Annotated in this window: 32 protein-coding genes and 2 pseudogenes; 6 read left to right on the top strand and 28 right to left on the bottom strand. The window is 70.7% G+C overall.

All coding sequences use genetic code 11. From position 1 onward, the window contains the following. Positions 1 to 123 precede the first annotated feature (123 nt). The 3 genes and pseudogenes from ACFW48_RS06265 to ACFW48_RS06255 all read right to left on the bottom strand — a co-directional run bounded on the left by ACFW48_RS06265 (position 124) and on the right by ACFW48_RS06255 (position 5,136). The gene (locus ACFW48_RS06265; protein WP_386310916.1) at positions 124 to 1,941 is read right to left on the bottom strand and encodes a glycoside hydrolase family 35 protein; all 1,818 of its coding nucleotides are present in this window, start codon (positions 1,939 to 1,941) and stop codon (positions 124 to 126) included. Positions 1,942 to 2,202: 261 nt separating this feature from the next. After that, positions 2,203 to 2,601 (bottom strand): annotated as a pseudogene (locus ACFW48_RS06260) (short-chain dehydrogenase); the annotation flags it as partial. Between the two features lie 54 nt (positions 2,602 to 2,655). Then, a complete protein-coding gene (locus ACFW48_RS06255; RefSeq protein WP_386310914.1) occupies positions 2,656 to 5,136 on the bottom strand; it encodes a glycoside hydrolase family 3 protein in 2,481 nt (826 codons plus the stop codon). 210 nt (positions 5,137 to 5,346) lie between these two features. On the opposite strand from ACFW48_RS06255, the gene ACFW48_RS06250 reads away from it, so the two are divergent. Further along, positions 5,347 to 6,039, top strand: a complete 693-nt coding sequence (locus ACFW48_RS06250) for an alpha/beta fold hydrolase (RefSeq protein WP_386310912.1) — start codon at positions 5,347 to 5,349, stop codon at positions 6,037 to 6,039. A gap of 108 nt (positions 6,040 to 6,147) precedes the next feature. Here ACFW48_RS06250 and ACFW48_RS06245 read toward each other — a convergent pair whose 3' ends face one another. From ACFW48_RS06245 to ACFW48_RS06230, 4 genes are all read right to left on the bottom strand, one after another. Then, entirely contained in the window at positions 6,148 to 7,194 is a 1,047-nt protein-coding gene (locus ACFW48_RS06245) for a 5'/3'-nucleotidase SurE (RefSeq protein ID WP_386310911.1), read from the bottom strand. 178 nt (positions 7,195 to 7,372) lie between these two features. Further along, on the bottom strand, positions 7,373 to 8,713 hold the full coding sequence (locus ACFW48_RS06240; RefSeq protein ID WP_386310910.1) for an MFS transporter: 1,341 nt from the start codon (positions 8,711 to 8,713) through the stop codon (positions 7,373 to 7,375). Between the two features lie 207 nt (positions 8,714 to 8,920). Then, positions 8,921 to 9,946, bottom strand: a complete 1,026-nt coding sequence (locus ACFW48_RS06235; protein ID WP_386310908.1) for a LacI family DNA-binding transcriptional regulator — start codon at positions 9,944 to 9,946, stop codon at positions 8,921 to 8,923. A 155-nt stretch (positions 9,947 to 10,101) separates the two neighbouring features. Continuing rightward, the gene (locus ACFW48_RS06230; protein WP_386310906.1) at positions 10,102 to 10,677 is read right to left on the bottom strand and encodes a TetR/AcrR family transcriptional regulator; all 576 of its coding nucleotides are present in this window, start codon (positions 10,675 to 10,677) and stop codon (positions 10,102 to 10,104) included. A 365-nt stretch (positions 10,678 to 11,042) separates the two neighbouring features. Between ACFW48_RS06230 and ACFW48_RS06225 the strand changes: the two genes are divergently transcribed. Further along, the gene (locus ACFW48_RS06225; RefSeq protein ID WP_386310905.1) at positions 11,043 to 12,194 is read left to right on the top strand and encodes a serine hydrolase domain-containing protein; all 1,152 of its coding nucleotides are present in this window, start codon (positions 11,043 to 11,045) and stop codon (positions 12,192 to 12,194) included. A 6-nt stretch (positions 12,195 to 12,200) separates the two neighbouring features. On the opposite strand, the gene ACFW48_RS06220 is transcribed toward ACFW48_RS06225, so the two are convergent. From ACFW48_RS06220 to ACFW48_RS06175, 10 genes are all read right to left on the bottom strand, one after another. Beyond that, positions 12,201 to 13,850, bottom strand: coding sequence for a PucR family transcriptional regulator (locus ACFW48_RS06220; RefSeq protein WP_386310903.1), 1,650 nt, complete (start codon positions 13,848 to 13,850; stop codon positions 12,201 to 12,203). A gap of 103 nt (positions 13,851 to 13,953) precedes the next feature. Further along, positions 13,954 to 15,060, bottom strand: a complete 1,107-nt coding sequence (gene menC, locus ACFW48_RS06215; RefSeq protein ID WP_386310902.1) for an o-succinylbenzoate synthase — start codon at positions 15,058 to 15,060, stop codon at positions 13,954 to 13,956. Continuing rightward, positions 15,057 to 15,968, bottom strand: a complete 912-nt coding sequence (locus ACFW48_RS06210) for a GNAT family N-acetyltransferase (protein WP_386310900.1) — start codon at positions 15,966 to 15,968, stop codon at positions 15,057 to 15,059. Before ACFW48_RS06210 ends, menC begins: the two co-directional genes overlap by 4 nt. Continuing rightward, positions 15,965 to 17,113 carry a M20 family metallopeptidase gene (locus tag ACFW48_RS06205; protein WP_386311125.1) on the bottom strand — a complete coding sequence of 383 codons (1,149 nt, stop codon included), beginning with the start codon at positions 17,111 to 17,113 and terminating at the stop codon, positions 15,965 to 15,967. The genes ACFW48_RS06210 and ACFW48_RS06205 overlap by 4 nt, the downstream gene beginning before the upstream one ends. Positions 17,114 to 17,183: 70 nt before the next feature. Then, positions 17,184 to 20,516 carry a serine hydrolase gene (locus tag ACFW48_RS06200; protein WP_386310898.1) on the bottom strand — a complete coding sequence of 1,111 codons (3,333 nt, stop codon included), beginning with the start codon at positions 20,514 to 20,516 and terminating at the stop codon, positions 17,184 to 17,186. Positions 20,517 to 20,565: 49 nt separating this feature from the next. Continuing rightward, a complete protein-coding gene (locus tag ACFW48_RS06195) occupies positions 20,566 to 21,567 on the bottom strand; it encodes an ABC transporter ATP-binding protein (protein ID WP_386310896.1) in 1,002 nt (333 codons plus the stop codon). Beyond that, the gene (locus ACFW48_RS06190) at positions 21,564 to 23,486 is read right to left on the bottom strand and encodes a dipeptide/oligopeptide/nickel ABC transporter permease/ATP-binding protein (protein WP_386310894.1); all 1,923 of its coding nucleotides are present in this window, start codon (positions 23,484 to 23,486) and stop codon (positions 21,564 to 21,566) included. The genes ACFW48_RS06195 and ACFW48_RS06190 overlap by 4 nt, the downstream gene beginning before the upstream one ends. Continuing rightward, entirely contained in the window at positions 23,486 to 24,490 is a 1,005-nt protein-coding gene (locus ACFW48_RS06185) for an ABC transporter permease (protein WP_386310892.1), read from the bottom strand. Before ACFW48_RS06185 ends, ACFW48_RS06190 begins: the two co-directional genes overlap by 1 nt. A 12-nt stretch (positions 24,491 to 24,502) precedes the next feature. Next, positions 24,503 to 26,110, bottom strand: coding sequence for an ABC transporter substrate-binding protein (locus ACFW48_RS06180; RefSeq protein WP_386310890.1), 1,608 nt, complete (start codon positions 26,108 to 26,110; stop codon positions 24,503 to 24,505). Positions 26,111 to 26,455: 345 nt separating this feature from the next. Then, positions 26,456 to 26,857, bottom strand: a complete 402-nt coding sequence (locus ACFW48_RS06175) for a hypothetical protein (RefSeq protein WP_386310889.1) — start codon at positions 26,855 to 26,857, stop codon at positions 26,456 to 26,458. Between the two features lie 310 nt (positions 26,858 to 27,167). Between ACFW48_RS06175 and ACFW48_RS06170 the strand changes: the two are divergent. Then, positions 27,168 to 27,401, top strand: a pseudogene (locus tag ACFW48_RS06170) (helix-turn-helix domain-containing protein); the annotation flags it as partial. A gap of 129 nt (positions 27,402 to 27,530) precedes the next feature. Here ACFW48_RS06170 and ACFW48_RS06165 read toward each other — a convergent pair. The 11 genes from ACFW48_RS06165 to phnD all read right to left on the bottom strand — a co-directional run bounded on the left by ACFW48_RS06165 (position 27,531) and on the right by phnD (position 39,514). Continuing rightward, a complete protein-coding gene (locus ACFW48_RS06165; protein WP_386310887.1) occupies positions 27,531 to 27,941 on the bottom strand; it encodes a VOC family protein in 411 nt (136 codons plus the stop codon). Positions 27,942 to 27,980: 39 nt separating this feature from the next. Then, the gene (locus tag ACFW48_RS06160) at positions 27,981 to 28,325 is read right to left on the bottom strand and encodes a spore germination protein GerW family protein (protein ID WP_386310886.1); all 345 of its coding nucleotides are present in this window, start codon (positions 28,323 to 28,325) and stop codon (positions 27,981 to 27,983) included. Next, positions 28,325 to 29,599 (bottom strand): 1-deoxy-D-xylulose-5-phosphate reductoisomerase, encoded by a 1,275-nt coding sequence (gene dxr, locus ACFW48_RS06155; protein WP_386310884.1) that lies wholly within the window; start codon positions 29,597 to 29,599, stop codon positions 28,325 to 28,327. Before dxr ends, ACFW48_RS06160 begins: the two co-directional genes overlap by 1 nt. Then, on the bottom strand, positions 29,592 to 30,683 hold the full coding sequence (locus tag ACFW48_RS06150) for a 2-oxoacid:ferredoxin oxidoreductase subunit beta (RefSeq protein WP_386310883.1): 1,092 nt from the start codon (positions 30,681 to 30,683) through the stop codon (positions 29,592 to 29,594). Before ACFW48_RS06150 ends, dxr begins: the two co-directional genes overlap by 8 nt. Continuing rightward, a complete protein-coding gene (locus ACFW48_RS06145; protein ID WP_386310882.1) occupies positions 30,680 to 32,575 on the bottom strand; it encodes a 2-oxoacid:acceptor oxidoreductase subunit alpha in 1,896 nt (631 codons plus the stop codon). Before ACFW48_RS06145 ends, ACFW48_RS06150 begins: the two co-directional genes overlap by 4 nt. A 23-nt stretch (positions 32,576 to 32,598) precedes the next feature. Further along, a complete protein-coding gene (locus ACFW48_RS06140) occupies positions 32,599 to 33,252 on the bottom strand; it encodes a molecular chaperone (RefSeq protein WP_386310880.1) in 654 nt (217 codons plus the stop codon). After that, positions 33,249 to 35,801, bottom strand: coding sequence for a molybdopterin-dependent oxidoreductase (locus tag ACFW48_RS06135; RefSeq protein WP_386310879.1), 2,553 nt, complete (start codon positions 35,799 to 35,801; stop codon positions 33,249 to 33,251). The genes ACFW48_RS06140 and ACFW48_RS06135 overlap by 4 nt, the downstream gene beginning before the upstream one ends. Before the next feature lie 43 nt (positions 35,802 to 35,844). After that, positions 35,845 to 36,741, bottom strand: a complete 897-nt coding sequence (gene nrfD, locus ACFW48_RS06130) for an NrfD/PsrC family molybdoenzyme membrane anchor subunit (RefSeq protein ID WP_386310878.1) — start codon at positions 36,739 to 36,741, stop codon at positions 35,845 to 35,847. 2 nt (positions 36,742 to 36,743) lie between these two features. Further along, complete coding sequence (locus tag ACFW48_RS06125; RefSeq protein ID WP_386310876.1) at positions 36,744 to 37,355, bottom strand: 4Fe-4S dicluster domain-containing protein; 612 nt, start codon at positions 37,353 to 37,355, stop codon at positions 36,744 to 36,746. A gap of 109 nt (positions 37,356 to 37,464) precedes the next feature. Continuing rightward, a complete protein-coding gene (gene egtD, locus ACFW48_RS06120) occupies positions 37,465 to 38,460 on the bottom strand; it encodes an L-histidine N(alpha)-methyltransferase (RefSeq protein WP_386310875.1) in 996 nt (331 codons plus the stop codon). Positions 38,461 to 38,620: 160 nt separating this feature from the next. Continuing rightward, complete coding sequence (gene phnD, locus ACFW48_RS06115; RefSeq protein WP_386311123.1) at positions 38,621 to 39,514, bottom strand: phosphate/phosphite/phosphonate ABC transporter substrate-binding protein; 894 nt, start codon at positions 39,512 to 39,514, stop codon at positions 38,621 to 38,623. A gap of 520 nt (positions 39,515 to 40,034) precedes the next feature. Here phnD and ACFW48_RS06110 point away from each other — a divergent pair. The 3 genes from ACFW48_RS06110 (at position 40,035) to ACFW48_RS06100 (ending at position 42,854) form a co-directional block, all read left to right on the top strand. After that, complete coding sequence (locus tag ACFW48_RS06110) at positions 40,035 to 40,781, top strand: ATP-binding cassette domain-containing protein (protein WP_386310874.1); 747 nt, start codon at positions 40,035 to 40,037, stop codon at positions 40,779 to 40,781. Beyond that, on the top strand, positions 40,772 to 41,650 hold the full coding sequence (gene phnE, locus ACFW48_RS06105) for a phosphonate ABC transporter, permease protein PhnE (protein ID WP_386310872.1): 879 nt from the start codon (positions 40,772 to 40,774) through the stop codon (positions 41,648 to 41,650). Before ACFW48_RS06110 ends, phnE begins: the two co-directional genes overlap by 10 nt. A 139-nt stretch (positions 41,651 to 41,789) precedes the next feature. Next, on the top strand, positions 41,790 to 42,854 hold the full coding sequence (locus tag ACFW48_RS06100; protein WP_386310871.1) for a UbiA family prenyltransferase: 1,065 nt from the start codon (positions 41,790 to 41,792) through the stop codon (positions 42,852 to 42,854). Positions 42,855 to 42,958: the final 104 nt, after the last annotated feature.

Here is a 42,958-nt window from a genome sequence, read left to right as displayed (position 1 = left end):
CCCGGGGTGCCCCCCCCGCGGGCCCCCCCCGGGGGCCCCCCCCGGGCCCCCCCCCCGGGGCCGGGCGCCGGGGGCGCCCCCCCCCCGGCGGGGGCCCCCCCGACGCGCGGGGCCGTGAGGAGGTCAGCCGAACGTCTCGACGTACTCCTCCGACGGTCCGAGGTCGGGACGGTCGTGCAGGGTGATCCGGTCGCCGAAGCGTTCGAGTTCCAGCACGGTCAGGGTGTTGTCGCCGGGGTGCAGCAGCGGGCCGGGCAGGTAGAGCGTGGCCTGCGGTCCGATCTCCCAGTAGCGGCCCAGCAGGGTGCCGTTGACCCAGAGGAAGCCCTTCCCGAAACCGGGCAGGGCGACAAAGGCGTCGGCCGGCTCCGCCACGGACAGCGCGGCGGTGGCGAAGCCCGCCCGGCCGTCCGGTGGGGCCGCCGCCGCGGCGCGGGCCGTGTCCTGCCGCGTCCACTCGTCGAGCGGCAGCGGACGGCTCGTCCAGCCGTGCACCAGCCTGCGTTCCACCCGCACCCCGCCGAGGATGCCCTTGCCCTGGCCGAGCAGCGGTCCGTAGTTGATCCGCCCCTGGTTCTCCACCAGCAGCGCCAGCCGGACGCGCGCTCCGGTGCCGGAGACGGTGAAGGAGGCGGTCTCGCGGTCCAGTACGGCGACGGGTGCGCCGTCGACGAACACCTGGGCGCGGTCGTGCAGTCCCGTGACGGTCAGTTCGTGGTCTCCCGTAGGCAGCAGCGGCTCGGCCTCGTAGAGGACCAGGCCGGAGGCCAGGGAGAGTTCCTCGAAGCTGAGCGGCAGCGGTGCGTGTACCGGTTCGGCCGCCGCGCGCAGCCCGTCCAGCAGGGCCGCGTGCGGGGTGACCGGGAGTTCGCGGGGTTCCAGCAGCGGCGGATCGGCGGGCAGCGGGCGCTCGGTCCCGGCGCCGTCGAGCGCGGTCAGCTTCTCCCTCAGAGCGAAGAACTTCGGTGTCAGGGCGCCGTTCTCGGCGATGGGGGCGTCCGAGTCGTAGCTGGTGACGGCCGGCTGGATCCTGCCGCCGTCGTGGTTGGCGCCCGCCCACAGTCCGAAGTTGGTGCCGCCGTGCGCCATGTAGAGGCTCACGGAGCCGCCCTCGTCGAGGATGCCGCCCACGGTCTCGGCCGCGCTCTCCGCCGACCTGACGTGGTGCTTCTCGCCCCAGTGGTCGAACCAGCCGTTCCAGAACTCGGCGCAGAAGAACGGCTCCCCGGGCCGGCGCGAGCGCAGCAGCGCCGCTGCCTGAGCGGGACGTGAGCCGAAGGTCGCCGCCGCCAGTTCGCCGGGCAGGGCGCCGCCGTCCTGCATCAGCGGGGTCGGCCCGTCGGCCGTGTAGAGCAGTTCGGTGACTCCCCGCTCGACGAGGGCGTCCCGCACGTGGCGGACGTAGGCCTGGTCGTCGCCGTAGCTGCCGTATTCGTTCTCGATCTGTACGGCCACGACGGGTCCGCCCCGGCCGGCCTGGAGCTCGGCGACGCGCGGGATCAGCTCGTCGAACCAGCGGTCGACTGCTGCCAGGAAGGGGTCGTGGGAGGTACGCAGCCGCATGCCGGGAGTGCCGGTCAGCCAGGCGGGCAGACCGCCGTTGTCCCACTCGGCGCAGATGTACGGGCCCGGCCGCACGATGACGTCCAGCCCTTCCTCCTGGGCGAGGCGGACGAACCGGGCCAGGTCGCGCGGGCCGTCGAAGCGGATGTCGCCCTCGGTGCGCTCGTGGAAGTTCCACGGGACGTAGGTGTCCACCGTGTTCAGGCCGAGGGCGGCCAGCCGCCGGAGCCGGTCGGCCCACTGCTCGGGCCGGACCCGGAAATAGTGCAGCGAGCCCGCCAGGACGCGGTGCGGGCGCCCGTCCCGAAGGAGGACGCCGTCGCCGTACGTCAGGGTGGCCACGGCCGGTGGCGGGGAGGCCGGGAAAGAGGTGCTCACTTGACGGCTCCAGCGGTCAGGAGGGGGACGAGGACACCAGCGGTCGGAAGTTGGAACTATGGCAGAGAATGTTATCGATGCCAATCCATGAGCGGTGTCTGCGCATGTCTCGCTGGCCGAGCTGTTCCCTTCCTATGAGAACGATGCCATTGGGGGTCGTTCGGGCTGCCGCTGGACCGGCTGCGCGGGATGGTCGGGGCGGCGTCGCTGCCGGAGGGCTTCGTGGTGGTGCCGAGCGCGGGCCGCCCGCGTCAGCGGGCCGCCGTACACCGGCTGTGGCGTCTCGGAAGCGGCGAGCAGCTTCGCCGCCGTCTCCCCGGCCTCCGCCGGACTCCAGCGGGCGCCCTTGTCGGCGGTGGGGCCGGGCCGCCGGCCCTCCAGCACGGTGATCCGTCCGGCCTCGGCCTCGAAGACCCGGCCTGTTACCCGGAGGAGGGCCGCGGAGCCCAGCCGGACGACGAGCGGGGAGACGTTCTCCGGGGCCATCGCGTCGAATCCGCCCTCGCCGGGCGCCGCCACGGTCTCGTCGAATCCGCCCTCGCCGGGCGCCGCCACGGTCTCGGCGAAGGTCTCCTCCGTCATCCGGGCGGGCGCGGCGGGGACGATCGCGTTGACCTGGACGCCGTACCGGCCCATCTCGGCGGCGGCGACCAGGACGACAGCGCTCCGGGGCGGCGGGCCAGGTGCCGCCCCGGAGCTGATCGTGGCCGCTCGTCAGAGCGTGAGCGGTGCCGTGAGGCGGACGTCGGCGAGGGAACGGGCGGCGTGGACCTCATAGGTGCCCTCGACGCGGCGCCAGCCGTCGCCGTCCCAGATCTCGAAGGCGCGGTCGGGCAGCTCGACCGTCACCGAGGCGCTCTCGCCGGGCGCGGCCGTCACCTGGGCCGAGCCCGCGAGCCACCGGGCCGGGCGGTCCGGGCCCGGGCCGGTCGGCGCGACGTACAGCTGCACGACCTCGCGGCCCGTCCGGCTTCCGGTGTTGCGGACGGTGACGGTGACCGAGGTGCCCTCCGACTCGATCGACTCGTATGCCCAGTCCGTGTAGCCCAGGCCGTGGCCGAAGGCGTACGAGGGTGTCCGCCCAGCCCGCTCCCAGGCGCGGTAACCGATGAACACGCCTTCTTCGTAGTCGAGTTCGCCGTCGGTGGGGACGACGTTGGTGACCGGTGCCCTGTCCAGGTCGCCCCACGTGGTGGGCAGCCTGCCGCCGGGTTCCGCCACTCCGAGCAGCACATCGGCGAGCGCCGCACCGCCTTCCTGGCCGGGGAACCAGCCGAGCAGTACGGCGGCGACCTCGTGCCGCCACGGAAGTTCCACCGGTGAACCGGAGTTGACGACCACGATCGTCCGCGGGTTCACCGCGGCCACCGCCCGTACGAGGTCGTCCTGGCGGCCGGGCAGCGTCAGGTCCACGCGGTCGAAGCCCTCGGACTCGACGCGTTCCGTCGTCGCGACGACGACCACTGCCGTGTCCGCGTCCCGGGCCGCCTCGACGGCCTCGGCGATCAGCTCGTCCGGGTCACGCCGCGGCCCGAGGTGCGTCAGGGAGAACATCACGCCGAACACCGGGGCGGCGGGCCCCTGGGGCAGCGTGTGCAGCAGCGACACCTCCACCGGTTCGCCCTCTCGCAGCACGGCCCTCCCGCGCTCGACGGGCGCGCCGAAGAACGCCTCGAACGGATCGGCCGCCGAGTCCAGCGGCTGCTCCCCGTCGAACAGCACCTCCCCGGCGACGATCAGGCGGTAGCCGCCGATGCCCCGCGTGCCGAAGGAGTGCTCGCCGCTCTCCCGCGGCCGGAACGTTCCGGTGACCTCGATGCTGTGCAGCGTCTCGCGGGTCACGCCGTCGGGCAGGTCGTCGCCGATCCACTGCACCTGGCCGCTGGGCAGCCGGCCCTCGCCGAGCACGTTCCCGGCGGCGTCCCGGCAGACCGCTCGCAAGGTGAACCCCTGCCCGGCGACGGCGAGTTCGTCACTCGGGTCGGCGCCGACCGCGAACGACAGGGCGCCTTCAGGCAGCGCGGCGGTCAGTCCGTCGAGCGGGGAGACGACCCGGGCGGGGAACACCGTCGCGGAGCCGCCGCCGAGGATCCTGGCGTCCCGCGCAGCCGCGCCGAGCAGCGCGACCCTGCGGTTGCGGGCCGGGTCCAGCGGAAGTACGGGGCCGGTGTCCCCCACGGACTCGTTGCGCAGGAGCACGAAGGCGCGGCGCGCGATCTCGCGGGCCAGCCCGACGCCGTCGACCTCGGCCGGGGGCTCGGCGACCACCGGGTCCGCGCCGTCGAGGACGCCCACCCGGGCGGCGAGACGCAGCACATTGCGCACCGCGTCGTCGACCGCGGCCTCCTCGACCTCCCCCGCGCGCACGGCGGCGGCCAGCGCCTCCCCGTAGACGGTGTGCGGGCCCGGCATGGCCACGTCCAGGCCGCCCTCGATGTCACCGGTGGTCGACCGGGCCGCCATCCAGTCGGAGACGTTGAAGCCGTCGAAGCCCCACTCGCCGCGCAGCACCTCGCGCACCAGGCGCTGGTGCTCGGTCATGGTCGGGCCGTTGACCCGGTTGTAGGCGGTCATGATGCCCCAGGGACGGGCATTGGCGACGATCGCCTCGAACGGCGCAAGGTACAGCTCGCGCAGCGCCCGCTCCGAGACGAGATTGTTCACGGTGAAGCGGTCGGTCTCCGCGTCGTTGGCGACGAAGTGCTTCATCGTGGTGCCCACCCCACCGGACTGCACGCCCCGCACATACCCGGCGCCGATCTCACCCGTCAGAAGCGGGTCCTCGCTGTACGCCTCGAAGTGGCGCCCGCCGAGCGGTGACCGGTGCAGGTTGACCGTCGGCGCGAGCAGCACGTGCACCCCCTTGCGACGCGCCTCCTGCGCCAGCAGCACTCCCGCGCGCCGGGCCAGTTCCGGGTCCCAGGTGGCGGCGAGCGCGGTGGGGGACGGCAGCGCGATGGACGGGTCGTCGGCGGTCCAGCGCACACCGCGCACGCCTACCGGGCCGTCCGACATCACGATCGACGCCAGACCGATCTGCGGCATGGCCGGCAGCGACCACATGTCCTGACCGGCCAGCAGGCGCGTCTTGGAATCGAGGTCGAGCTTGCCGAGCGCGGCCTCGACCGCCGCCTCGCGGGCCTGGTCCGGATCCGCCGCTGCGGTCCGCGCTGCCGTGACGTGCGGTTCGGGCATGGCGGTGCCTCCTTGCTCGTATGTGTGGCGACCGGGACGGGGGTGCGCGTCGCTCCGGCCATGGTGACTCACTCACTTGTCAATCGGTAGGTTTCGTTATCTACCCGTTATTTTCCGTTACTCTCCTGCCCCCCTTGCGCGTTTCGGGGTTCGACGAGTACTGCTTACACGTGTAAGCAGTACTCGCTTTTCCTGAAAGGTCTCGCTTCGATGAAGCTGAACGTCCATGAGCGCGGCTCCGGCGACAAGGTGGCGCTGCTGATCCACGGCGGCATGTCCGACCATCGCACCTGGCACGCGCTCGAGGACCACCTCGTCGGCCTCGGCTACCGCGTCGTCGCCCCCGATCTGCGCGGTCACGGCCGCAGCCCGCGCGGGGAGTACCGCGCCGAGCTGCTCGCCGAGGACCTCGTGGAGAACCTGCCGACCGGCGCCGACGTGGCGATCGGCCACTCGATGGGCGGCCTGTCCCTCGCCCTCGCGGTCTCCCGCCTGCGCCCCGCCCGTGCCGTCTACTCCGACCCCGGCTTCCGACTGCGCAACCTACCGGCCGGGGCGACGGCCGGCATGCGGCAGATGGTCGCCGACGCGACCGCCGAGAGCGTGCGGGCCATGAACCCGCGCTGGTCCGACGAGGACGTGGCGGCCGAACTGGCGGGCTTCGCCCTGTTCGACCCCGAGTTCCTGTCGGCCACGGCCCGGTTCGCGCAGGACTACCTGCCGGAGTCGGCCGTCGTACCGTCCCTCGTGCAGCTGGCCGACCCCAGCCTGTGTGTCGACGCGCAGGGCGCGGCGCTGCTCAAGGAGCGGGGGTTCGAGGTACGCGTTGTGCCGCGGGCGGGGCATTGCATCCACCGTGACGATCCGCAGGCCTTCCTCAAGTCCCTGGACGGCTGGATCTGACGGCTCCGAAGCATGCCGGTGCCCCGGCGCGGGGAGGGGAGGGAGCGCCGGGGCTCTGTCCGTGGGTGGCGGCGGTACTCGCGGTTCCGCCGCCACCCACCGGGACCGTCAGCGCCCGCCGCGTACGAACCGTTCGAGCCGCCGGGTGTCCCGCCCGGTGTGCGTACGGTCGGGGCTTACCGGGGTGACCGTCACATGGCCCCGCTGGAGAAGGGCGAAGTCCGGGCGGCGCTTGGTCTCGGGACGGCAGTCCGGGGTGCCCGGTGGGCAGAGTTCGCCGCCGATGGTGAAGGTGTCGCCCTTGGCCGCGTAGCGGAACCTCACGAGCTTCTGCGTGCCCACCGACGTCCACTCGGTGCTCTTGGGGCGCTCCCCCTTCTCATGGTGCGGGTAGTTGACGTTCACGACGAACTTCGTGGTCAGCAGACCGCGTTCACGTAGATCGCCGATGAACTCCGCCCCGAACTCGGCCGTGTCGCGGTACGTGTGGTCCGCGACCTCCAGGGAGTCCGTGACGGCCGGGTCGTACGAGCTGTTGAGCGCGACCGCCGGCACCCCCTCGTCGATCGCGGCGAGCGCGGCACCGACCGTGCCCGACTCGTTGACGACGGAGGCGACGTTCGGGCCGTAGTTGCTGCCGGTGACGACCAGGTCCGGACCGTCGGCCCAGCCGGCCTTCGCCGCCAGTCCGCCGCCGACCCCGAGGCGCACGGTGTCGGCGGGCGTCGCGCTCGGCGTGGACGGACCACAGGGCGCGCTCCCCTTGCACACCCCGTACACCGCGCCGCCGCTCGGCGCTCCGGAGCAGTCGCCCTCGTAGCCTGCGGGCAGCGCGGACCGGCGCTGCACGGTCAGTTGACCGCCGCCCGTGGCGCTGGTGCCGGCGCCGCTCTGGTTCGCCCACGGGGCCATGACGACCACGTCCGCACCGGCCGCGCACAGGGCGCGGCGCACCTCGTACAGGCCCTTGCCGTCGGAGGCGTTGGGGCGGGCCATCTGCATGGAGTCGTCGTTGCTGAGCAGGACGCGCAGGCCCGCAAGGGACCGTCGGTCGTCGTCGGGCTCGGGGCGGTCGTAGGCCGCCTGTGCCTGAGTGCAGGCGAGCAGCACGGTGCCCGCGGCGGCGATGGCTGGGAGTGTTGTGCGGTACTTCATGGTGCCCCTCCTTGGAGTTGGGGGTTGAGGGCTGGGGGTCGGGGATTGGGTTGGGGGTTGCGGGTTGTAGGTCAGGAGTTGGGGGTGGGTGCGACTGTGGGCGGTGTGAGCCGGACGCAGTTCCCCCGACCGTGCGCTGTCCCTGGCCATGCGCTGTCCCTGACCGTGCGGTCTCCGCTCACCGCACCTTCCGCACCGGCAACACCCCCAGCGCACCGATGAGGGAGATGGCCGCGGCCACCGGGAAGAGCGCCTCGTAGCCGCCCGCGGCGACGATCCAGCCGGCGATGCTGGGGGCCAGGATCTGCGGGCCGGCGTTGGCGATGTTGATGACGCCCATGTCCTTGCCCGCGTCGGCGGTGCGCGGCAGCACCTTGGTGATGAGCGCCATGTCGACGGCCATGTACACACCGAAGGCCAGGCCGCCGAAGATGTTGTAGGCGAGCATGCCGCCCTCCGTCGGCCACACCATCGGCACCCCCAGCGCGAGCGCCGCCGCGATTCCGGACGCCAGCACGAAGGGCTTGACCCTGCCGACACGGTCGGCGATCGGGCCGATCAGGAGGGAGGCGAACACGGTGCACACGGCGTTGACGATCATCAGGAAGCCCTGGGTCGGCAACAGGTCCTGCGGCGCGATCTTGATGTGCTCGGCGAGCAGGTACATGTTGTACGTGAGCACGATCATGTAGCCGAGCATCACGCCGAGCCGCGACAGGAAGGCCCAGCCGAAGTCGGGGTGGTCCTTGGGATTGACCCAGAAGTTGGCGAGGAAGCCCTTCAGGGAGAACCGTTCTCGCGGAAGGGCGCGCGCGTCCCGGTCGGGCGAGACGGTCACGAACACCAACGCTGCGACGACCACGATCGCCGCGATCAGGTAGTAGCCGTTCTCCCCGGCGAACCGGCCGCCGAAGCCGCCGATGACCCCGTCGAGACCGAACTTCGTCCCGGGCACACCGCCGATGACCAGCGCGGCGACGATCGTACCGAGCGGCACGCCCAGCCCCACCAGTGCGGAGAACGTGCCGTACTTGCGGGCCGGTACGCGGTCGGGCATCGCGGCGGTCAGGGCCGCCTGGTAGCCGTTCATGATGAACTGCACCACGCCCCAGCTCATCCCCAGCATGGCGATGCTCGCCGCGTGGGCCTGCATGACCAGGGCGAGCGCGCCGAGCAGCGCGCAGAACAGGATCCACGGCGCGCGGCGCCCGAACCGGGACCGGGTGCGGTCGGAGAGCTGGCCGAAGATCGGGTTGCCGATCGTCGCGAGGACGGCGCCGATGGTGCTGGCCGTGGACAGCGCGGTGGTGTCGTTCGTACCGGTGATGTGGGCGACCTGGATGGGAAGCAGGAAGCCGCCCACGCCCATCCACACCAGGTACAGGGCGACGTTGGCCATCGGCAGCGTCAGGTGGAGCGGCCCGAGCCGCGAGGGGACGGCGGGTGCGTCGTCGGTGCGGCCGGCGTGATCGGCCACGACGGTCGACGGCGGCATGTTTTCAGGAAGTGAATGAGTCATGTGGGCCCCTTGGGAGGCGGTGCCGAAAGAGCGGGACGCGGGTGGGGCACGCGTTCGGCAGGAGCGTAGGTGACACGTGTAAGCGTGGCTAGATGTCGCGCATCACGCGATGGTTTCGTTACTTATCGGCCAGAGGCCTGCGGGAGCGGCACCGATTCAGGACGCGTTGAGAAGTTGAAGGCCGTGGACGCGGAACAGCGCGCCGAATCAGGCCGATTCGCGCACGACGAGGCGCGTACGGAGGATGTCGTGCGTCTCCGGAGGTGCGTCGGGGGTGCCGATCAGCCGGTTGAGCAGCTGGGCGATCTCCCGCGACGGCATGTAGTCCATCCGCACGGTCGTGAGCCGGGGCCGGAGCAGCCGGCCGATCAGCAGATCGTCGGCACCGACGACCGCGACGTCCTCCGGCACCCGCTTCCCCGAGTCCTGCAAGGCGCGGACGGCGAGCGCGGCGTACTCGTCGTTGTACGCGAACAGGCCGTCGATCCCGGCCTCCGCGCACTGCCGCGCCCAACGGGTCGCCGCGCCCTCGTCGAGCGCGAGATCCTGCCGTACGACGGTGACGGCGTCCTGCGCCCGCGCACCCTTCTCGGCGCCCGCCAGCCGGGGCTCGGCGAATCCGCGCAGCGAGGCGTCGGCGGGCACGATCACGCCGAGGGTCCGGCGGCCGGCCGCGGCGAGGTGTTCCACCGCACGGAACCCGACCTGCTCCTGGTCGGCCACCAGCGCGTGCGCGCCCGGAACCGGCACCGGACCGCAGCCGAGGACCACCCCGACGCCGGCCTTGTGCAGCACGGCGACGGCGTCCTCGTCCATGCTGTCGTCCATCAGCGACAGCACCGCGTCGGGACGCAGCTCGGCCCAGCGCCGGCCGGCCTCCGCGCCCCGCGCCCCGGTCGGGCCGTAGAGCACGGCGGTGTGACCCAGTTCGGCGAGGGCCTGCTGGAGGTCTGCGTAGGCGTGCGCGAACAGCGGTCCCACCGTTACCGCGGGCGCCGTGAGCAGCACGATCCCGCTGCGCCCCGCTCGCAGCGCCCGCGCCACGGCATGCGGCACATAACCGAGCTGCCGGGCCGCGTCCCGCACCCGCTCGCGAGTGGCCTCGCTGATCCTCCCGCCCTCGGTGTTGTTGAGGACATAGGAGACGGTGGCCCGGGACACCCCCGCTACGCGCGCCACATCACCACTGGTGGGCGGGGCACCGGCAGCACGGGTCGAGGGCGTGGAGGCCATGCCGGTCATCATCGCAGAAGGACCTTGCGTCCTGACGCGCCACCCGATCGCGGGGCGATGCTCGGACCGGCGGCCGAACGGAGCCGGACTTCATGGACCGAGGTCGATGACCCCGACGGCCGGCCTCTCTCGGACTTCCGGTCAGGCGGTGGCGATCAGCCTTCGCCCGTGACGGTCACCCCCGCGAGCAGCGCGATGAAGTCCCGGAACGCCTGGGGCATGTCGACCTCGTCGGGGGCGAGCAGCCACTGGTACTGCAGGCCGTCCATCACGGCGGTGACCAATGGGGCCACCTGCTCGGGCGTGAGCCCTCCGGGCAGGCGGTCGCCGTACTCGGCTCGCAACAGGGCGGCCATGGTCTCGCGTACGGTCACGTAGCGGCGGGTGAAGAACTCGCGCGCCGGATGGTCCTCGGTGACGCTTTCGCCCAGGAGGGCGGAGAAGGTCTGGATCACGGTCGGGCGCATCGCGTTGTAGTCGACCAGCGATGTCAGCAGGTCCAGTCGCCACTGACTGTCCGGCATGGCGTCCCACTGGTCCCGCTCTCCGAGGACGGCGATCAGCAGCGCCTCCTTGGTGGGGAAGTAGTGCAGGAGGCCCTGCTGGGTGAGCCCGACGCGCTCGGCGATCGCTCCCAGGCTGGCTGCCCGGTATCCGCGTTCGGCAATGACCTCCAGCGCGGCACGGAGAATCTCCGCGCGCCGCTCCTCGCCCCTCGTCCCGGCTCCCACCGCGCCCCTTCCCGAAGATGACCGCGCCCGCCGGCGCCCGTCGGCCCAAGGGGACCGTACGTCAATCGCTCGCGAGGTGAGGACAACGACCATACCGATCACCAGGAACGTGGCGCGGTGTGCGGCGCGACAGCGCGCCGCCCGGGCACGAGAGAGCCGCGCCGCGTGACCACCCGGCTCCGCCGGTCGCTCCTCCCGTTCGTCGGCCCCGATGAGTGCCCCGCTCCGTCTTGTCGCCCGCGACGAAGCGGGGGCCGGGCGTCCGCACCTACCTTCCGGACATCACCGGTTCGAGAACGCGGGCAACCGCTGTGCCGCGCGGTGCGGCCGTTGCCGCTGATGGCAGCAACCGAAAGGGGCAGCAGATGGCAGTGCGCACAGCACGGATCGGCGCGGTGGGCCTGGTGGCGGCGGCTCTGACCGCGGCTTCGTTCACCTCACCCGTGGCGGCCGGCGCCGGCCCGGGACATGCGCGGACCCAGCAGGCCATGGACGCCGCGGTCAAGGACGGGGTGCCCGGGGCCACCGGGCAGGTCAATGCCGCGTACTCGGTCTGGATGGGCACTTCGGGCGTCGGGAACCTCAAGACGGGCGCACCGCGCTCGGTGGTCGACCACTACCGGATCGGCAGCATGACCAAGACCTTCGTCGCGACCGTGATGCTCCAGCTGGACGCGGAGGGCAGGATCGACCTCGACAGCTCAGTCGACAGGTGGCTGCCTGGTGTGGTCCGGGGCAACGGCAACGACGGCCGCCGGATATCCCTGCGGCAGCTGCTCAACCACACCAGCGGGGTTCCCAGCTACACCGCCGACCCGGAGTTCCTGGAGCGGGGATTCACCGTGAAGTTCCTGGAGCACCGCTACGACACCTACACGCCCGAGCAGTTGGTGGACATCGCCATGCGCCAGAAACCGCTCTTCGACCCGGGCAGCGCCTGGAGTTACTCGAACACCAACTACATCCTGGCCGGAATGATCATCGAGAAGGTCTCGGGCCGCCCGTACGAGGACGAGATCAAGCGGCGCGTCATCGACCCGCTCGGCCTGTACGCCACCTCCGTCCCCCGCACCGCCTCGTCGATGCCGACGCCGAGTTCGCGTGCGTACTCCAAGCTCTCCCTGGCGCCGCGGCCGACGGACCGGACGTACGACGTCACCGAGCTCAATCCGTCCGCCGCGGCCTCGGCGGGCGCGATGATCTCCACTTCCGGTGACCTGAACCGCTTCTACTCGGCCCTGCTGGGCGGCAGGCTGCTGCCCGCGAAGCAGCTGGCGGAGATGAAGACCACCGTCCCGGTCAGCGGGGCCGGTCTGATCACGGCCTATGGGCTGGGGCTGATGAAGTTCTCGCCGTCCTGCGGTGCCGTGGTGTGGGGGCACGGCGGCAACATCCAGGGGTCGGCGTCCCAGGCCGTGACCTCGGCGGACGGCAAGCACTCGCTGGCCTTCAACTTCAACGGCGACTGGGCGGGGAACACCCAGGCGGTCATCGAGGCGGAGTACTGCCCGAAGTGAACGCGGTCAGCGTGCGGACGTGCCGATGCGGCGCAGCAGGCGCAGCTGCAGCATCAGTGCGAAGCGGACGTCGGGGTCGGTGAGGTCGGCCCGGGCGACCTCGGTGGCGCGGCGCAGGCGGTAACGGAAGGTGTTCTGGTGGACGTACATCGCGTCGGCGGACGCCGGGACGTCGCCGAAGGCGTTGAGCCAGGCGCAGAGTGTGTCGACCAGTTGGGAGTCGTGCTGCTGGTCGTAGGCGAGCAGCCGGGCCAGCGGGCCGGTCGGCGGATCGCCCCGCTCGGCGGCGAGGTCGGCGAGGTCGAGCAGGAGCGCCTCGACATGGACGTCCGAGATACGGGCGAGCTGCCGGGGGCCTCCGTTGGTGCGCAGGACGCGCAGCGCCCGGTCGGCTCCTTCTCGGGAGCGGGCCAGGGCGCTGCCGTCCCGGGCCGCGGGGCCGATGCCGATCAGCGGTGTCAACCGGTCGCCGATGCGCGTGAGGAAGTCGGTGCCGGTACGGGCCGCCCTCTCCTCCGCGTCCCTCTGGTGCGGTGGCACGGGGAGGATGCCGTAGGCGACGTCGCCGATGAGCGCCGTGGCCGCGCGGGCGTGGATCGCGGAGAGATGCACGGCGAAGGCGTCGGCCAGGCGCTGGCGTTCGGCCGTGTGCTGGGCGTGCAGCTCGGTGGAGCCGGTCAGCTCGGGCGGGTCCGGCACGGCCAGGGCGAGGACGACGCCCGCGTAGTCGGTCAGGCCGAGCCGGCCCAGCGCCTCCGCGGCGCCCGGTCCGCCTTCCAGCGCGGTGGACACCAGGTCGGCGCGGAGTCGGTGCTCGACGTCGGCGCCGGCCCGCAGGCGCAGCATGTGCAGGGCCACCAGTCTGGCCGCGTCGCGCAGTGCCTGGCCGCGCTGCTCGGTGAGCGGGGTGTGGGCGACGGCCCAGATGGAACCGAGGACTTCGTCGCCGGCGCGTACGGCGATCGCGGCGCGCGGGATGTGGAATCCGTCGGTCTCGGGTGGGTCGACGTGGACCGGCTGGTCGCTGCGGTAGAGGGAACGGAAGATCCCGCGGTCTTCCAGGAAGCGGGTGAAGCGTTCGGGCACTTGGCGGCCCAGTACGGTTTCCACGCGTGAGGGGTCGGCCTCGTCCTGGCGGCCGGAGAAGGCCAGGACGCGGGAGCTGCGGTCCTCGATGGTGACGGGCGCGTCGAGGAGTGCGGCCACCGCGTTGGCCAGGGCGAACAGGTCGCCGGACGGTGTGCCGCCCAGCGTCTGCGGGCCCTCCTCGCCGACGTCGCCGTCCGCGAGCAGCGAGCGCAGCAGTGCGGCGAGCTGGGCCCACGAGGCGCCGCGGGTCAGCGCGAGCAGCGCCACCCCGGAGCTCTCCGCCGCCGCGGTCACGACGGCGTCGGTCGGCACCGGGGCGCGGACCACCAGCGCCGCGGCGCCGGCGTCGCCCAGGGCGGTGAGCAGCCGGGCGGTCGCATCCGCCCCGTGGACGCCGATGCCGAGCACCAGCGCCTGCCGGGGCAGCACCGGTTCGTCCAGCGCGTCGTGGATGACCACCCCGCCGATCTCGTCGGCCGTGTCCGGGTCACCGCACACCAGGTCGAGCAGAGTGGTACCGAGGTCCTCCAGGACCCGTCTGAGGCTGGCCCGCGGTTGTGTGTTCACTGTGCCCCAGTACCTCCGGTCCCCCCGGACAGTGGTCGCAGCCGTTCTTCGTCGGTGTGGACGGGATTGTGCGGTGTTCTCGTCGGGCGCCACAAGTCCCCGGTCACAGGGGGATCCACTCGGTCTCGACGGTGACCTCCTCCAGGACGTCGGGGAGCGGCACGACTCCGAGTCCGGAGCCGTCGGGGACCGGGAGGTGACCGTCGGCCAGTACGAACGGCTCGGTGATGTCGGTCCGGTAGAAACGGTCGGAGGCGGAGACGTCGCCGGGCAGCGTGAAACCCGGCAGCGCGGCCAGAGCGACGTTCGCGGCACGGCCGAGGCCGGTCTCCAGCATGCCGCCGCACCACACCGGCACGCCGTGCGCGGCGCACACGTCGTGGATACGGCGGGCCTCCAGGTAACCGCCGACCCGGCCGGGCTTGACGTTCACGATGCCGCACGCGCCCAGGGTGATCGCCGCCGCGGCGGCGCGGGCGGAGGTGATCGACTCGTCCAGGCACACCGGTGTGGCCAGGGTCCTGGCCAGCTGCGCATGGCCGAGGAGGTCTTCCTCGTCCAACGGCTGCTCGATCAGCAGAAGGCCGAACGCGTCGAGTCGGGCCAGGTGCCGGGCATCGGCGAGGGTGTACGCGGTATTGGCGTCGACCTGGAGCAGCAGGTCGTCGCCGAAGTGCTCGCGTACCGCGCGTACCGGCTCGACGTCCCAGCCGGGCTCGATCTTGAGTTTGATACGGCGGTAACCCTCGTCGAGACAGCCGGCCACCACCTCGCAGAGTTCCGGCACCGAGTCCATGATGCCCACGGACACCCCGCACGGCACACGGTCGTGGACGGCGCCCAGCTCGCGCGCCAACGGCACCTGACGGGAGCGCAGTTCGGCGTCGAGTACGGCCATCTCCAGCGCGGCCTTCGCCATCCGGTGTCCCCGGAACGGCGCCAGTGCCGGGACCACGCCGGCCGCGTCCAGCCGCCGGCACCGCCCCAGCGCGGGAACGAGGAATCGGCGCAGCACATCGGCGCACGCGGCCACGTACTCCGAGGAGTACAGCGGGTCGGCCATCGCCACGCACTCGCCCCAGCCCTCGGCGTCGGTGCTCACCGCGCGCAGCAGCAGCGCCGTGCGCTCCGTCTGCGTACCGAACGAGGTGCGGAAGGGGGCCACCAACGGCAGCCGGATCCGGCGGATTTCCACTCCGGTGAGCTTCACTGTGCGTCCTTGTCTTCGAGGAGGTACCAGCCGGCGCGGTCGAATCCCGTCACCTGCCACCCGTCGGCGAGGAGCCCGCCGAGGACATCGCGTACGGCGGAGCGCCAGGCCGCGGCGGCCGGCGGGTCGCTGCGGCGCAGCGACTCGATGTCCTCCGGCACGGCGACCAGGGTCCGCGGCCCGGAGACGGAGCGGGCCAGCGGCCGCCCGTCGGACGTGGCACCGAGCGCGACTGCGACGCCGCCCGCGCGTTCGGCCACGGCGTCGGTGACCCGATGGCGGCCGTGGCAGGCCGCGGCGGCCTCGGGTGCGGCCAGCCGCCACTCCACCAGGAGCCGGTCGGTGTCGTCGGCGCCGTTGATGCCGTCGTTCATCGGGCCGTAGAAGTTGGGCAGGTACTGCGCGGGCCGGGCGGCCAGCTTGCCGATGTTGAAGTAGGCGTTGCGCCGTACCAGCGGATCGAAGGTCCAGGACACCTGGGTCGCGCCGCGCTGGAGTGCCCAGCCGCGCTGGTGGGTCTTGAGGGCGAATCCGACACTGCGGCCACGCATCCGGGCGGAGACCCCGGCGATGTGGCTGTGCAGGGTGCCGTCGGGCGGCGGGCCGAAGAACCCGATGCAGGCGCCGACCAGTTCGCCGCCCGCCTCGCCGTCGAAGGCGGCCGCGACGTAGCTGCCCGCCTTGTCCATCGCACGCAGCAGCTCGGTGGTGGCCAGCGCGTTCTCGCCGGCGGGTTTCCAGATGCCTTCGAAGAGCCGGCAGGCCGCTTCCAGATCCGCCAGGGCGCTGATCGGCCACACGTGGCAGCCGGCCGCGTGCGCGGCCGCGTCGGCCGCGGTCAGCGCGTCCGCCACGAGCCGGTGGCCCGCTTGGGGAGCGAAGGGAGTGGCAGCGGACATGTCCGTCATCGGGTGCTCCCGCCGGTCGTTGTCGCGTCACTGTCGCGCGCGGTCCGCGGGGCCGCGGCGAGCAGGTCACCGACGAGTGCCGCCAACAGCGCCGTACGGCGCGGGAGGTCCGCGACGAGCACGTGCTCGTCGGGGGCGTGCGCGCCGCCGCCCACCGCGCCGAGTCCGTCCAGGGTCGGGACGCCGGCACCCGCGGTGAGGTTGCCGTCCGAGGCTCCCCCCACGGCGGCGGCCGTGAGCGGGCCGATGCCCAGCTCCGCGGCCAGTCGCCGGGCACGGCGGTAGAGCGCGTCCGATGCGGCGGGGGGCAGGGGCGGCCGGTTGGGTCCGCCAGTCACCTCCACCGTCGCACCGCCGAGTACGGGCCGCAGCCCGTGGAGCGCGGTGTCCACCCGGGTCTGTTCCGCGACGTCGCGCACGCGGACGTCGACGGAGAACCGGCCGTGGGCGGGGACGGTGTTGGTGGTGGTTCCGGCACTCAGCAGCGTCGGAGTGACCGTGGTACCCGCGTCAAGGCCGGACAGTGCGGCGACCGCGAGTATCTGGTGGGCGGTCTCGACGCCGGCGTTCACTCCGCGCTCCGGTTCCAGCCCCGCGTGGGCGGCCAGGCCACCGACTCGTATCTCGTACTGGGAAACTCCCTTGCGTTCGGTCTTCAGCGCGCCGCCGTCGGCAGACGCCTCCAGGACCAGCGCCGCGGCGCAGCCGGCCGCCTCGGACTCGATCAGCTCCCGCGACGACGGCGAGCCGAGCTCTTCGTCGCCGGTGACCAGGAGGGTCAGCCCGTCGAGGGCGCCGGCGCCGAGCGCGGCGACGGCGTGGAAGGCCATGACGAGTCCCGCCTTCATGTCGAAGCAGCCGGGGCCGCGCAGCACGCCGTCGCGGACCGTGAACGGGTGGGCCGCCAGGGAACCGACGGGCCACACCGTGTCGTGGTGGCCGAGCAGCAGGACGCGCCGGGGGCCGCTGCCCAGGCGCCAGCGCAGATGGGTGCGGCCGTCCACCGTGAGGACGTCGGGTGCGGTGCCCAGGTACGGTGCCGCGGTCGTGGCGACCGCCCGGGCGCTGCGGGCCACGGCGTCGAGGTCGGCCGAGGGCGACTCGGTGCGCACCAGATGTCCGATGTCGTCGATGACGGCGGGCAGGGCGGCCTCGAACCGGGCCACGGGGACGGGTTCGTGCGGCGACACCTGAACGCCGTGCGGCTGCTTCACGTCAGGACACCTTCGGGGTCGCACGGACGCCGAAGTGCACGTACGGCTCACCGGTCGGCAGTGCGTAGAAGGTCACGGGGGTCCATGACCGGCTGCCGGGCAGCGTGACGACGAAGAGGTCGTCCGACACGGGCACCAGGCCGCCCTCCCGCACCGTCTCGGGCACCAGAGCGGCGAGCGGGCCTGTCACCGTGTGGCGCAGTCGGAGTCCGTCGGCGTCCTCAAGGATCTCGATGCGCGCACCGGAGCGCTCGTACCGGCCCAGGTGGCGGTGGGCGTCCACGGTCACGGGCTCGACCGGCGGCGTGAGCGGCTGCGGCAGGGCGACCCCGGCCAGCTCGGCGAAGATCTCCCGGAACAGTTCCAGGTACAGGTCGTGGGCGCCCCCGCCGTTGGTGAGAAGGGTGACGGCGAGGTTCTGTTCGGGCAGCAGGCGCAGGAACGCCGACTGCCCGATGGTGTTGCCGTCGTGTCCGAGGAGCCGGTGGCCGCCGCCCCCGTCGAAACGCGTCCAGCCCAATCCCCACGAGTCCCCGAGGGAGTGCACGTCCGGCAGGTCGACCTGCTTCTCGGTCATCGCGTACGCGGCCTGCCGCGACAGCACGCGGGTGCCGTCGGCGGCGGTGCCGCCGGCCAGGTGCATACGGGCGAAGGCCAGGACGTCGGAGGCCGTGGCGGTGATCAGTCCGGCCGGTCCGGCGGAGCGGGGCAGGCCCCACGCCGGCACCGGCCGCGGGTCCTCGTCGCCCGGGGCGTCGTGACCGATCGCGGCGCGGAAGCGCAGCGCCTCCTCCGGCAGCGTGACGGTGTGCGCGAGGCCCAGCGGGGAGAACAGCCGCTCCTTGAGGGCGCCGTCCCAGCTCGTGCCGGTGAGCTTCTCGATGATCCGGCCGGCGAGTACGAAACCCGAGTTGCAGTACGAGAACGTCGCCCCGGGCGGATGAATCCGCGCCGCCGCGCCCAACTCGTCCACGTAGCGCTCGACGCAGTCGTCACCACGGCCGGTGTCGGTGAAGATGTCGCCGTCGATGCCGCTGGTGTGCGTGAGCAGGTGCCGTACGGTCAGCTGTTTCGCCGTGCACGGGTCGGCGAGCCGCAGTTCCGGCAGGACGTCGGTAAGGGGGGCGTCGAGGTCGAGTCCGCCCTCGTCGGCCAGCTGCATGACCACGGTGGCGGTCCACACCTTGGTGATGGACCCGATCTGGAAAAGCGAGTCCTCGGTGGCCCGCACCCCGGTGTCCTTGTTGAGCACACCGCGGGCGGCCAGGACGAGTTCGTCGCCGCGGGCGATGCCCAGGACCGCGCCCGGCACCCGGTGCCGGGCCGCCAGCTCGCCGAGCCGTCGCTCCCAGCGCGCGGCGTCCACCGGGCGACGCGCCGGACGTCCGGGGCCACCGGCGTGACGCTCCACCCAGTCGACGGTGCGACGGGCGAGGTCGACGCGGTGGGAGGGCGGTCCGTCGAGCAGGAACAGGTGCGAGCCGCCCGGGTAGAGCACCAGCCGGGTGGGCACGCCCCGCGCCCTGAGCGCCGCGAACCACTGCTCGGCCTGCCCGACGGGACAGCGTTCGTCGGCCGCGCCGTGCACCACCAGGGTCGGAGTGCGGACATGCTCCACCCGCGAGTACGGGGAGAGTTCGGCGTAGAGCCCACGGTTCTGCCACGGCGCTCCGCCCAGTTCGGTGGCCGCCAGCGGGTGGGCCTCGTCGCTGGTGCCGCACATGCTGGTGAGGTCGCTGACCGCACCACCGGCGACCGCGGCGGCGAAGCGGTGGTCACGGCTGGTGAGGTAGCAGGTCATGAAGCCGCCGTAGCTGTAGCCGGCCACCGCCAGTCGCCGCGGGTCGGCGATCCGTTCGGCGACCAGGGTGTCCAGTGGTTCGAGGAGGTCCGGCGCGTCGGCCGTGCCCCACGCTCCGCGCGCGGCGGTGAAGAACGCCTCGCCGTACCCGTCGCTGCCACGGGGGTTGAGCAGCAGCACCGACCAGCCGCGTGCCGCCAGCACCTGGTGGTACGGGTGGAAGGGGTCCGTTGCCCCGTTCCAGGCGTTGTGCGGCCCGCCGTGGATGTCGAGCAGCAGCGGTGCGGGGCCCGTGGTGGCCGGGTCTCGCAGCAGCCAGCCGTGCACCCTTGTGCCGTCGGAGATGACGAACTCACGCTCCTGCGAGGGGAGCAGTTCCACCTCCCCCAGTGCCGCCCCGTGCCGGGTGAGCACCTGCTGTCGGCCGGTGGACACCTCGACGGTCGCGATCTCGCCGTACGAGGTGGGAGTCGCCAGGACGAAGGCCGCGGTGTCGCCGGCGGTGGACAGGCCGGAGACGACGCGGCCCGCGCCGGCGACGAGCGCGCGGGGTATCCCGCCGTCGGCGTCGGTCACGTACAGGTGGGTGCAGCCGCGCTCCCGAACGCAGAACAGCAACCGGCGGCCGTCGTCGGCCGGCTGGGGCAGGGCTCCCGGGTAGCCGGGGCCACCGGGCATCACATTGCGGTCGAGCCCGGCGGTGAGGTCGGCCGGCGCGTCGCCGCGCAGCGGGACGCGCAGCACGCTCGCGTGACCGATCGCGGTGTCCGTGCGACCCACGACCAGCAGTGCCGCACCGTCGGCGGTCCAGTCGACGGCGTGCGCGGTGCCCTCGCCGGAGCCGACCGGCCGCGGTTCCGCGCCGGAGGCGAGACAGTCCACCACGTACGCCTCGGAGCGCAGCGTCAGGTCGGCGTCGGCGCCGCGTGCCGCGCAGAAGGCGAGGCTGCGCCCGTCCGGCGACCAGGCCGGGCTTCCCGCGTGCCAGTCGCCGTGGGTGACCTGCCGGACCGCGCGGCTGTCGGGATCCACGAGGTGCAGATGGTTGCGGACCGTGCCCAACAGGCCCGGACCGTCGGCCTTGTAGCCGAGCCGGTCCGTCACGACAGGGGGCGGGGTGGTTGCGGGAGGGGCCGTCCCGCGGTCGCTGTCGACCGGTGCCGGGAAGGCGATCGCGGTGCCGTCCGGGCTCCACACCGGCGCGCCGGCGCCCGCGGGAAGGTTCGTGAGCGGCTCGGGTTCGCCACCCTCGGCGGGGAGCAGCCACAGCTGCGGAGGGCCGTCGCCGCCGCGCAGGAACGCGATCCACCGGCCGTCGGGAGACCAGGCCGGCGCGGTGTCGGCGGGGCCGCGGGTGAGACGCCGCGCGGCGCCGCCGCCGGTCGGTACCGTCCACAACGCGCGGTCGTCGCGGTCGTGTTCGCGGTCGGCGGTGCGCAGCACGTAGGCGATGCGCGTGCCGTCCGGGGACAGCGCAGGCTGCTCCGGCAGCGCGATGGCGTAGAGGTCGTCGAAGCCCAGGCGTCGCGTCACGGTGTGCTGTCTCCTCGTGGACGGATTGGATGAGGGTGGCTTACGGATGTCACAACGCGTCGCCCGTACAAGGCCGTTGTGGCAGGCCGAGGTCGACGGTGGCCGCGAAGTGACAGGCGGCCCGGTGGGGCCGTGCCGCGGCGCCCTCGGCGGGATCCCTGGTGCGGCACACCTCGCGCCCGGCATGGATCCGGGGGCCCGCGGGGCAGCGGGGGTGGTAGCGGCAGCCGGATGGCGGGTGGTGCGGATCGGCGGGCTCGGCGGCGGCGAAGGCGACCGGCTCCGCGCCGGTTTCCGCCGCGGGGAAACGGCTGGGCACGGCGGCGAGCAGGTCGCGGGTGTAGGGGTGGCGCGGGTCGGCGAGTACCTCCTCGGTGGGACCGGCCTCGACGATCCTGCCGAGGTACATCACGGCGACATGGTCGCTGAGATAGCGCACCACGGCCAGGTTGTGCGAGATGAACAGCATGGTCAGCTTCATCCGCCGCTGCACGTCGCGCATCAGGTTGAGCACGGTGCCCTGGACGGAGACGTCGAGGGCGGAGGTGATCTCGTCGGCGATGACGGCCTGCGGCCGCCCGGCCAGTGCCCGGGCGAGTGCCACGCGCTGCCGCTGGCCTCCGGAGAGCTGCCCGGGCAGCATCGGGGCCCGGTCCGGACCGAGATCGACCTGCTCCAGCAGGCGGGCGACCTCGGTACGGCGAGCCGCCCTGCCGCGGCCCCGTTCGCGCGGCAGGGCCTCGGCGATGGAATCCCCGATACTCATCCGCGGATCGAGGGAGGAGTACGGGTCCTGGAAGACCATCTGCAGCGGCCGGTGCCGCCCGCGCAGCTGACGTACGTCGGTCCCGTCCAGCAGGACGCGGCCCGAAGTGAGCGGGGCCAGCCCGACCGCGGCGCGGGCCAGCGTCGACTTCCCGGAGCCCGACTCGCCCACCAGGCCGACCACTTCACCGGCCGGCACGGTCAGGTGCGCGCCGTCCACAGCGGTCAGTGCCTGGCGGCGGGACCCGTAGCGCACGCTCACTCCCTCGAAGACGAGCCCGCTCATGCCGTCCCTCCTGTCGTGGTCTCTTCGGCCGGTGTGCTCTCGTCCCGGACGGGGTGCCAGCAGGCGATCCGGTGCCCGGCGGTGTACGTGACCGGCTCGGGGTCCGCACCGCGGCACCGGTCGTCGGCGTGGGGGCAGCGCGGGGCGAACGCGCACCCTTCCGGTACCCGGCCGGGCTCCGGCGGGCGGCCGGGGATCACGGCCAGCGGGCTGTCCCGGTCGGTGCCGAGGTCGGGTACGGCAGCCAGGAGAGCCCGTGTGTAGGGGTGTCGGGCACCCGTGAAGAGGCCGGCCGCGGGCAGGTCTTCGACGATGCGGCCCGCGTACATGACGAGCACCCGGTCGCAGGTCTGGGCGACGACCGTGATGTCGTGGCTGATGAGCAGGACGGCGGTGTCCCGCTCGGCCCGTACGTCGGTGAGCAGGCGCAGCACCTGCCGCTGCACGGTGACGTCGAGGGCGGTGGTCGGCTCGTCCGCGATGATCAGCCTGGGGTCGCCCATCAGCCCCGCCCCGATCATCGCGCGCTGCCGCATGCCGCCGGAGAACTCGTGCGGATACTGGCGCGCACGCCGCTCCGGAGCGGGTACGCGCACGGCGCGCAGCCGGTCCACGGCCCGCGTGAACGCGGCTCGCCTGGAGAGGTGTTGATGGTGTTCGGCGATCTCGGCGAGCTGCCGTCCCACGCTCATGACGGGGTTGAACGAGGACATCGGGTCCTGGAAGACCATCGCCAGCGAGGTACCGAGAAGGAGGCGCAGCTCCTTCTCGCCGGTGTCGAGCAGCGGCGTACCGGTGAACTCCAGCCGCCGGGCGGTGATGTGGGCCGGTGGTTGGACGAGCCGGGACACGGCCATCGCGGTCAGGCTCTTGCCCGAGCCGGACTCGCCCACCACACCGACGGCCTCGCCCGGGTGTACGGCAAAGCTGACCCCGCGTACCGGGGTGGTCCACCCCGCGGGCCCGGGGAAGGCCACCCGCAGGTCCTCCACCGTGAGGACCGGCTTCCCTTCGCTGTCCGGCCGGTGCCCGGCTGTGTCCGGGGCGGGCGGTGGGAGGGGGCGGTGGCGGACGCTCGGGCGCGACATGGTGTGTACGCCGAGAGCGGTGGCGGTGGCCTCGCCGAAGAGGTTGAACGCCAGGCCGGTGACGACGACCGCCACGCACGGCGCGAGGGCGGGCGCGGGGGTGAGGCTGATCCGGTCCAGCCCCTCGCCGAGGAGCCGGCCCCAGTCGTAGTCCGGAGCCTGTACGCCCAGGCCCAGGAACGAGAGCCCGGCGAAGGCCAGCAGCGATGTGCCCGCGCCGATGGTGGCGTTGACGGCCAGCGGCTCGGCGATGTTGGGCAGGATGTGGCGTACCAGGAGCCGGGTCCGGCCGACGCCGACGGTCCGGGCGGCGGCCACGAAGTCCTGGCCCGCCACCGACGCGCTCAGTGTCTGGGTGAGCCGCGCGATGGCCGGGGCCATCGCCAGTCCGATCGCCAGCACGGCGCCGGTCGCGCCCACTCCGAAGATGACCGCGAAGAAGAGGGCGAGCAGCAGGCCGGGGAAGGCGACGGCGATGTTCACCACGGAGGTCACAAGACGCCCAGCCCGGCGCGGCAGCACCGAGGGTGCCGTACCGAGAACCAGCCCCAGGGCCACACCGAGGAAGGTCGCGGTCACCGCGAGCAGCAACGACAGCCGGGTGGCCACCAGCACGCGGCTGAGGATGTCGCGGCCCAGGTTGTCCGTGCCCAACGGATGCGCGTCGGACGGCCCTTGCTGGAGCGCGGACGTGTCCACCACGGACGCCCTGTCTCCCCACAGGACCGGTGCGAGGACGGCCAGGACCACCACGGCGAGCAGCAGCAGCCCGGCGCATGCGCCCACGGGGGTGCGGGCGACCGCCGACCATCGGGAGCGGGGTGCGGACATCAGGCCTCCCTGATCGCGGAGCGCGGGTCGAGCAGGGCGAGGCCCACGTCGACCAGCAGGTTCACCACCAGCACTCCGGTCCCGTAGACGAGCACGATGCCCTGCACCACCGGATAGTCCTTCTGCAGGATGGACTGCACGATCGTCGAGCCGAGGCCGGGCCAGGCGAACACGTTCTCCACGAGCACCGTTCCCGCGACCAGCGCCGAGAGCAGCAGACCGCCGAGAGTGAGCGTCGCGGTCAGGGCGTTGGGCAGCGCGTGGCGCACGTACACGCTGCGCGGCGGCAGCCGCTTGGCGCGCGCGGTGCGCACGAAGTCCCGGCCCAGGACCGACAGCATCTCCACCCGGCAGATCCGGGCCAGCACCGAAGCGGGCCCCATGGTCAGGGCCACCACCGGCAGCACGTACGAGCCGGGCCCCTGCCGCCCGGCGACGGGGAACCAGTCGAGGCGCACCGCGAACACATAGGCCAGTACGACCGCGAGCAGGAACTCCGGTACGGCGGCCAGCAGCACGCTGCCCGAGGTGAAGGCCAGTTCGGCGCCGCGCCGGCGGCCGCCCCGGGTCAGGGCGGCCATCGCCGTGCCCACCGGGACGGCGATCGCCATGGCCAGTACGAAGGCGAGGCCCGCCAGTTGCAGGGTGGCGGGCAGCCGGTCGCCGATCGTCTGCGACACGGGCAGACCGCTGATGGTGGAGCTGCCCAGGTCGCCGGTGAACAGGCCGCCCAGGAACCGCAGGTACTGCTGCCACAGCGGGTCGTCGAGGCCGAGTTCCGCGCGCCTGGCCGCGACCATGTCCGGCGAGGCGGTCGTACCCAGTGCGGCGCGCACCGGGTCACCGGGGACGAGGTGGATCATCAGGAACGCCGCTGTGACGAGCACCCACAGCGACACCGTCAGCCGGGCCGCGCGCCGGATGCCGAAGAGCAGCCACCGGTGCCTCCACCAGTCGGTGGCCAAGGCCTCCGACGCCTCCGGGACGGCCGTCGCAGTCGTCATCGAGCCGCCCTCCTAGTCGGCGTACATGCGGATCGAGGACGGGACGATCGCGCCCTGACTGACCTCGAAGCGAGCTGATGTGCCGAATACGGGGGTGAGGGAGTTGTAGTAGGGCACCACGTCGAGGTGCTTGATCAGCGCCGTCTCCGCCTGTTGCCACCGCGGACAGCCGGCGGTGCCGACCTGGGCCGAAGCCTTGCGCACGAGAGCGGCGTACTCGGGGTTGTCGACTCCGGAGAAGTTCAGGCCCTTCGGCGGCGTCGGCCCGGCCATGAACGGGACGAGCTGGTTGGGCGCGGTGAGTGCGATCGGGCCCATGGAGACGTCCCAGTTGCCGGACCCGAAGAGTGTGCTGTTCAGCGCTGGGCTGTCGGCCGGCGTCAGCGTGACCTCGGCCCCCAGACTCTGCCACTCCTTCTGGATGAGTTCGGCGCCCGCGGCCATGCTGGGCCCGTTCTGGGTGCCGTACATCAGGCTCAGCGTGAGCTTCTCGCCGTTCTTGGTCCGGATGCCACCGGAGCCCGGCACCCAGCCGGCCGCGTCCAGGGCGGACTTGGCCGCCGTGAGGTCCTGCGGGGGGAGGTTGCCGGTGACCGAGTCGCCGGTGCAGGCTCGTGGCTCGTCGGTGACCAGGCCCTGGGAGGGTTTTCCGGTGCCGTTGGTGATCACCTTGCCCACATCGGACAGGTTCAGCGCCTGGACCAGCGCCCGGCGCACCTTCTCGTCCGCTGCGGGGCGGGTCCCGCTCTGGTTGAAGTACAGCTGGCCCAGCGGTGCCTGCACGTCGGCGTGGAACAGTTTCCGGGCGGCCAGCCGCTTCTGCTCGGGGCCGGAGACCGCCACGGCGTTCAGCTCTCCGGACATCAGCAGGTTCGCGGCCGTCGTCTCGTTGGGGATCACCCGGATCGTCACCTTGTCCGGCAGCCCCTTGTCCCCGTGCCCGGAGGGGCCCCAGTCGTAGTCCTTGCGCCGGGTCAGCGTGTAGTGGTCGTTGGCCACGGACTCGGTCATGGTGAACATGCCGGTGCCGCTCCCCTTGCCGCCCTTGGCCAGCACCGTGCGGTCCGTGAGGCCGTTGCCGCAGGCGATCGGCACGGAACCGGCGTTGCGCAGCAGGAACGCGTCGGGGGCACCGCTGGTGAGCGTGACGGTGCGCCGCCCGTCGTCGGCTTCGGCTGTGGTGCCCGGCTGGATCAGTACGCCGGCCAGGGGGGACTTGTTCTTCGGGTCACCGATGTAGTCGATGTTGGCGGCCACGTCACTCGCGGTCAGTGGCGAGCCGTCGGAACAGGTGAGGCCGGGCCGCAGCGTGAAGGTCGCCGTCTTGAGCGTCGCCTGCCACTTCTGTGCCAGCCCGGCCACGGGCTCGCCCTTGTCGCCGAGGTGGATCAGCGGGTCGTACAGGTAGCGGTTGATGCCGATGGCGATCGACATCACCGTCTTCGCCGGGTCGAGGCCGCCCGGGTCGGAGGCGTAGGCCGTGGTGAACGTCCTGCCGTCCGCCAACGTGCCCTCCCCGCCGGCACCCGAGCCGGATCCGCCGCCGCAGCCACCGGCCAGGAGTGCGGTGGCCGCCGCCAGGGACAGGGCACGTCCGGCGGGTGCCGTGGCGCCTCTCATATCGACTCCCGCCCGTGCACGGAGGGGGCCTGAATCCCTGCGGGCGTTAGGGGCGGACGGTTGAGCTCATCCCATGCGGACATGCGGATCCCCACCTCCGAGGCTTCGAACCGGTGATGTCCGAAAGGTAGGACAGGGGGAGGGTGCGCACTTCGTCGTGCACGACAAGTCCGGGCGGCCCGCTTCGTCGGCACCGACGAACCGGGCCGCAGGCACCGGCACAGGCGGGCGCGACCCGAGGAACCCGCATGTCGGCGGGGTCCATGAGCGGGGCCCTTCCGGTCGGTGACACCACACAAACGCCCCACCGCTTCGGGGTGCGGTGGGGCGTTGGCCGGTGTGGTGCTACGCGGTCTTGCAGAACTCCGCCAGTCCGATGTTGATGTGCTTCGCCTCGTCCTCGGTCACCTCGTGCGCACTGCTGCTGAATCGCTGTTGCGCACTCCCCTCCAGCCGCTCGGCTCCGCCGTTGATCGCCGCGCACTGATTGCGGGCGTTGTCGATGGCGTCTTCCTCGTCGGCGACCAGTGCCGGGTTGACGTCGAACAGAACGGCGAGCAGGTTGTCCCGGGCCTCGCCGGTCGGCTCCGGCGGGATACCGGCCTTCTCCTCGGCGGCGGAGTAGTCGACACCGGGGCTCGCGGTCTTGGTGGTCGGGGCGGTGTTGTCGCTGTCGTCACCGCCGCTGCACGCCGACAGGGCGGCGAGGGCGGCGAGCAGGACAGCGGCGGTGACGGTGCGCTTCACGGTGTGGTCCCCCCACGGGTACGGGTGTGTCTGGTGTGAGACACGGCCGGGGGGCGGATGGTTGTGCCGGGCGTGGGAGCGCCACCGGCGCGGTGGACGACTGGGGCATTCGACGTGAGGGCTCCCGCCGCGCTCGATCGCTCGCGGGTCCCGGCCCCGGACTGCTTCCGGGGTCGTCCCTGGGTGCGGAGCACGAAAACCGGCTACTTGGCGGGCACCTTCCACTCCGCGCCCTCCGGGTCCGCGTCGGGCGAGTAGATGAGCCGCTCGGGGCGCTTGCCTTCCGGGACGGGGAACATCATCGGTCCGCGTGCGCAGTCTCGAGGGGCATTTCCATGGATACCTCCCGTTGGTGCAGGCCGACGAGGACACCGTGCGCGATGTGATCCACCGGTTCAACGAGATCGGTCTGACCTGTCTGCGCCCTCGGTGGGCGACACGCCGTCCCCACCTGCTCAGCCCTGGCGACGAGGATTTCGTCGTCCCGACGGCCACCACCCGCCCCGCCAAGCTCGGCCGGCCCTTCAGTCGCTGGTCGCTGCGCGCCCGCATCCGAAGCGAGAAAGGCATTCGCTGGGGCGGCCACCCCCTCGCCACCGCGGCCTGAACGACCAGGCGAACCCATACGGTCACAGCACGAGCGAGGGACAGTGCGCCCGGCGAGCACCCGCCGCTACACGTTCGACCAGCCCCGCTCGCAGAGCACGAGCCGGTAGCCGTCCGGGTCCTCGACCGTGACGCCCCACCGGTTCCAGTACGGGTTCGGCGACGGCACCCGCTTGCCGCCGTGCGCCTCCAGACGGGTGACCAGGTCATCGGGCACCGGGCCGTCGACGTAGATCACCAGCAGGTCCTCCTCGGTGGGCCGGGGCTCGACGGGCCGGGCGGTCTCGTGGACCAACTCCAGATGCCAGTCGGCGTCCGGCCAGCCCACCATCAGCAGGTCGTGCCCACCGGGTTCCGGTCCGCCCCCGGCCCGCCACACCACACCGAGTCCCAACCCCCGCACCCAGAACCGCTCGGCCGCCACCAGGTCCCGGGAGGGCCGGGCGACGCGGATGTGACTACGGCCGTTGACGGGCATCGTGACCTCTTCCTGAGCTGCCGATTCCTGCTCAGCAGCCTAAGTATCAGGCTCTCGCGCGGCCATCGGCCGATCGCCCTGGACCACAGGTCCTAGGCCGATGAATCCGATGGGCGTCGCCGAGGCGCCGCCACCGCCTCCCCCGCCCTCGCCGTGCTTGGCCGCGTCCCTCTCCCGCCCCGCACCGCCGCCGAAACCGAAGGCGACCCGTGCCACTGGCACCACCGTCACCCCGTTCGCTTCAACAGGCGTGCCGAACACGGTCGAGGCAGAAGCACTGCCGCCGAGCCGCTGGGCCAAGCGCTCCAGGAAGCCCGTCGCCGCGGCAACGGCGTCCTCTCGCTCCGCCAAGGGCATTTCCGTCCCGCTCAGGGGTTCGGTCATCACTCACGCCTCCCCTGGGCGAGCGCGGTCACAGGACCAGGGCGCCGCATGACCGCGATCCGTGAACGCGCACGTCGCCGTGCCCACACCTCCGCCTCGAGCACGTCTTCCAGGGTCAAGGTCTCTCCGCTCCGGGGCCTTCCGTGTTCCGCCACGATCTCCGCGACTGTCTCCACAATGCCGTTGAACGGCAGCCTTCCTTGAAGGAAGGACGAGACACATTCCTCGTTGGCGGCGTTGAGGACCGCGGGCGCAGTCCCGCCCGACTCCCCTACCTGTCGGGCGAGCCGTACGGCCGGGAACGCCTCGTCGTCGAGTGGAAAGAACTCCCAGGCTGTCGCGGAAGACCAGTCGATGACCGGAGCCGCCCCCGGGATTCGCTCAGGCCAGCCGATGCCGAGACCGATTGGGCCTCGCATGTCCGGTGGAGACGCCTGGGCAAGAGTCGAACCGTCGACGAACTCCACCATCGAGTGCACGTACGACTGAGGATGGACAACGACCTCGATGTCGTGGAACGGAATGTCGTAGAGGAGGTGGGCCTCGATCACCTCGATGCCCTTGTTCACGAGCGTGGCACTGTTGACCGTGATGACCGGACCCATGGCCCAGGTGGGGTGAGCCAGCGTCTGCTCCGGCGTGACGTGGGCCAGCTCCTTCTTCGAACGGCCCCGGAAGGGCCCGCCGGAGGCGGTCAGCACCAGCCTGCGCACATCGGAACGCGCCCCTGCCCTCAGTGCCTGGAACAGCGCGGCATGCTCGGAGTCGACCGGAATGACCTGCCCCGGCTTCGCCAGGGCCTTCACCAGCGGCCCGCCCACGATCAAGGACTCCTTGTTGGCCAGTGCGAGAGTTCGCCCCGCCTCCAGGGCCGCGAGAGTCGGCCCGAGTCCTATGGAACCGGTGATGCCGTTCAGCACCGTGTGGCAGCGCGAAGCTGCCAACTCGCTCGCCGCATGTGGTCCGGCGAGGATTTCGGGTAGGGGCTCCGTCCCGTACGCCGCTTGCAGTGCGTCGCGAAGCCGGCCTGCTGTGTTCTGCCGGGCCACGGCGACCGCGTCCACACGGAGCAGCCTCGCCTGATGGGCCAGCAGTTCGACCCGGCCACCTGCTGCCGACAGTGCCGTCACCCGAAAACGCTCGGGATGGGACAGGACCAAATCGACCGCCTGGGTGCCGATGGAACCCGTTGAACCTAGGATCACGAGGTCTCGGCGGCCCTCACCTGGGTCGAAGAGCGTGTGCGGGTCGGACAACGGCGTTGCCTCAGCCATCCAGTCGCCCCTTGCCTCGAGCCGGCCGCCTCGGCGTTACCGCCACCGTCCAGGTGTCGCCGCCGGCCAGCAGGGCGGTCAGGTCGCCCTTGCCGTTCTGTTCGATGGCCGTATCGAGCTGCTCGGACATCTGGTCGCCGTAGACCGGCCGTTCCACCGCGCGCAGCACACCGATGGGCGTGTGGTGCAGGGTGTCGGGGACGGCGAGGCGGGAGAGCGCGAACGCGGTGATCGGGAGCGCGGCGTGGGCGTCGTGGACCAGCACGTCCGCCTCATTCTTCGGTGTCACCGCGACCACCTTCAGATCACCGGTCACCGGATCCCGTACGACACCCTTGGCGAGGCCGGCGCCGAAGCGGATCGGCTGCCCGTGCTCGAGCCGGATCACCGCCTCCTCGACCGAGTCCTTGTCCTTGAGGGCGTCGAAGGCGCCGTCGTTGAAGATGTTGCAGTTCTGGTAGATCTCGATCAGTGCCGTGCCCGGGTGGGCGGCGGCCTGGCGCAGCACCTCGGTCAGGTGCTTGCGGTCGGAGTCGATGGTGCGGGCCACGAAGGACGCCTCCGCGCCGAGCGCCAGCGACACCGGGTTGAAGGGCGCGTCCAGCGACCCCATCGGCGTCGACTTGGTGATCTTCCCGACCTCGGAGGTGGGAGAGTACTGGCCCTTGGTCAGGCCGTAGATTCGGTTGTTGAACAGCAGGATCTTGAGGTTCACATTGCGGCGCAGGGCGTGGATGAGGTGATTGCCGCCGATCGAGAGCGCGTCACCGTCACCGGTCACCACCCACACGCTCAGGTCGCGTCTGCTCGCGGCCAGGCCCGTCGCGATCGCGGGGGCGCGGCCGTGGATGGAGTGCATGCCGTACGTGTTCATGTAGTACGGGAAGCGGGACGAACAGCCGATGCCGGAGACGAAGACGATGTTCTCGCGGGCCAGGCCCAGCTCCGGCATGAAGCCCTGGACCGCGGCGAGAATCGCGTAGTCACCGCAGCCGGGACACCAGCGCACCTCCTGATCGGACTTGAAGTCCTTCATGGACTGCTTGGCCTCGGCCTTGGTGACCAGGTTCAGGGCCTCACTCATCGTTCGATGGCCTCCTTCAGGGCCTTGGCGAGCTGCTCCGCCTTGAACGGCATGCCATTGACCTGGTTGTACGAGTGCGCGTCCACGAGGTACTCGGCCCGGATCAGGCCGGCGAGCTGGCCGAGGTTCATCTCGGGGACGACGACACGGTCGTAGCCCTTCAGGACCACCTCACCGAGGTTCTTCGGGAAGGGGTTGAGGTGGCGCAGATGGGCCTGCGCGATCTCGTACCCGGCCGCGCGCAGCCGCCGTACCGCCGCGGTGATCGGTCCGTACGTCGATCCCCAGCCCAGCACCAGCGTCGTCGCACCGGTCGGGTCGTCGACCTCCACGTCCGGCACCTCGATGCCGTCGACCTTGGCCTGCCGGGTGCGGACCATGAGGTCGTGGTTGGCGGGGTCGTAGGAGATGTTCCCGGTGCCGTCCTGCTTCTCGATGCCGCCGATCCGGTGCTCCAGCCCCGGTGTGCCCGGCACCGCCCAGGGACGGGCCAGCGTCTGCGGGTCGCGCTTGTACGGCCAGAACACCTCCGAGCCGTCCTCGAGGGTGTGGTTGGGTCCCTGCGCGAACTGCACCTGAAGGTCAGGCAGCTCGTCAAGCTCGGGGATCCGCCACGGCTCGGAGCCGTTGGCGAGGTAGCCGTCGGAAAGCAGGAACACCGGCGTGCGGTAGGTCAGCGCGATCCGGGCCGCCTCCAGGGCCGCGTCGAAGCAGTCCGCGGGGGTGCGCGGCGCGATCACCGGCACCGGCGCCTCGCCGTTGCGGCCGTACATCGCCTGGAGCAGGTCGGCCTGCTCGGTCTTGGTCGGCAGACCCGTCGACGGCCCGCCGCGCTGGATGTCCACCACCAGCAGCGGCAGCTCCAACGACACCGCGAGCCCGATGGTCTCCGACTTCAGCGCCACACCCGGCCCTGAGGTCGTGGTCACGGCCAGCGAACCGCCGAAGGCCGCGCCGAGGGCCGCGCCCACCGCGGCGATCTCGTCCTCGGCCTGGAAGGTCCGCACACCGAAATTCTTGTGCTTCGACAGCTCGTGCAGGATGTCGGAGGCCGGGGTGATCGGGTACGAGCCCAGGAACAACGGCAGATCCGCCTGGCGGGATGCCGCGATCAGCCCGTAGGCCAGCGCCAGGTTCCCGGAGATGTTGCGGTAGGCCCCGGCGCGGAAGGCCTGAGCTGCCGGCGCCACCTCGTAGGAGACCGCGAAGTCCTCGGTCGTCTCGCCGAAGTTCCAGCCCGCGCGGAACGCGGCGATGTTGGCCGCCGCGATTTCCGGCTTCTTCGCGAACTTCGACTTCAGGAACTTCTCCGTGCCCTCCGTCGGCCGGTGGTACATCCATGACAAGAGGCCAAGCGCGAACATGTTCTTGCTGCGCTCGGCCTCCTTGCGGGTGAGGTCGAAGCCCTTCAGGGCCTCCACCGTCAGCGTCGTCAGAGGGACCGCATGCAGCCGATAGCCGTCCAGGGAACCGTCCTCCAGCGGCGATCCGGCGTAGCCGATCTTCTGCATGGCCCGTTTGGTGAACTCGTCCGTGTTGACGATGATCTCCGCGCCGCGCGGCAGATCTCCTACATTCGCCTTCAGCGCGGCCGGATTCATCGCCACCAACACGTTCGGCGCGTCGCCCGGCGTGAGGATGTCGTGGTCGGCGAAGTGCAGTTGGAAGGAGGAGACGCCCGGGAGAGTGCCGGCGGGCGCCCGGATCTCGGCGGGGAAGTTCGGCAGCGTCGACAGGTCGTTGCCGAAGGACGCCGTCTCCGAGGTGAAGCGGTCACCGGTGAGCTGCATACCGTCACCCGAGTCCCCCGCGAACCTGATGATCACCCGGTCGACACGCCGGACGTCCTTTCTGGATGGTCGTTCCGCACTGTCTGGTCGAGAAGACGGCATGACAATCTCACCTCTGCATGAGATCAAGGAGCTACGTAGGACGGCGCGGCGGCCGGCCAGTCCGCGGCTTCTTCCAGCACCTTGCGTGCCAGGTGGGCAACGGTCGTGTAGGGGGCGCATCGGGCGGCGTTCTCCAAACGGCCCAGGTAGTCGCAAGCCCAAGGCAGGATGTGCCGATGGAGCAGATCGTGGGCGGCCGCCCAGGACTCGGCGCGGGCCTGCTCGCCGGTCACGGCGCCGGCCGCCATCTGCAGCAAATGAGCCAGCACCGCCAGCTCCACCGCGAGATGGTCCTTGTCGAGGATGGCGTCCTGAGCGTGCAGAGCCGCCCGCAGGGCGTGTCTGCTCATGAACGCCTCGATGTCGTGCGCCGCGCGCCCGCCCGCCTTGATCTCCCCGAGCTGTTCGGAGGCGTACGGCGGGCAGACCGGTCGGGGACCGACGAACAGCCTGCAGAACTCCACGGCCAGTTCCTCGAGCGCCTCGGTCTCGGTGCGCAGGGCCAGGACCGGGTCGGTCAGCGGGGCGTCACCGGGATCCATGCGCCGGTCCGACTCCTGCATCTGCCGGTACAATGGGGCGTCGATCTCCCGGCAGAGAACTCTCACCGCCAATTGGAGCACGGCGGTGTACACCCTCACGTGCTCGGCGCTCACAGCCAGTGCCGGCTTCATCATCGCTCGATCCTCCGGATCCGTACGACGGTGTCGTGGTAGGCCTGGCCACCGGTGATCGGGTCGGGATAGACCGGGAGCAGGTCGTTCTGCGGAACGCTGATGGCTCCCTCCCACCACAACCGGTCGAGGTCCGCGTCCGCGATCTTCGCGAAGCCCGGGTTGTCCTGCTGGTCCTTTCCATTGGTGGCGTAGGCGCCGCCCACCTCGCGGCCGGCGTTGTGCGCGATAGCCACCACGAGGGGATGGACCCCTTCGGTCAGCCGGACTCTGGTCTGCAGGGTGGCGACCTTGCTGCCGTCGCCACGCGGGACTTCCGCGTCCTCGGGCCGGAAGCTCTCCACCTCGATCCAGTCGCCGTCGCGAATGCCGAGTCTCTCCGCCGAACGGCGGTTGATCAGGGCGGGGTTGGTGTGCGAGATCTCCTGGAGCCATTTGGACTGCATGGTCCGATGCGCGTTGTGCACGTTGATCTTGAAACTGGTCATGACGAAGTGGTCGTCAGGGAAGTCGCGTTGATGGCTGGGAATGGGCTCGTAGACCGGTAGCGGTTCGATCCTGCGGTCGACTTCTCTGCCCTTGTCGACGATGAAGTCGCTACGTATCTCGACCTTCCGGGACGGGGTGAGGAATCCTCTGCGGGCGACTCCTTCGACCATGATGCCGATGGCCTCGGGAGCGCCGTCTTCGTCAGTCCCCTTGTAGAGGATGCCCGTTCTCGGGTCCTCTCGGGCACCCTCGAGTTCCTCGGGGGTGAGCCGTTTCATGTGCGGCTCGTAGAGGGGCTTCTTCGTCGGGTCCAGCCAGATGCCCTTGGCCCGCATCGTGGCGAAGCCGCCCGGGATCGGCTTGAAGTACTCCTCGAAGTAGCTCTCGACGGTCTTCCACGGGAAGTACTTCTCCATCCCTCCCCCGATACGACGGGCAAGTTCCGGGAAGATCTCGCGGATGTCCTTGGACTCGCCGCGGGGCGGCACCACAGGCTGACGCAGACCGACGTAGTCGACCAGCCCCTGGGGTGGCCGGGCGTCGATGTCCCATCGTTCGAGGTAGGTGGCCCACGGCAGAATGATGTCCGCCAGACGCCCGGTGTCGGAGTACATCACATCGATGCAGACGTGAAAGGGGATGAGTTCTTCGTCCGCCAGGACGGAGCGGACGAGCCGGGATTCCGGGAACGACCACGCGGTGTCGGCGTTGTAGGTCATCAGGGCGGAGATCTTCTGTCTGCGCTCCTTGATCCAGGGATAGACGATCTGACCCACCTTCATCTTCTTGCCCTTGAAGGCGTTGGCCAGCGGCCAGTCCTTGGCCTCGGCGATGACGCTCCTGGCCGTGGGCTTGTCCGGTACGGGCCCCGGCTCAGGCAGCAGGTCCTTGTCCCACGCGGACTTGGGATGCCAGCACCAACCACCCGGCTTGCCCATATTCCCGACCAGGGCGTTGAGCATGGTGATGGCCCGGTCGTTGTAGTAGCCGTTGCGATGCGACTGCGAACCGCGGTTGCAGATCGTGGTGCATTGGGGAGCCGCAGCGGCGAATTCCCGGGCGATCCGTCTGATGTCCGCGGCCGGCACCCCGCTCTCCCGCTCCGCGAACTCGGGTGTGTAGCCGCTGACGTGCTCGGCGATCTTCTCAGCCGGAGGGTTCGACCATGTGTCCAGCCACTTGCGGTCCCACAGGCCCTCGCTGCAGATGACATGCGCCATGGCCAGCGCGATCAGCCCGTCGGTACCGGGCTTGACACAGAACCATTCGTCCGACAGAGCGGCCGTGTTGGACAGTCGAGTCTCGAAGGTTACGAGCTTCGCGCCCTTCTGCCGGGCCCGCATCATGCGGATGGCCACGGGGATATGGCCTTGGTGGGCCTCGGCCCAGTTCGCCCCGAAGTTCAGGACGAACCGGCTGTTCTCGAAGTCGCCGAGGTCCCAGTCCGATTCGCCGATTGTGGTGGCGATCGCCGCTCGGCGATTCGACGAGCACAGGGCACGATGGTTGAAGTGGGAGGGGGTTCCATAAGCGTTCAGGAACCGGGCCACGATGTCGGTGGACCGGTTGCGTCCCTGCTGGAAGGCGAACTCCTCGGGTTTCCCTCGCTCGCGGATCTCCCTCAGCCGATCGCCGATCTCGGCGTACGCCTCGTCCCAGGTAATCCGCCGCCACTTGCCCGAGCCGCGTTCGCCGACTCGCCGCAGCGGATACAGCAGCCGATAGGGGTCGTAGAGGACCGACGGTCCCGCGACTCCCTTGGCGCAGACGGCGCCCTGACTGTTGGGGTCCTCAAAGTTGCCGGTGACCTTCAGCAGCCGTCCGTCTGCGACATGCCCGATGATGCCGCAGGCTGTCGTGCACATCTGGCACATGGAGGCGACGGTGCGCACCTTCCGCTCGTCAGCCGCGGGGACCGCTGCCGAGCCCGGCTCACGAATGATCGCCACTGCCCCGAGTCCCCCCAGGGCCAGGCCGGCCGCCGCGCTCAGCCGCAGCAAGTCCCGCCGGTCCAGTTCCCAGCAAGCCTCATCAGGCGTGGACGATGTGTCCGATGTCTCCATGTCGGCGGACCCTGTTTCGGTTGTCACGATGTCCCCCCGTGGTTCAGGCCGTAAAAACGAGAAAGCGCGCGAGGCAGGAGCCGACCAGGACAGCGACGGCGCCGAGCATTCGGGCCACCCGCCTACGTCGCGCCAGGAGCAGCACCAGGACCGGCACGGCGAGGCCGATGCCGAGGACACCGCCGTAGAACAGGAGCATCCAATCTCCGCGCAGGACGGCATCGAGTGACTCACGTGCCGGTCCAACGGGTTCCGACACCGCGGTGAACACCATCGCCGCGCCGAAGGTCATCAGGAGCAGGAGCATCACGCTCCGGCGTCCGGCGTCCTGGTTGCCCTGCGGTTCGATGCCCGTGGCGATGAGCTCGACGACGGCGTAGCCCATCAGCAGTGACGTGACGAGGAACAGCAGAGCGGAGCCGCTCGTACCGGCCAGCGGGGAGACCCACGTGCGTGCCAGCACGGCCACCGGGTAGATCGCCAGCGCGATACTGCTGGCCACCAGCAGCCACGTCACCGCGCGTTCCAGCTGCCGAGTCGCACCTCGTGCCGGAAGCGGCGCGGCGGCACCCGCGGAGGCAGCGCGCCTGCGCGACAGCATGTAAAGAGCCACACCCAGAAGGAAGACCTTCAAGGCGATGATCTTCGCGCCGAGCGAGATCGGGGAGTTCCAGTTGCCGAACTCCGTGAGCATCAGGGTGAACCGTTCGGGCCGGCCGAGGTCGATCGTCAGCAGCGTCCCGGCGGCGGCGAGCAGGCCGAGGCTTGCCCAGCCCGCCCGCCAGTCCAACGTCAGCGCCGCGGTCGGACAACGCTGGCGGTGCCACCACACCGCCAGCGTGAGCCCGCTGGGCACACCGATCATCGCGAAGTACACCGCGAGCAGCCCTCCCCAGGGGGAGTCCGCCATCGGCGCCACCTGTGCCAGCTGCGTCGGCATTCTCACCGTCCCTCGAGGTCCGCACCCGAGTCGACCTGGACTCCGTCGACCGCGATCAGCGGCAGTGCCCGGCGCGGGTCCACGTAGAACACCTTGGGGCGCGTGTTCGCCTCGGGCTTCCACACGTCCAGCTCGTGCTGCCGGGCCTTGACGGAGATCTCGCTGTCCGGGTCGTCCAGATCACCGAAGATCCGGCAGCCGGTCGGGCAGGCCTCCACACAGGCCGGCTGGCCGCCCTGCGACGTGCGATGCTCACAGAAGGTGCACTTGCTCGCGGTCTTGGTCTGAGGATCCTCGTAAATGGCGTCGTACGGGCATGCCGCCATGCAGAAGCGGTTGAGGTTGCAGTCGCCTTCCTCGATCACCACCTCGCCGTTCGGCTTGCGGGTGATCGCGTCCGTCGGGCAGGCGTTGAGGCAGGGCGCGTCCTCGCACTGGTTGCACAGCACCGGGATGAAGTGACGCGTCGCCTTCGGATACTCGCCTTCCTCGACATACTTGACGGTGTCCCGGAACACCCCCAGCGGGACGTCGAACTCGTTCTTGCAGGCCACCGAACACGCGTGACAGCCGATACAGGTGTTCAGATCGATGATCATTCCGAAACGGGCCACAGGGGGCTCCTCCAGGCCAACGCGCAGGACGGACCAGACGAACTACTCTACTTGTCTAGAACTTTTTGGATGATAGGACCTCTCGGGCGATCGCGACAGCCCTTTCCGATCACAACAGAGCGGAACTCGCGCGCCGGACGGGGCGGGCGAGACAGAGTGCGTAGTCGCCGTCCGGATCCACCCACCAATGCGCGAGCTCGAGCCCCGCTGCGGCCAACTCCCGCTGCACACCGGGACGTCGGAACTTCGAAGAGATCTCGGTACGCATCTCCTCGCCGACCGCGAACGAGACCTCCAGGCCCAGGTCCCGCAGGACGACGGTCTGATCGCAGGTGGAACGCAGACGCATCTCGATGCGTTCGTGCACGTCGTCCCATACTGCGACGTGGCGGAACTTCGCGGGATCGAAGTCGGCGCCCAGCCCGCGGTTGAGGACGGACAGCAGGTTCAGATTGAAGGCCGCCGTCACGCCCCGGACGTCGTCATACGCCCTCACCAGCCGCGAGCGGTCCTTCACCAGGTCGACCCCCAACAGCAGCGAGTCGTCAGGACCCATGATCCTTCTCAGTCCACCCAGGAACCGTGCCCGCTCCTGGGGCGCCATGTTGCCGATCGTGCTGCCCAAAAACGCGATCAGGCACCGTTCCCCGTGCGGAAGCAGGGCCAGATGCCGATCATGGTCGGCCGCCACAGCATGAATTCGGAGCTCGGAATAATCAGCAGCGATCTTCGCCGCCGAGTCCAGAAGAAATTCCCGGCTCACGTCCACCGGCACGTACGACTGAAGTGTTCCCTCACAGATGAGCGCGTCCAGAAGCGTGCGCGTCTTGTCTCCGGATCCGGCCCCCAACTCCATCAGGGTGACAGCTCCAGAGGATTTCGCTATGTCTTCCGCGTACTTGGTGAGGATCGCTCGTTCACGTCGCGTCGGGTAGTACTCGTCCAGCCTGGTGATCTCGTCGAACAGTTCGCTCCCCTTTTCGTCATAGAACCACTTGGGAGGAACTTCCTTGGGCATTCCGGACAGTCCGCACGCGACATCACTGCGCAGCGCCTGCTCCATATCGGCCGGCGTGACGAGGCATTCGGTCTCAAAGATAGGCACAATTCCGCCTTCCCTGCAGGTAAGTCGCACGTGGCACGGCGCGGCGGGAGCCGCCCCGTGCGGTTGCGGGGCGGGCGCCGGGGCTACGGCGCACGTCGCCCGGGCGCCGGAACGGACCGCGGCCCGGACTGGCGCGGCCGGCCCAGTCGACCGGCCGTGTCTAGCCCGTGACCAGTCCGAGCCTCTCCGCGCCCGCTCGGACGTCCGCATAGTCGGCGGAGGTGACCGCCGCGTACTTGCGGGCCCTCATCAGGTCGAGGAGCTCGGGGTCGGACACCGACTCGAAGGCCGCCCGGATCTCCCCTATGGCCTTCTCGCCCAGGGCGCCGCGCGCGACCCAGGGGTAGCCCATGACACGCCGGGACTCCACGACGCGCAGCGCCCCCTCGGTCACCGAACCGTCCGCCTCCAGCCGGCGCAGGATGCGAAGTTCGAGTCCGCCGGCGTCGGCGCTGCCGCTCGCGACCGCCTGGGCCACGGCGTCGTGCCCACCGGCGAAGGTGACCTTCGACAGCGGAGCACACGAGGTCAGGGACCGATCGTCGCAGTCGGCGCCGGCGTCGACGAGCATCATCCGGGGGTAAAGGCTGCCCGAGGTCGAGCTGATGTCGCCGAAGGCGAAGGACGCCTCGCTGTCGAGCAAGTCCTTGACGGACCGGGCATCGGAGTCCTGCTTGACGACGATGGCCGACTCGTACTCCCGGGTGCCGGTGTCCTTGTCCACCTCCGTCACCAGCGGGGTGAGGTCCACCTGCCGTTCCGCCTGCACGTAGGTGAGCCCGCCCAAGTAGGCGATGTCCACGTGCTTCGAGGCCAGGGCCTCGACGACGCCGGCGTAGTCACTCGCGACGAACAGCTCGACCTTGACGTCCAGCCGGTCGGAAAGGTAGCCGGCGAACGGTTCGTACTGGGCTTTCTGCTTGTCCGGGGAGACATTGGGAATGATCCCCACACGGAGGGTCTTCGGTACTCCCATTGCGTTCTTCGGCGCATCGTCGGCCGATGAACAGGCACTCAGCGTTGCGGAAATGAGCAGGACGAGGAGCCCCGCCATGAGTCGCTTCATCGTTCGTCTCCGCTTTCAAGGCGGAACCCAAACGGGATGTTACTGGCAGCTCAAAGGAGGGCAAACGCCGAATGGCGCACCCCCCAAGGACCAGGCGATTCTTGCCCCCGTTACGGATCCCTTCACATGGATTGGATCTCCCTAGCCAGCGGCTGGAGCCTAGCAGTGGGTTCAGGCCGCGAGAAGACCGTGTTTTGATCAACTTTTGGGTTACACGGCAGATACAGTGCCGCCGTCGACCGACCCCATCTCGGAGTCAGCAATTCCGTTTTCCGCCCCACCTGAGCATGTCTACCCGCGTCCCAAAGCTCCTTTACTCTCGTTATCTTTAGATGATAGGTTCCAGCCCTCCCTGGTCAGCACCCGCACAGCGATCTGCCCGCACCCACAGAGGGACAGGGATGAGCACTCCTGTACAGCGGCTGCTTCAGCCTGCTCGCACTGCCTCGACCGCTGATCGGTGCGGTCGTCCGGATTCTGCCGACGCGCCCATGGAGGCTTGAGCCACGTGGACATCGTGCTGCGCAACATCGTCATCGAATTCGATCAACCCAGAACCCGCGTCCTGGACGATGTCGACCTCGTCATCGAGGAAGGCGAGCGGGTAGCCCTGCTCGGGCCCTCCGGGTCCGGCAAGACCAGCCTGCTGCGGTTATTTCTCGGCGCCGTCCGCCCCGCCGCCGGCGACGTGCGCCTTGGCGGGCGGAATCCTTTCGGCACAGTGGACGAAGTCTCCTGGCTGCGTCGGCGCACCGGATGCGTCCGGCAGCGTGACGACCTGGTATCCGGGATCAGTGGACGCACCAACGCGCTGATGGCGACGACTCCCGCATGGCGGCTCGGTGACTGGCTGTCCGTCATGAGGGGCAGAACGCCCAGACGGTACAACGAGGATCTGGCGACGCTGGCCGAACGCTACGGCATCACCTCCTGCCTCACCTCACAGGTGAAGAACCTCTCCGGCGGGCAGCGGCAGCGAGTGGCCTTGGTGAGGGCACTGATGAACCACCCGTCCCTCCTGCTCGCCGACGAACCGACCTCCGGGCTGGACCCCAGAAACACGTCGATCGTGATCGACGGCATCCTCGAAGGCTCTCGCACCGTAGTGATGGCGACCCATGACCTCGCCGTGGCCAATCGCTTGGACCGTGTCGTCGCCCTGCGCGAAGGGCGTGTCACCTACGACGGCCCGCCTCCCGGCCAGGACGTTCTCGACCGGATCTACGCCGCCGCCGAGGAACCCGCATGCGCCTGAACCTTCACGTACTCACCAGCCCTCCGCCACCCCGTCCCCCGAGTGACCGGAAGACGGACCTCCACCCGGAGCTCTCCTCCGAGGAGCGGCCCCCGGGCAGACGCCTTCTGCGCTGGGCACTTGTCGCCGCCACCGTGCTCGTCATCGCCTGGTCGGTGCACGGCACCGACGTCGGAGTGAGTTCGCTCGTCGCGGGCCGGGAGGGGGCCGGCCGGCTGCTGAACGGTCTCTTTCCTCCCGACTTCAGCGCCGATCTGCTGTCGGCGGTTCTGACAGCAACGCTGGAGACACTTCAGATCTCGATCACCGCGCTCTGCCTGGGCGCCGTGATGGGTCTGCCCCTCGCCGCGCTCATCGCGGGCAATGTCGGGGCTCCGCGCTGGTGCGTCAGCGGCGCGCGTGTCGTGGCCGCGTTCCTGCGGGGCGTACCCGAACTGCTGTGGGCGCTGCTGTTCGTGGCGACGGTCGGTCTCGGGCCGGCCGCCGGCGTGTACGCGGTGGCGCTGCACGCCGCGGGGCTGCTCGCCAAGCTGTGTTCGGAGCAGATGGAGGCGGTCGACCCCGCGCCCGTGGAGGCCATGCGCCTGACCGGCGCCTCTCGAACTGCCACCATGCTGCTCGCGATCCTTCCGCAGAGCCGCAGCGGGATCATCTCGCTGCTGCTCTACCAGTGGGAGTGCAACATCCGCAGCTCGACCGTGGTCGGATTCGTCGGTGCGGGCGGCATCGGACAGGCCCTCGGAATCTCGCTCTCGCTGTTCCGCTACGAGGAACTCGCCACGCTGCTCATCGCCGTGCTGCTCCTGATCCTGGTTGTCGACCGCATCTCCCGGCTGCTGCGCAAGCCCCTTGGGGCCGCGACGCGTTGAGCCCGCGGCCACACCCACCTCATCGCTTCGCCCCGGCTCCTCGCGCCGTTCCGGGCGCCGCACACGGCGGCACCGGCCCGAACGAACGGCCAGGCGGCCTTCCCGACTGCTCGGTCCTGGTAGAGAAGGGCACCAACGCATGACACAGGCGAACCCACCCCTCCGGTCGAACAGCGTGCGCGGTGGCCCGCCCGCCGGACGGTTCGGTCTCAAGGAGCGGCTTCTCGCCCACATCGAGATCTGGCGACTCGATCTGTTCTCCTACGCGGGTCTCGTGGGCGTGGCAGGCGCGTTGTTCGGTTCGGACGACCCTGCCCTGTGGCGGATCGTCGGTGCCTGGCTGGCGCCCACCTTCGGCTGGCTCGCCGCGATGTACGGGGGCGACTACTTCGACCGCGACCTCGACGCGACCTCCAAGCCCCAGCGTCCCGTGCCGTCGGGGCGGGTGACCGCGCGCGGCGCGTTCCTCGGCATGGTGATCAACGTGCTGCTCGGGCTGGTCGTCGCCGCGGTCCTCAACCCCCTGAACGTCGTCGTCGTCTTCGTCACGCTGGGGCTCGGTGTCGCCTACAACGCCAGCCTCAAGTCCCACGGCGTGCTGGGGAACGTCAGCCGTGGGGGCGTGACCGCGATGGCCTTCGTGATGGGCACCCTGGCCACCGGCCCGGATCTGCAACCTGAGCTTCTGCCGCTGGCTCTGATCTTCTGGCTCCACGACTCGGGGTCCAATGTCGTGGGCGCGATCTGCGACCGCGAGGGCGACCGCGCCGGCGGGTACGGGACATTCCCCGTACGCCACGGGGACACAGCTTCGCTGTGGCTGATGCTGAGCTTCGACGTGGCGTGGGTGAGCCTGGCGATCTGGTATCCACTGACCCTCGACGACGTCTTCTCCCCCACGTACGCGGGCTTCCTCGCCGTCGCCGTGGTCATGGCGGTGGTCTCCGCGGGCATGCTCTTCCGCAGTCCGCGTCCCATACCCCGCCTGGTCGGCCTGCGCGCGCACGAGGTCCTGGTCATCGAGCGGCTGGTCCTGACCTCGGGCCTGGTGGCCACGGTGACGTCCGCCGTCGTCGGAGTGCTGCTGTTCCTGCCTTCGGCGGCCGCGGCCCTGGTCGCGTCCGTGGCCATCATGCGCAGGAGCTACGAACCCTCCCGGCACGGCTGGCGCAAGAAGGCCGGCGGCCACTCCCGGGTTCTCTGATCGACCAAAGGCGAGGGCGCGGTGGGCGTGACCGCCCCCGCCCCCCCGCCGTTACATAATCTAAACCTTTACGTAATTCACCGGGGCGAGGGAAAACCCTTGGA

It is taken from the genome of Streptomyces sp. NPDC058812 (assembly GCF_042744565.1).
Taxonomy (GTDB): Bacteria; Actinomycetota; Actinomycetes; order Streptomycetales; family Streptomycetaceae; genus Streptomyces; species Streptomyces thinghirensis.
Note: the sequence above shows the minus strand (reverse complement) of the source record. Positions and strands in the feature narration are given on the sequence as shown.

Coding starts and splice junctions, on each gene's coding strand:
- ACFW48_RS06100 (WP_386310871.1), top strand. CDS start 41,790: ATGACACAGGCGAACCCACCCCTCCGGTCGAACAGCGTGCGCGGTGGC.
- ACFW48_RS06165 (WP_386310887.1), bottom strand. CDS start 27,941: ATGCCCGTCAACGGCCGTAGTCACATCCGCGTCGCCCGGCCCTCCCGG.
- ACFW48_RS06250 (WP_386310912.1), top strand. CDS start 5,347: ATGAAGCTGAACGTCCATGAGCGCGGCTCCGGCGACAAGGTGGCGCTG.
- ACFW48_RS06190 (WP_386310894.1), bottom strand. CDS start 23,486: ATGTCCGCACCCCGCTCCCGATGGTCGGCGGTCGCCCGCACCCCCGTG.
- ACFW48_RS06185 (WP_386310892.1), bottom strand. CDS start 24,490: ATGACGACTGCGACGGCCGTCCCGGAGGCGTCGGAGGCCTTGGCCACC.
- ACFW48_RS06195 (WP_386310896.1), bottom strand. CDS start 21,567: ATGAGCGGGCTCGTCTTCGAGGGAGTGAGCGTGCGCTACGGGTCCCGC.
- ACFW48_RS06240 (WP_386310910.1), bottom strand. CDS start 8,713: ATGACTCATTCACTTCCTGAAAACATGCCGCCGTCGACCGTCGTGGCC.
- dxr (WP_386310884.1), bottom strand. CDS start 29,599: ATGGCTGAGGCAACGCCGTTGTCCGACCCGCACACGCTCTTCGACCCA.
- nrfD (WP_386310878.1), bottom strand. CDS start 36,741: ATGCCGACGCAGCTGGCACAGGTGGCGCCGATGGCGGACTCCCCCTGG.
- ACFW48_RS06210 (WP_386310900.1), bottom strand. CDS start 15,968: ATGACGGACATGTCCGCTGCCACTCCCTTCGCTCCCCAAGCGGGCCAC.
- ACFW48_RS06180 (WP_386310890.1), bottom strand. CDS start 26,110: ATGAGAGGCGCCACGGCACCCGCCGGACGTGCCCTGTCCCTGGCGGCG.
- ACFW48_RS06245 (WP_386310911.1), bottom strand. CDS start 7,194: ATGAAGTACCGCACAACACTCCCAGCCATCGCCGCCGCGGGCACCGTG.
- phnE (WP_386310872.1), top strand. CDS start 40,772: ATGCGCCTGAACCTTCACGTACTCACCAGCCCTCCGCCACCCCGTCCC.
- ACFW48_RS06135 (WP_386310879.1), bottom strand. CDS start 35,801: ATGGAGACATCGGACACATCGTCCACGCCTGATGAGGCTTGCTGGGAA.
- ACFW48_RS06160 (WP_386310886.1), bottom strand. CDS start 28,325: ATGACCGAACCCCTGAGCGGGACGGAAATGCCCTTGGCGGAGCGAGAG.
- ACFW48_RS06255 (WP_386310914.1), bottom strand. CDS start 5,136: ATGCCCGAACCGCACGTCACGGCAGCGCGGACCGCAGCGGCGGATCCG.
- phnD (WP_386311123.1), bottom strand. CDS start 39,514: ATGGCGGGGCTCCTCGTCCTGCTCATTTCCGCAACGCTGAGTGCCTGT.
- ACFW48_RS06225 (WP_386310905.1), top strand. CDS start 11,043: ATGGCAGTGCGCACAGCACGGATCGGCGCGGTGGGCCTGGTGGCGGCG.
- ACFW48_RS06150 (WP_386310883.1), bottom strand. CDS start 30,683: ATGAGTGAGGCCCTGAACCTGGTCACCAAGGCCGAGGCCAAGCAGTCC.
- ACFW48_RS06140 (WP_386310880.1), bottom strand. CDS start 33,252: ATGATGAAGCCGGCACTGGCTGTGAGCGCCGAGCACGTGAGGGTGTAC.
- ACFW48_RS06145 (WP_386310882.1), bottom strand. CDS start 32,575: ATGCCGTCTTCTCGACCAGACAGTGCGGAACGACCATCCAGAAAGGAC.
- ACFW48_RS06235 (WP_386310908.1), bottom strand. CDS start 9,946: ATGGCCTCCACGCCCTCGACCCGTGCTGCCGGTGCCCCGCCCACCAGT.